Source organism: Terrabacter terrae (genome assembly GCF_039529575.1).
GTDB lineage: Bacteria > Actinomycetota > Actinomycetes > Actinomycetales > Dermatophilaceae > Terrabacter > Terrabacter terrae.
Genome location: NZ_BAAANB010000014.1, coordinates 1 through 52,041 on the forward strand (window position 1 = coordinate 1; position 52,041 = coordinate 52,041).

General features: G+C 68.5%; 49 protein-coding genes, 1 tRNA gene and 1 pseudogene. 12 read left to right on the top strand and 39 right to left on the bottom strand.

Annotated elements, in window-relative coordinates; genetic code table 11:
* Window positions 1-242: 242 nt before the first annotated feature.
* Window positions 243-1,906 (top strand): annotated as a pseudogene (locus ABD194_RS08595) (DUF6119 family protein).
* Window positions 1,907-2,070: 164 nt separating this feature from the next.
* On the opposite strand, the gene ABD194_RS08600 reads toward ABD194_RS08595, so the two are convergent.
* From ABD194_RS08600 to ABD194_RS08615, 4 genes are all read right to left on the bottom strand, one after another.
* A complete protein-coding gene (locus ABD194_RS08600) occupies window positions 2,071-2,268 on the bottom strand; it encodes a hypothetical protein (protein WP_343990132.1) in 198 nt (65 codons plus the stop codon).
* 188 nt (window positions 2,269-2,456) lie between these two features.
* Window positions 2,457-4,286 carry a hypothetical protein gene (locus ABD194_RS08605; protein WP_343990135.1) on the bottom strand — a complete coding sequence of 610 codons (1,830 nt, stop codon included), beginning with the start codon at window positions 4,284-4,286 and terminating at the stop codon, window positions 2,457-2,459.
* Window positions 4,283-4,789, bottom strand: a complete 507-nt coding sequence (locus tag ABD194_RS08610; protein ID WP_343990138.1) for an ABC-three component system middle component 2 — start codon at window positions 4,787-4,789, stop codon at window positions 4,283-4,285. The genes ABD194_RS08605 and ABD194_RS08610 overlap by 4 nt, the downstream gene beginning before the upstream one ends.
* Window positions 4,777-5,874 (bottom strand): ABC-three component system protein, encoded by a 1,098-nt coding sequence (locus ABD194_RS08615; protein ID WP_343990141.1) that lies wholly within the window; start codon window positions 5,872-5,874, stop codon window positions 4,777-4,779. The genes ABD194_RS08610 and ABD194_RS08615 overlap by 13 nt, the downstream gene beginning before the upstream one ends.
* A gap of 664 nt (window positions 5,875-6,538) precedes the next feature.
* On the opposite strand from ABD194_RS08615, the gene ABD194_RS08620 reads away from it, so the two are divergent.
* Window positions 6,539-7,573: an IS110 family RNA-guided transposase gene (locus ABD194_RS08620; protein WP_343990144.1), complete on the top strand. Its 1,035-nt coding sequence runs from the start codon at window positions 6,539-6,541 to the stop codon at window positions 7,571-7,573.
* A 110-nt stretch (window positions 7,574-7,683) separates the two neighbouring features.
* Here ABD194_RS08620 and ABD194_RS08625 read toward each other — a convergent pair whose 3' ends face one another.
* The 19 genes from ABD194_RS08625 to ABD194_RS08715 form a co-directional block, all read right to left on the bottom strand.
* The gene (locus tag ABD194_RS08625; RefSeq protein WP_343990147.1) at window positions 7,684-8,808 is read right to left on the bottom strand and encodes an HNH endonuclease family protein; all 1,125 of its coding nucleotides are present in this window, start codon (window positions 8,806-8,808) and stop codon (window positions 7,684-7,686) included.
* A gap of 5 nt (window positions 8,809-8,813) precedes the next feature.
* Complete coding sequence (locus ABD194_RS08630; RefSeq protein ID WP_343990150.1) at window positions 8,814-9,992, bottom strand: adenine-specific methyltransferase EcoRI family protein; 1,179 nt, start codon at window positions 9,990-9,992, stop codon at window positions 8,814-8,816.
* A 557-nt stretch (window positions 9,993-10,549) separates the two neighbouring features.
* Window positions 10,550-11,224 (bottom strand): hypothetical protein, encoded by a 675-nt coding sequence (locus tag ABD194_RS08635; RefSeq protein ID WP_343990153.1) that lies wholly within the window; start codon window positions 11,222-11,224, stop codon window positions 10,550-10,552.
* Window positions 11,221-12,753 carry a type IV secretory system conjugative DNA transfer family protein gene (locus ABD194_RS08640; RefSeq protein WP_343990156.1) on the bottom strand — a complete coding sequence of 511 codons (1,533 nt, stop codon included), beginning with the start codon at window positions 12,751-12,753 and terminating at the stop codon, window positions 11,221-11,223. The genes ABD194_RS08635 and ABD194_RS08640 overlap by 4 nt, the downstream gene beginning before the upstream one ends.
* Window positions 12,750-13,202 carry a hypothetical protein gene (locus ABD194_RS08645; protein ID WP_343990159.1) on the bottom strand — a complete coding sequence of 151 codons (453 nt, stop codon included), beginning with the start codon at window positions 13,200-13,202 and terminating at the stop codon, window positions 12,750-12,752. The genes ABD194_RS08640 and ABD194_RS08645 overlap by 4 nt, the downstream gene beginning before the upstream one ends.
* 408 nt (window positions 13,203-13,610) lie before the next feature.
* Window positions 13,611-15,254, bottom strand: a complete 1,644-nt coding sequence (locus tag ABD194_RS08650; protein WP_343990162.1) for a peptidoglycan DD-metalloendopeptidase family protein — start codon at window positions 15,252-15,254, stop codon at window positions 13,611-13,613.
* 12 nt (window positions 15,255-15,266) lie between these two features.
* Window positions 15,267-16,748, bottom strand: a complete 1,482-nt coding sequence (locus ABD194_RS08655) for an ATP-binding protein (protein ID WP_343990165.1) — start codon at window positions 16,746-16,748, stop codon at window positions 15,267-15,269.
* A gap of 90 nt (window positions 16,749-16,838) precedes the next feature.
* On the bottom strand, window positions 16,839-18,386 hold the full coding sequence (locus ABD194_RS08660) for an SCO6880 family protein (RefSeq protein WP_343990168.1): 1,548 nt from the start codon (window positions 18,384-18,386) through the stop codon (window positions 16,839-16,841).
* 15 nt (window positions 18,387-18,401) lie between these two features.
* Window positions 18,402-19,850, bottom strand: coding sequence for a TrbL/VirB6 family protein (locus tag ABD194_RS08665; RefSeq protein WP_343990171.1), 1,449 nt, complete (start codon window positions 19,848-19,850; stop codon window positions 18,402-18,404).
* Window positions 19,847-20,851, bottom strand: a complete 1,005-nt coding sequence (locus tag ABD194_RS08670; RefSeq protein ID WP_343990174.1) for a hypothetical protein — start codon at window positions 20,849-20,851, stop codon at window positions 19,847-19,849. The genes ABD194_RS08665 and ABD194_RS08670 overlap by 4 nt, the downstream gene beginning before the upstream one ends.
* 65 nt (window positions 20,852-20,916) lie before the next feature.
* Entirely contained in the window at window positions 20,917-21,228 is a 312-nt protein-coding gene (locus ABD194_RS08675; protein WP_343990176.1) for a hypothetical protein, read from the bottom strand.
* Window positions 21,225-22,064, bottom strand: a complete 840-nt coding sequence (locus ABD194_RS08680) for a hypothetical protein (protein WP_343990178.1) — start codon at window positions 22,062-22,064, stop codon at window positions 21,225-21,227. The genes ABD194_RS08675 and ABD194_RS08680 overlap by 4 nt, the downstream gene beginning before the upstream one ends.
* On the bottom strand, window positions 22,061-22,282 hold the full coding sequence (locus ABD194_RS08685) for a hypothetical protein (RefSeq protein ID WP_343990180.1): 222 nt from the start codon (window positions 22,280-22,282) through the stop codon (window positions 22,061-22,063). Before ABD194_RS08685 ends, ABD194_RS08680 begins: the two co-directional genes overlap by 4 nt.
* Before the next feature lie 51 nt (window positions 22,283-22,333).
* A complete protein-coding gene (locus ABD194_RS08690) occupies window positions 22,334-23,146 on the bottom strand; it encodes a hypothetical protein (protein WP_343990183.1) in 813 nt (270 codons plus the stop codon).
* 318 nt (window positions 23,147-23,464) lie between these two features.
* On the bottom strand, window positions 23,465-23,596 hold the full coding sequence (locus tag ABD194_RS08695) for a hypothetical protein (protein ID WP_343990186.1): 132 nt from the start codon (window positions 23,594-23,596) through the stop codon (window positions 23,465-23,467).
* Window positions 23,597-23,801: 205 nt separating this feature from the next.
* On the bottom strand, window positions 23,802-24,554 hold the full coding sequence (locus tag ABD194_RS08700; RefSeq protein ID WP_343990189.1) for a cation efflux transmembrane domain-containing protein: 753 nt from the start codon (window positions 24,552-24,554) through the stop codon (window positions 23,802-23,804).
* Window positions 24,555-24,595: 41 nt separating this feature from the next.
* On the bottom strand, window positions 24,596-24,970 hold the full coding sequence (locus ABD194_RS08705; RefSeq protein ID WP_343990192.1) for an ArsR/SmtB family transcription factor: 375 nt from the start codon (window positions 24,968-24,970) through the stop codon (window positions 24,596-24,598).
* A gap of 448 nt (window positions 24,971-25,418) precedes the next feature.
* Complete coding sequence (locus tag ABD194_RS08710; RefSeq protein ID WP_343990195.1) at window positions 25,419-26,771, bottom strand: dihydrolipoyl dehydrogenase family protein; 1,353 nt, start codon at window positions 26,769-26,771, stop codon at window positions 25,419-25,421.
* Entirely contained in the window at window positions 26,768-27,082 is a 315-nt protein-coding gene (locus ABD194_RS08715; RefSeq protein WP_343990198.1) for a thioredoxin family protein, read from the bottom strand. The genes ABD194_RS08710 and ABD194_RS08715 overlap by 4 nt, the downstream gene beginning before the upstream one ends.
* A gap of 67 nt (window positions 27,083-27,149) precedes the next feature.
* Between ABD194_RS08715 and ABD194_RS08720 the strand changes: the two genes are divergently transcribed.
* Window positions 27,150-27,569 (top strand): heavy metal-responsive transcriptional regulator, encoded by a 420-nt coding sequence (locus tag ABD194_RS08720; protein WP_343990201.1) that lies wholly within the window; start codon window positions 27,150-27,152, stop codon window positions 27,567-27,569.
* Window positions 27,570-27,785: 216 nt separating this feature from the next.
* A complete protein-coding gene (locus tag ABD194_RS08725) occupies window positions 27,786-28,997 on the top strand; it encodes an MFS transporter (RefSeq protein WP_343990204.1) in 1,212 nt (403 codons plus the stop codon).
* 307 nt (window positions 28,998-29,304) lie between these two features.
* Here the strand turns inward: ABD194_RS08725 and ABD194_RS08730 are convergent, their stop codons facing one another.
* Window positions 29,305-29,667: an ArsR/SmtB family transcription factor gene (locus ABD194_RS08730; RefSeq protein WP_343990207.1), complete on the bottom strand. Its 363-nt coding sequence runs from the start codon at window positions 29,665-29,667 to the stop codon at window positions 29,305-29,307.
* 182 nt (window positions 29,668-29,849) lie between these two features.
* Between ABD194_RS08730 and arsB the strand changes: the two genes are divergently transcribed.
* The 7 genes from arsB to ABD194_RS08765 all read left to right on the top strand — a co-directional run bounded on the left by arsB (window position 29,850) and on the right by ABD194_RS08765 (window position 35,885).
* Window positions 29,850-30,953, top strand: coding sequence for an ACR3 family arsenite efflux transporter (gene arsB, locus ABD194_RS08735; protein ID WP_343990271.1), 1,104 nt, complete (start codon window positions 29,850-29,852; stop codon window positions 30,951-30,953).
* A complete protein-coding gene (gene arsD / locus ABD194_RS08740) occupies window positions 30,946-31,374 on the top strand; it encodes an arsenite efflux transporter metallochaperone ArsD (protein ID WP_343990210.1) in 429 nt (142 codons plus the stop codon). Before arsB ends, arsD begins: the two co-directional genes overlap by 8 nt.
* A complete protein-coding gene (gene arsA / locus ABD194_RS08745; RefSeq protein WP_343990213.1) occupies window positions 31,335-33,176 on the top strand; it encodes an arsenical pump-driving ATPase in 1,842 nt (613 codons plus the stop codon). Before arsD ends, arsA begins: the two co-directional genes overlap by 40 nt.
* The gene (locus ABD194_RS08750) at window positions 33,166-33,792 is read left to right on the top strand and encodes an arsenate reductase ArsC (RefSeq protein ID WP_343990215.1); all 627 of its coding nucleotides are present in this window, start codon (window positions 33,166-33,168) and stop codon (window positions 33,790-33,792) included. Before arsA ends, ABD194_RS08750 begins: the two co-directional genes overlap by 11 nt.
* A 78-nt stretch (window positions 33,793-33,870) precedes the next feature.
* Entirely contained in the window at window positions 33,871-34,296 is a 426-nt protein-coding gene (locus tag ABD194_RS08755; protein WP_343990217.1) for an arsenate reductase ArsC, read from the top strand.
* Between the two features lie 43 nt (window positions 34,297-34,339).
* Entirely contained in the window at window positions 34,340-35,440 is a 1,101-nt protein-coding gene (gene trxB / locus ABD194_RS08760; protein WP_343990220.1) for a thioredoxin-disulfide reductase, read from the top strand.
* Window positions 35,433-35,885, top strand: coding sequence for an arsenate-mycothiol transferase ArsC (locus ABD194_RS08765; RefSeq protein ID WP_343990223.1), 453 nt, complete (start codon window positions 35,433-35,435; stop codon window positions 35,883-35,885). The genes trxB and ABD194_RS08765 overlap by 8 nt, the downstream gene beginning before the upstream one ends.
* 360 nt (window positions 35,886-36,245) lie before the next feature.
* Here the strand turns inward: ABD194_RS08765 and ABD194_RS08770 are convergent, their stop codons facing one another.
* The 12 genes from ABD194_RS08770 to ABD194_RS08825 form a co-directional block, all read right to left on the bottom strand.
* Window positions 36,246-39,881 (bottom strand): LysM peptidoglycan-binding domain-containing protein, encoded by a 3,636-nt coding sequence (locus ABD194_RS08770; protein ID WP_343990226.1) that lies wholly within the window; start codon window positions 39,879-39,881, stop codon window positions 36,246-36,248.
* Window positions 39,878-40,396 (bottom strand): TadE/TadG family type IV pilus assembly protein, encoded by a 519-nt coding sequence (locus tag ABD194_RS08775; protein ID WP_343990229.1) that lies wholly within the window; start codon window positions 40,394-40,396, stop codon window positions 39,878-39,880. Before ABD194_RS08775 ends, ABD194_RS08770 begins: the two co-directional genes overlap by 4 nt.
* Before the next feature lie 5 nt (window positions 40,397-40,401).
* Window positions 40,402-40,863 (bottom strand): TadE family protein, encoded by a 462-nt coding sequence (locus ABD194_RS08780; protein WP_343990232.1) that lies wholly within the window; start codon window positions 40,861-40,863, stop codon window positions 40,402-40,404.
* Window positions 40,860-41,258, bottom strand: a complete 399-nt coding sequence (locus ABD194_RS08785; RefSeq protein WP_343990235.1) for a TadE/TadG family type IV pilus assembly protein — start codon at window positions 41,256-41,258, stop codon at window positions 40,860-40,862. Before ABD194_RS08785 ends, ABD194_RS08780 begins: the two co-directional genes overlap by 4 nt.
* Before the next feature lie 52 nt (window positions 41,259-41,310).
* Window positions 41,311-41,547, bottom strand: a complete 237-nt coding sequence (locus ABD194_RS08790; RefSeq protein WP_343990238.1) for a hypothetical protein — start codon at window positions 41,545-41,547, stop codon at window positions 41,311-41,313.
* Between the two features lie 139 nt (window positions 41,548-41,686).
* Window positions 41,687-42,601, bottom strand: a complete 915-nt coding sequence (locus tag ABD194_RS08795) for a type II secretion system F family protein (RefSeq protein WP_343990241.1) — start codon at window positions 42,599-42,601, stop codon at window positions 41,687-41,689.
* Window positions 42,601-43,485, bottom strand: coding sequence for a type II secretion system F family protein (locus ABD194_RS08800; RefSeq protein ID WP_343990244.1), 885 nt, complete (start codon window positions 43,483-43,485; stop codon window positions 42,601-42,603). The genes ABD194_RS08795 and ABD194_RS08800 overlap by 1 nt, the downstream gene beginning before the upstream one ends.
* The gene (locus ABD194_RS08805; protein WP_343990247.1) at window positions 43,482-44,843 is read right to left on the bottom strand and encodes a TadA family conjugal transfer-associated ATPase; all 1,362 of its coding nucleotides are present in this window, start codon (window positions 44,841-44,843) and stop codon (window positions 43,482-43,484) included. Before ABD194_RS08805 ends, ABD194_RS08800 begins: the two co-directional genes overlap by 4 nt.
* Window positions 44,844-45,112: 269 nt before the next feature.
* Complete coding sequence (locus tag ABD194_RS08810) at window positions 45,113-45,850, bottom strand: hypothetical protein (protein ID WP_343990250.1); 738 nt, start codon at window positions 45,848-45,850, stop codon at window positions 45,113-45,115.
* Between the two features lie 5 nt (window positions 45,851-45,855).
* Window positions 45,856-46,428, bottom strand: a complete 573-nt coding sequence (locus ABD194_RS08815; RefSeq protein WP_343990253.1) for an SAF domain-containing protein — start codon at window positions 46,426-46,428, stop codon at window positions 45,856-45,858.
* 136 nt (window positions 46,429-46,564) lie between these two features.
* Window positions 46,565-47,005 (bottom strand): hypothetical protein, encoded by a 441-nt coding sequence (locus ABD194_RS08820; RefSeq protein WP_343990256.1) that lies wholly within the window; start codon window positions 47,003-47,005, stop codon window positions 46,565-46,567.
* A gap of 449 nt (window positions 47,006-47,454) precedes the next feature.
* A complete protein-coding gene (locus ABD194_RS08825) occupies window positions 47,455-48,051 on the bottom strand; it encodes a hypothetical protein (protein ID WP_343990259.1) in 597 nt (198 codons plus the stop codon).
* A gap of 327 nt (window positions 48,052-48,378) precedes the next feature.
* Between ABD194_RS08825 and ABD194_RS08830 the strand changes: the two genes are divergently transcribed.
* Window positions 48,379-48,657: a helix-turn-helix transcriptional regulator gene (locus ABD194_RS08830; protein ID WP_343990262.1), complete on the top strand. Its 279-nt coding sequence runs from the start codon at window positions 48,379-48,381 to the stop codon at window positions 48,655-48,657.
* A gap of 636 nt (window positions 48,658-49,293) precedes the next feature.
* Here ABD194_RS08830 and ABD194_RS08835 read toward each other — a convergent pair.
* From ABD194_RS08835 to ABD194_RS08845, 3 genes are all read right to left on the bottom strand, one after another.
* A complete protein-coding gene (locus tag ABD194_RS08835) occupies window positions 49,294-50,484 on the bottom strand; it encodes an ATP-binding protein (RefSeq protein WP_343990265.1) in 1,191 nt (396 codons plus the stop codon).
* A 155-nt stretch (window positions 50,485-50,639) separates the two neighbouring features.
* Window positions 50,640-51,791, bottom strand: a complete 1,152-nt coding sequence (locus tag ABD194_RS08840; protein WP_343990268.1) for a tyrosine-type recombinase/integrase — start codon at window positions 51,789-51,791, stop codon at window positions 50,640-50,642.
* A gap of 152 nt (window positions 51,792-51,943) precedes the next feature.
* Window positions 51,944-52,019, bottom strand: a tRNA-Thr gene (locus ABD194_RS08845).
* Between the last annotated feature and the right edge of the window lie 22 nt (window positions 52,020-52,041).

The following is a 52,041-nucleotide window of genomic DNA, read 5'->3' on the forward strand; positions in this document are numbered from 1 at the left end:
AGAATCCCGTGGCGGTTAACGTCGTCGCGTCAGTTCCGAGCCTCCACTAAACCCGGAACGGGACAGCCACGGGGGCTGATAGGGCCGATCCCGCCACGGTGCGGCGTTGCAGGGGCCAGCCCTGATGGAAGGGGTGCTGATCTCCGGCAAGGCTGACGTCTCAGTGAGCGCCAATCAGCACACTTGGGACGTTGGGCAACTACGATCAGGGGCCATATCTGTTGAACGGGGGAACGATCGAATTGCCGACGCTTACTTGCTTTCGGCTCAGGCCGGAGTACGACAGTTCCGATGTCGCCTTTGAATCCTTGTTGACCAAGGACGCATCGGTCTCGCGCTCTGAGACCATCACGACCCGCGTCTTCACGGCTTCAGTGTTCGTCGCCGCCGCGCTCCCGCGGTCTCCGGCGTGGGCGTCATTTCTCTCTTCTGGCTTCACTGACGTCCAGATCGCGGCCGGCGTCAACCCCTCGGCCATACTGTTCGTCAGAACCGCTGGCACCAAAAGGCAAGGGCCGGTCACGTTTGCCTTTGCGTTTGGCCCCGCAGGCAGATTCATGCTTGATCCCGCAACATATGTTCGCGGATACGGGCTCAAGACCGCCCTCAACTTGATCTATCCGAACAACTCTCGTAGCGCTCCCCGCCTACGATCCGTCGATAGCAAACGCCGGGACGCGTCCGTCCTGAGGTCTCGGGTGCAGGCCAGTGAGCAGGTCGACTTCGAGGCATTCGATGTCAGTCAGCTCCGCGATGTTCTGGACAAGGCCGTTGGGCAACCCTACGAATCTAAGTGGGGCCAGCGCGTGCAAGGCGGCGATGCCCTCGTTCTCGCGCTCGACGTTGCCTTTCGCGACCTCGGCAGACTCTGCCGCGACATTGATGCTGTGAGTCGGCGTCCTGATTATCAGGCGAAATTCTCTTGGATCGACAATATCCAACCGCTAGACGACCCGCTCCTAAAGGCGGAGATCGAGGAAGAAATTGTTGGGCGTCTGAAGAGTAAGCACCTTGACGGCGTCGCCCTAGCACCGCCGGAAATCTTAGACTGGGCCAAGGTGTCGGGCTTTCGATATCACTTTGATCGACGCGGCACTAAGCGAGAGGTGCAGCACCCTGACATTAGGGTTGTGGACTACGTCCGAGGTCTGGAGCGTTCCGGTCACCTGGCAACCATCGACCCAGACTTCCTGCGAAAATCTTGGATATATGCCAACGACGGCGACGGCGAGGTCGCGGCGCGCTGGCCGGCTTGGCGCTGCCTCGTTGCGGAAGTCTCGGTGGGTGCAGATACGTACATCCTCGATGAAGGTGAGTTGTTTCGTGTAAGCGAGGATTACTTGACGGCACTGGACCACTTCCTGGAGGGGTTGCCCCAGGCTTCGTACACCCTGCCGGAAACGACGGTGAGTCAGACCGAGGACGCTTACAACAAGAGCGCGGCAAAAGCGTCTGATTTGCTGCTTCTTGACAAGCAGAACGTCATAACGGTCCCTGGCAAGACCACTGCTATCGAAGTTTGCGACCTGCTTTCATCAGATCGGCACCTTATTCACGTTAAGCGCCACTTGTCATCAAGCACACTGAGCCACCTTTTTGCTCAAGGGATCGTTTCCGGGAACTCATGCAGACCAATCCCGCCTTCCTAACAGCTGTGAAGGCGAAGGTCAGTGCAAGTGCCAAAGGGAAGAATCATTTCGCTCATCTCTTTGCCGGAGGAATCTATCCGCGCGACTGGAAGGTGGTGTATGCCGTGGCTGCCGAATGGCGGGGCACGGGGCTCGAGCAACTTCCGTTCTTCAGCAAGGTAAATCTTCGTGAGGCCTTTAACAATCTCACTTCACGCGGATTCACTGTTGAGTTCGCGCGCGTCCATGCAGGGCGCGCTGTGAGTAAGACCAAATAGTAGTCGGAATATCGCTGGCATGGTTCTCCGTGCCTGTCAGTTGGCGTCGAAACCCCTCCAGATTCGCATCCTGGCGGGCGGAAGATGGGCAACCGCGTCGGGATGGCAGCGCCGACGTACTTGGTAGGGGCGTCCGGGTGATGTTTGTCGACAAATGAGGAGTCCTACGCAAGTTTGCGGACGCGAACGGCGCGACTCATGCCTTCAACCTGCATCTTGCCGCTCGTGACCGTCGCTTTCGGCCGGTAGGCGTAGCGATATTCGTAGTGATACTCGTCTTGCCGCCACACAGAACCGTCGGTGAGCTGAACGATCGTGTCTCCGTCCCATCCCGACCACGAGCCATCCACGTGCTGTGTCATCCCGGTCCTTCCACGCCGTGACTGCGAACGGAAGCAATATGGCCGCCTATGCCGACACCGGAGCGCTGCTCGATGCTGCGGCCGGCGACCCCCCGGTGGAACGCTAGTTGACCCACGCCGCCCATGCGGCGGATTGACGCGCACGTTGGAGGATGAGCAGGGCGCCGAGCGCCCGGTCGACGGAAGACCTACCCCGGGAAGAACCCCGAACGGCCCACGCCGGGAGTGCCACTAAAGAACATCACGGAACAGCCGTCGCCCGTCACCTCTGGAGGAGTCTGGTTCTCAAGGACGATGCTCTGGCCGATGTAAGAGGCTTCGAGATAGGCGTAGAACGACTCGGCAACTGAGGTGCTTAACAGTTCGTCTCCTGAAGAGCTTTCGCGCTGCTCTGCATCGCGATAAGTGAGGACCGGAGTATCAAGTACGACGAAGCCCGGATGCGGCAGTTCGCGCTCGAGGCAGTACTCACCCAGCGCAATCACAAAACCAGCATGGAGAATCGAGCGCATCCCCTTGCCTCGATCTACTCGACGCCTCTGCTCCAGCACCACGTCCGGAGCTCCATCGAAAGAGACATAGCATTCGGAGGAACCCGGGACCCCCCACTGTTGGAGGACCTCGGCGACCGCTCGTGAAAAGTCTCGTTGCGTTTTGCTCGATATACCTTCAGCGACGGCGTCCGCGACATCGGGGTGCTCCCCAGCGACAGAAGCACGGAGCGCCGAGAGTTCGTCAACCTGTGCCGACAGGGTCAGTGACCGTTCGACGTCGGATCGAGTCTGAAGAAGTCGCGAGATCTCGTCACTACTAGGCCGAACGGCCTGTTCGAGAGCCGCGATCTCGTCGGTCAGTCGCTGGACCTCCGCGCGCGCTCGCGAGACGCGTACGTTCGCTTGCGCCTCCTCATCGTTGATCCGCGCGATCGTTGCGGTGAGGTCGCGTTGCAGCGCCGTGGTCTTCGCCACCTCGGCATCAACGCTCGCAGACACCTGACCCGACTCGTAGACCGCGTGCTCAGGGTGTTGATGTTCAGGAACCGCGCCGCAAAGGACGCAGGTGCCGACGTGGAAGTAGCCGAGGAACGTTCCGACCTCGCGAACCATCTCCAAACGCTCAAGATCCGAGGTGTACTTCTGATCCAACAGCGCGAACCGGCTACTAACTGTCCGAGCATCCACGACTACGTTCGCGTCGCGTCGCTGATCCTCCTGAGCGACGTCACGCTGGGCCAACAGATCGTCTCGCCGTACCAGCGCGTCGGCGATCGAGCGCGATGTGTCTTCAATGCTTGAGTTTAGTCGCGCCAGCTGGTCCAAAAGTGCAGGGGGCTCCGGCACCTCTCCCAGGCGCTCGTAGAGCTGTGCAAGCGCCCGGTCCAAGACCTCGACCTGTCCGCGATTGATTCTGCGAAACTGCGTCGGATCCTCTCCGCCCGTCAGGTCTGAGTCATCCCTTCCTTCCAACAGCAACTTGAACACCGAGCGATCTGCGGTGCGTGCCATGGGCACATCGGACACGACAGGCGAACGTCGCGCAAGAATCCGCTCTTCATCGACCAGGCAAAGGCGCATTAGGTTCCGGATCCCGAGCGCCTGCAGGTTGTTTCTTTCGTTCTTTCGAAGCTGTGCTCCTGCAAGGCCCAAGTCCTGAAGGAGGTAATGAGAAACCGTGTCCTCACTGCCGGTCACGTGTTGCGCCGCCAGGCTTCGGTCGGGGGGACGCGTAGGTAAGGACCGAAGGTCGTCGTCGAAGACCATGACCCGGCCCCCGCGAAGGTGGCGCGCCAAAGTGATCGTGCTCCCGCTCGCCAACTCAATCCCAAGGAGCATGGTTTGGTAGCCGGCCGCCTCGGGGATATCGCGCAGCGCGCGTGCACCCAACATGAAGTTGAGAGCGTCGATGATGTACGATTTTCCGGCTTCGGACGCTCCGTAGATGACGGTCAGGCGCGGCGCGAAAGGAACCGATGCGGGGGGCTTGTCGGGGCCTACCGCTGTCAGATGCAGCAGTCTCATCGCTCATCCTCCTGGCCGAGCAGAGACTCGTTAACGATCTCAATCGGCTCCAAGTCTTCGCTCCATCGATCGAGGACTTCGCCCACCCGATCGCGAATCGCGGATTCGTCCTGGTCCCCAAACTCCTCGACTACCCACGACGCAGAGGCGATCAGATGGCGTAGGTGGCTCGACTCCAGCACGCCGAGAAACGACTCCGCCTCCTCGCTGGCGGCGTACTCCAGCCCGGCTTCGCTTGCATGTGCCTCGACCATGCCCGCCCGCATCATGACGCGGAGCCCGTGCTCCACGACCGTACGCTTTATGCCCAGTTCGCCACCTCGTGCGGGTATTGGAGGAAGAACGCTGTCGGGACCGCCCAGATCGGCGCTGTGCAGAAGGCAGTGGTCCATCAGCACTAGGCGACTAATGTCCGCCCGGCGAGGGAATAGAGAGGTCAGGAGTACCACGCAGCGAAGGCCGAGCTCGATGGGACTGTTGAGTGGTTGCATTACACAACCCATTCCAGTCGATCATTGTTGGAGAGCTGATGACATATCCCCGTCCGGTCGCGCATGTAGACGACCGGTACGAGTCCGTTAGCTGCCAAGGGCACAACGCGCGCAACCTCCGTGACGGCATACAAGCGGTCCAGGCCGGAACTGAACTCCCGATCATGTGTCTCAATGACCGCGTCGTAGATCTCGTCCTGCAGCGCCTCGAACGTACCCTCCGGCACGGCATCCCTAGCGAACACTCGGAGTGCCTCGGCGCTGTAGAAGGCGACCCGCTGGCGTTCGTAGTGGCGCGACCGGGATGTTGGCCACTCGTGAACGTTGGCTGGCGAGCACGAGAGATTGGTTGACAGTTCGTTATAGACGTTCATCAGCTTTTCGATGTATCGCTGCTCATGGGCACTCGGGGCAACCGACGGAACGGGGGCCAATGGTCGCGGCGGCAACGAGACCCCGAACCGCACGCTGTGCCACTTAGTAGCCGAATGATCGGCGATGAGTTCGTGTACCTCGAAGGCGCCGAAGATCGAAAAGTCCGCGTCGTCGATCGCTCCCAAAACGTCGCCCAGTGGGACGTCCCCGATCTGCCTGACCAACACGCTCTTGTCTTTCGTCAACTCCTTGACAACCGCCGCCTTCAGAAGGCTGGGGGTGTCGATAATGTTGGCAAGACCTTGACCGATCCCCTTCGGCGCGGCAAAGCGGTAGAGTCGGGGCCACGCGTAGTGCCCGGCCATTGTGCTGAGAACTACCTTGATGATCTCGGGAAAGGCAGTCTTCGCGGTAATGGCGCTCCCGTACATCTTGCACTGGAAGCAATCCCACTCCCCATCGAATCCGTGATCTGTCGCGAAGCCGACGACGTCAACGCCGTGATCGTTCGACCCGCCGCTGCGCCGCACCTTGCGATACTGATGGTGAAGTTGCGTGGCCCATTCGAGGACGAATTCCTCCCACTCAGAATCCTCGTAAAGCCAGATGAGCTTCTCGGGCTTTAGAGCCAAGTGCTCGGGGATGCTGGGAGCGGAACCCCCGTCTAGTATCGTCGGCTGCATCAACTCGTGAAGTTCGAGTTCCTCCGCCTGCTCGCTCAAGATGCCTCCTCCTCGACAAACCCTCTCACAGTACCGGTGCCGGAAATGGCTTTCGGGCCAGCGAGGGTGTCGAGCTGACGCCACATAGCTTCACCCTCTTGGGCCGCGAGGCACTACCCCCGCGGCTGACGTCTCGAAGTCAACACTGAATCACCAGGGTTGAGCGCGAGATGCATCTCGAGACACCCTCACCACGCTCCCCACACCACCGCCCGACTTGTATGCGCCCGGACTGGACAGACCCGGTCGCTGGGAGTCTGCCCCACAGTGCCGCTGTGACGCTGACCCATAGTGGGCGGTGGGCGGCGGGTTCGCATGCACGCCCCATGAGCGCGGTGGTGACGCTTGTGCAGGGCCTGACCTGCTCGCGGCGGTGTGACTGTGAGGATCGCGTTCGCAGCCTGATGGTGCTGGGCTGTGGTTGGTGACCACGAGTGTGACCCACGGTGTGACTGGCTTCGTGCCTTGCTGCGACTTGTCCGCTCGTGGTCGCCGGCCCCGGCCCGGTTGGAGGAGCTGGCCTGATCAGGAGCTTGACCGCCTGGCGTTAGCAGCGCCTTGCGTGTCTCATCACAGTCCTGCCGAACCTCCGTCCCGGACCGGAACCCACGTCCCAATCCGGCGAAGGAGAGAACGCATGACCAGTCTGACCGATCTGCGTGAGGTGGTCGACGTCGTCATCGGCGTCGACACCCACGTCCACACCCACTCCGCGGCCGTGGTCGATGCTGCGACCGGTGGTGTCCTCGACGAGATCACCGTCGAGGCGACAACCGAGGGCTATGCCGAGCTGGTGGAGTTCGCCAACAACCACGCGATGCTGCGGGCCTGGGCGATCGAGGGCACCGGCGGCCACGGCGCCGGCCTGAGCCGTCACCTGCTGCAGTCATCGGAGCTCGTCATCGAGCTGGACCGCCCGAAGCGGGCTGCGCGCCGCAACGGGGCGAAGTCAGATCCGCTCGATGCGATCCGAGCCGCGCGTGAAGCACTGGCTCGACCCCAGCTGGGGACTCCCCGCAGTGGCGCCGAACGCCAAGCACTGTCAGTGCTTTTGGCTGCTCGCCGCTCCGCGGTCAATGCCTCCACTGAGGCTCAGCTGCAGGTCTTCGGCCTGGTCATCGCAGCACCCGAACCGATCCGCGTCAGGTTCCGCGGCCAGAAGCTTGCCGCGATGCTCAACACGGCCGCGAACCTGCGCGTGCGCTCCTGCTGGGACGTCGAGACGACCAGCACCGTCGTGGCGTTGCGGGCGTTGGCTCGTCGCGTGCACGCGATGCTCAAAGAGGCACGTGACCATCAGATGGCCATCGTGGCGATCATCCGCAGCTGGCGACCCGACCTGCTCGAGCAGTTCGGTGTCGGTCCGATCGTGGCTGCGACGGTGTTGTGCGCGTGGTCCCACCCCGGTCGCGTGCACTCTGAGGCGGCGTTCGCGATGCTCGCCGGCGTGGCACCGATCCCGGCGAACAGTGGACAGGTCACCACCCGGTATCGGCTCAACCGGTACGGCGATCGCCAGCTCAACCGAGCCCTACACACCGTGGTCCGGATCCGGATCCAGTACCAGCCAGCCACCCGCGACTACGTCGCCCGCCGCAGTGCGGAAGGAAAGACCAGCCGAGAGATCAAACGCTGCCTTGCCCGCTACGTCGCCCGCGACTTCTACCGCCCGCTTGAAAACGGCGCCGCAGCTGCTTGACGAACCATAGGAGCGTCGCTTCCGTTCGCCAGATCCTCATGAGGGCCGCGTGACGCAAGAAGGCCGCGACTCCTTCTTCGAAGCGGGGCCCTTCTTGCATTCCCGTGGTCTCAGATGTTCGACTTCCTACGGTTGCAGTCAGCGCACAGCATCTGGCAGTTCGCTCCTTCGGTCTTCCCGCCCAGCGACCATGGGGTGATGTGGTCCGCGTGCATTTCGCCGATCTCGAAGTGCTCTTGGCACTTAACGCAGATGCCGTTCTGTCGTTCGTACGCCTCCGTCCGCATGGAGTCGTCGAAGGCACGGATGTTGAGGACCCGCTCGTCACCGGAGAGGACGTACTCGTAGATGCCAGCCTTCTTCGTCACATCCACGTCGGCGAGGAGTTCCCTGACCCTCTGCTCCAATTCCCCGGCGTTCCAAGTCCTCGACCCGAAGCGATCGTAGAGATCTGGCCAGTTCACTTGGCTCAGCTGGGGCCGAACCTTGGGGAACGTGGCCTTCGCCCAGTCCACGACATCGCGAAAACGCTTCCACAGTTCAAGGGCGTTCTGGTCGTTGCGGTGGTCGTTCATGTACCGGCAGATCGCATCGTCACCCCGGCCGGCGATCCACACGAGCGCCTTCTCGAGAAGAGCCTGCGCCTTCACGTCACCTGGCTTGACATAGTCCTTGCCGTACTTGTGGGCGGCTTGGTTCTCCCGGGAGAAGTACCGCTTCGCGTCGGTCAGCCATGGGCCGGTGTAAACGGCGTTGCGTAGCTCCTGTGCTTCCAGCTTCAGGCCAGCGATATTGATGACTTGGAACCACTCCAGCTTCTCGTCCTCAGTGCCGCGGCACTTGTAGACCATCAACTGGTAGGCGAGCACCTTGTTTCTGTCGTCGGCGGACAGGCTGTCGAAGTTCTTGGGAAATGGCCATGCCGGGTCGGTAATAGAGAAGTTGCCCTCGACGAACTCGCAGATCGACAGCGTGCGCTGCTGTCCGTCGAGCATCTCGTATGTCGGTTCGCCGCCCGATTCCCCACTGACGGACCAGTAGAAGACGTTGAGGGGGAAGCCCTTGAGGACCGTCCGGAGGACGGCCTGCTGCTGCTCGACGTTGTACCGAAACAGGCGCTGGTACTTGGGACGGATGTCCAGGCGTCCGTTCATGCCGGAGACGCCGTCCTCCTCCGTGTTGAGGTATCCGGCCACGACTTCCCGGACTGGGATCCGGTGTAGGTCGATCTGCATGGGGCTCAAGAGGTTGCTCCGATTCGGCGAATGAAGACACGACGGTAGGTGCCCTTTACTGGGTACCCGACGTCGAAGTATGTCCCGGGCCCGAACGATTCGGCCCTCAGAACACACCGGAGGGCTCCGGTGTTCGACTTGGTGCGCACTCCGTCTACGACCTTGACCTTGTGACCGTAGGTCTTCGTAGGGGTCAGGCCCTCGTCGTCATTTCCGAGGATCTGGAACTGCTCCGGGTTGTACTTGTCTAGGAAGGTGATCGGCACGCCCATGGCCCCCTCCCAGTCCTCTGGGATGTCTGCCACGCGCGATACCTCGATGGCCTCGAAGTTGTCGTACTGGGGGTACCTCTCGGGCGTGTACCGCTCCGTCAGGATCAGGTTCTCGTGGCGCTTGGCATGGTCGAGATTCGTGAACCAGTAGATGCGGCCCATGCTGAAGTACTTGACCCCATCGACCAGCCTCTTCCGCGACTCGGTGGCGATGTCGTAGTCGTCCGGCACGCGGAACCACTTGGTTCCACCGTTTTCGATACCGATCCACAGCCGGTTGTCCTTCAGGTATCTAAAGATCTGCGGGTAGGTGATCGCGTTCTGATCTCCGAGGATGAGGAACTGCTTGCCATGGTCGATCAGGGTGGCGACGTACTCACGGAAGAGGCTGAACGGTGGGTTTGTGACCACGATGTCCGCCTCGTCTAGTAGCCCGAGGCACTCGGCGCTACGGAAGTCTCCGTTCCCCTTGAGCGGAGTCAGGACGTTCGCGTCGTGGGTGAGCAAGTGCTCCACGTCGGACAGGTCGATGGCGCCGTCATTGTTGGCGTCCGGAATCTCGGTGATCTCGACCTTGTACGGTCGTCGCGCCTCCGCGTCCTCTTGGGACAGGCCCTTGAGGTCGAAGAGCGAGATCTGTTCCCCCTGCACTGGCGACCCGGAGTAGCACGAGACGATCAACTTCTTGATGCCGAGGCGGCGGAAGTTCATGACGAAGAACTTGAAGAAGTTGGACTCGAAGGGGTCATCGCAGTTGCACAAGACCACCTTGTCCTCGAAGTGTGGGCGGTAGTGGCGGAGCTCGGCCTCGATATCAGGCAGTTGCGTGTAGAACTCGTCATTGCGGTTCATCCGCGCGCTGGTCAGGCCCGCCGACTTGTTCCCACCAGGTGCCGGTCTTGTCTCGCTCACGCGCGTAACCCTACTGGCGCGGTCAGACCCACAAGCATCGACCGGGCCGGTCCGCCGAGCAGTCCTTTCGGCGTCGCGCCGGACGGCTCATCGTCGCGCCGGACACGCCTCCCCACCGAGTCCCTGCTTTTCAAGTAACTTGCGGACGATGACCTGCCAGTGCCTGCAGCTGATGTCGGCGATGACAACGTGCAGCCGCGATCCCTCGGGGGACCGCGTCGGCGAACGGACCGCTGAGGTCGAGGCGACGACCACTGCCCATGAGCATGCACTCGACAATGTCGCGCGCGTCATCGATGTGAAGCTCGTGGGCGAGCTCGGCGATGCCACCCCGCCGCACGAACACCGTACTGGGCTCTCGGCTTCACATTTTTCCTCCCGCGGCGCGCGAGGGGGTATGTGCGCACGTCCTTGTGGGCGGTAGCCGCCGGTCTCGGGGCACGCCCTTTCTGGGCGGTAGGACGTACGTTCCTGGACACGTCAGCGATAGAAATCCGCAGCCCGGCCGCGCGTCCGTTCCGCGCACCCGCAGAGTTCTCTGCGGTCGGAGATCTGGCTCATTCGTTGTGATCGTCGAGGATCTCGCCGGTTTCGAGGTCGACGACTTCTGTGGTGAGGTGTCCGGTGTCGACAAGGTGCAGTCGCAGGGTCTCGCTGGGGTCTCGGCGCGTGGGCTTGACGAGGGCTTCGTCGTTGGAGAACGCGGTGTCTCGTTGCTGCAGGGCGTTCTCGGCGCTGTGGCGGTTGTAGCGGCCGCGGGCTGGCCAGTCGCTGTGGCCGTCCTCGCAGTGGTCCTTTAGCCGGGTCCGGAGTCGTTCGGCGAAGGCTGGGAGGCAGTAGCGGTGCCATTCCTCGAGGGCGTCGCTGGTGAAGCCGAGGCCGGCGCGGCGGCGCTGGTCGGCGAGGACGGCGATCTCGTGGACGAGGTGGGGGTGCTGGGGCCAGCAGGGCGGGATGATGCCGATGACGTCCCAGACGTACTCGACGTTGAGCCAGGCGACGACGTGGTCGAGCCAGGTCCAGAGTTCGCGCCGCAGGCGCGGTTCTCGGATGCTCGTCGGGTCCCAGGGTCGGGGCAGCATCCGTAGGTCGCCGAGGGCCTTCTTCTGCTCGGCGGTGCCGTTGGCGGCGAGGTGCAGCTCGCGGTAGCAGTGCGCCAGGCCGCGGCCCGGTTCGGGGAAGGGGCGGACCATGGGCGCCGGCGGGAACTGGGGATCTGTGGTGATGCTCATCGCCGCACCGTGACGTTCGGCGTGAGGTTCGGACCGCTGGTCGTGTCGCTGGACAGGCCGTGCCGTCGCGCTTCGACGAGCGCAGCGGTGGATCGGGCCTGCGGGGTGACCAGCAGCCGGCGTCCCTCCCCCAGCGCGGCGCGTGCCGCGGCCTGCTGGGCGAGGAGCTGTCGCCCACTCGGGCCGTCGACGCACCGGCGCAGTGCGGAGATGATGGGTTTGCCGTTCTCGGCGACGACGAGGGCGTGCCGATCCTGGAGTTGGCGGACCTCGGCGCCGGTGAGGATGGGGATGTCCTCCCCGGCGACGTTCCGTCCGCCGCGGGTTCCGGTCTGCCAGCTGGTGCGGGCGACCCGGACGGGTCCGAGGAGGTCGCTGATCTCCTGGTTGAAGGCGACGTCCTTGGAGCCGCCGAAGAGGATGAGGTTGTTCGTGAGCCCGAGCAGGGTGCGAGCTTCCTGGTCGCCGAAGATCGTGGAGAGCTGTGGCCGGGTCTGTGCGGCCCAGATGAAGGAGATCCCGAGGGCGCGCTCGTTGGCCATCCGGGTGCGCAGGGTAGGCAGCGGTGCGGTGGAGGGGAGTTCGTCGAGGCAGGCGAGCATGGGCGGGCAGAGCCTTCCCCAGCGTGACTGGTTCGCGGCTGCGAGGGCGGTGTCGAGGACGTGCTCGGCGACGGCTGTCATCAGCGGTGACGCGCTGGCGTAGGGGTCCTCGCGTCCGAGCAGGTAGATGGTGCCGCCCCGCGCGATGACCTCGGCGACGTCGGTGGCGGGACGTCCGGGTCCGGGGACGCAGCGGCGCCGGATGGGCTCCTGGAAGAACAGGCTCATGGTCTGCTGCACTGTGGTGATCGTGTTGCCGGCGGTTCGGTCATCGCCGCGGAGCGCCCCGAACAGCAGCCCGTGCCAGAACGGCGCGGCGTGGGGGTGCTCCCGCAGGATCTCGGTGGGGTCGGTGGCACTGAGCGGGGTCGCGACCCAGCGCAGCACGTCCTGCAGGGTGCGCCCCGTCAACGCGGCCGCGTGGAAGTAGGCCTGCAGGACCTTTGCGGCCTCGGCCGCGTAGAACCGGGCGGCGTCGTCGCCGTGCCCGCCCGCGACAGCGCCCTTGACGGTGCCGGCGGTGAACGCTTTCGCGCGCCGCTCGGCCAGCATCGGGTCGACGCACCCGTCGATCGGGTCCCAGACCAGCTCGGGCAACCCGGACGCGGCACCGAACGGGTCGAGCACCACACACGGCCGGTCGCCGGCGGAGCGGGCCGTCAGGCTCAGCAGCAGGTCGTCGAGCTTCGTCAACGTCACCAGCGCCGCGCCCGGTGCCTGCAGCAGCGCTGGGATCAACGCATCGAGGGTCTTACCGCTGCCCTGCGGCCCGATGACCCCAGCGGTGCGGTCCCACGGCACCCACAGCTGCCCACCCCTGGGCTGCGACGAGGTGCCGAGCCGCCACCCCACGTCCGTCGGCTCGAACCGCGCCCTCGACCAAAGCCGTGACCGAGAGCGAAACCGTGACTCCGTTCTCGCGATCATGCTCGGTCCTTGCCGTAAAGGTCGGGGCGGATGACCGCCCGGACGCGGTGCAGCCGCTGGCGCCCGAGCAGGCCCTGCGCCTCGGCCTTGCTGGCCATCCCGTGGACGCGGTGGGGTCCCCACCGCATCCACAGCGCCCTCCCCGTCCAACACAGCACCAGGAGGATCATCAGCTCGAGCGCGGCCACCCAGCTGCGCACCGCGGCCGGCGATGCCCCACCCGGTACGCCTGGCGGTAGTCCTGCGCCGGCGTCCCCCGCGATGATCCCCGGCACGCTCGTGAACATGGCCTCTCTCGGCGGGAACGACACACCCGAGCCGGCGGCGAGGTTCGCGGCGGCGCGGCCGGCCTGGACGCCGAGCACGAGGAGCAGCAGCACAGTGACGGCGAGCATCAGCGGGATCTCCCACGTGAACGGGTACGGGTTCGAGCGTCGTGACTGCTGCATGAGAGTGCCTCCTTCACCGACCAAAGCCGCGTGGACCCGGGTGGGCGTTCACCGCCGCCGCCCATCCCGACGATCGAGGGGTGGGACGGGTGTGCAGGGTTCTCGTGGAGGCGTCTGTGGCGCCACAGCCAAGCCGCCGCGTCCTCCCCCCGTTGCTGCCGTCGAGCGTGGGCTGCGCCCACCCGCGAGCCCGAACGACGCTGTGCCAGTGGAACGCCGGGTCGGAAGGGTCGAGTTCCTCTGGCTTGACGTCCTCCTCGGTGACAGCCGCACCAGCACCCCGACCAAAGTCCGCCGGGGCGGCCTCCCGCGCGAGGTCGCGGAGCAGCTCGCACGGTGTGGCCTGCTCGGGGTCGTCGGCCGATTCGGCGGGGACGTCGCTCATCTGGGTCACATGAGTCACTACAGTCACCGGGTAACGGTCGGCTGGTCGGCCATGTTGCCGACCCGCCAGATCTCGAAGATGTGGTGGCTCGGCCCGGCGGCGTAGGAGAGGTGCCCGACCCCGAGGGATCTCGAGCGGGCCTCGATGGTGGTCCGGGTCGCGGGGTTCCACACGAGCATGACGTGCCCGATGCGTGACGGGCCGAGGTAGGAGTCCCAGAAGATGAGGTCGCCGGGCCGCTCCGTCCCGGGCTGGACGCGGAAGCCGTTGCCCCTGGCCAGCCAGGCCCGCTGGGCCCCGGCGGTGCGGGGCATGCTGATCCCGATCCGGGCGAACGCCGCCTGGACGAGGGAGGAGCAGTCCCACGCGTCGGGGCCGTTCCCGCCCATAACGTAGGCGTCTCCGGCCTGGCTCCCGGCCCACTGCAGCAGCTGCCGCACCCGATTGCTGGTCAGGGCAGGCAGGGCCGGATCACCGCCACCGCTGCCGTTGCCAGTCGGGGCGTGGCAGCCGGTCGGGTCGCCGAGAACGACCCCGCCGCCGTAGGCCTGGGCGTAGTGCAGGACGTCGTTGACGTACCAGGTGGCGTGGTTGTACGCGTACAGGGCCTTGACGACCCCGTCCGGGCCGTCAGTGACGCCGGAACGCACGAGGTAGTTCGCGGCGGAGGTGATGCTGTCGGCGTCGTTGCCGATGTCGGCGAGACCGTCGCCGTCGCCGTCGACGCCCACCGCCGCGAACGTGGCCGGCATGAACTGCATGAGCCCTTGCGCTCCGGCGCTCGAGGTGGCGGTGGTTCGCCCGTGCCCGGTCTCCTCCATGCCAATGCCGGCGAGCAGCGTCCACGGGATCGCATACCTGCCGGCCGCGGCCTGGTAGAGCGTCTTCACCTTGTCGGGTATCGGTAGGGGTGGGTTGTGCAGCGAGGCCTGCCGCGGGTTGCCGGGCGGGGGAAGCTCGAACCCGATCCCGCCCTCCATCACCCCCTCCACCGCCACCTGCATCGCCGCCGCCGTGGCCGTGGCGCCGGTGTCTCCCGCGGCCCCGGTCGCCGGGCCGCTGCCTTCGCTAGGCCCCGTGGGGCTGGCTGTCACGGCGTGACCGTTGAGGGGTGCGCCGTGCGCGAGCATCCAGGGGACGGGGTCGGTCGCGACCCCGCGCACGAGGATCTCGAGGTGCAGGTGGTTGCCGGTGCTGGTGCCGGTGCTGCCCTCGACGCCGAGCCGCGCGCCCGCCGTGACGGGCTGTCCGGCCCGGACGTCGATCCGGGCGAGGTGGGCGTACCGGCTGGTGACGCCGTCGGCGTGCTCGACGTCGACGTAGTTGCCGTAGCCGCCCGGGGAGACCCCGGCGTAGCTGACCCGTCCGGGGCCGATCGCGACCACGGGGCCGGGGCCGGGCTGGGAGACGAGGTCCTGCCCGGAGTGGTGTGCCCAGCGCAGGTGGACGGGGTGGAACTCGCGGCCGAACCCGCGCCTGCTGACGGTGTAGGACTGGGTGAACGGTGGCCGCCACTCCCCCGTCGCCGGGACGCCAGTGCCGCACGCGACGGTCCGCAGCTGCTCCCCCGCTGCCGGGCCGGCGACCGCCATCACCAGCAGGGCGGCTGCGATGGGGATGCAGGCCAGTAGGACCAGCGGCAGCAGGATGGCGGCAATCTTCCTCATTGCCAGTGCCTTTCAGCCCGCTGCTTCGAGGGCTTGGTTGGTGAATGTGAGCTGCCGTTCGACGGGGTGCAGGACGGTGGCGACCTTGTAGTGCTGGTCGCCGACGCACCACAGGGCGCGGCCCTTGCCCTGCATCGCCCAGCCGGTGACGAGGTCGCGGGCGATCGGGCCCAGGCCGAGCATCGTCTCGAGCTCGGCCGCGACGGCCCGGTCCTGCCCGTGCAGGATCTTGATGTCGGCCAGGTGCAGCAGGTCCTTGGCGATCGCGACGGCCTGCGAGCCGCTGTCGCCGGCGGAGAGCAGGTCCGAGGGTTTGTGGGCAATCGCGAACTGGACGTCGCCGTCGCGTCGGGACAGGCGCAGGTCCGCGTCGAAGCTCTTGACGGCCTCGGGGCCGAGACGCAGCTGCTTCCACGACTCGTCGCGGACCACGACCCGCACGTCCCCGGGGGCTGCAAGCTCGCGCATCCCGCGGCCCCACGAGTTGAGGCAGGTCAGCGCGATGCCGACGGCCTCGTCGCCGAGGGGTTCGAGCCGGGACAGGCTCAGCGACTGGATCGGCGCGGCCCAGTCCACCTGGATGGTCGTGTGGTCATCGAAGAGGCCGGCCAGCGCTCCGGAGACGAGCTGCCCGAGCGCGTCCCGCAGCATCCGGGTGTCGTCGAGGAAGTGGCGTTCGTCGGCGTACCGGCACTGCGCGACGAGCTCGCTCGTCGGGGCGTCGAGCAGACGCCACAGGTGCGGGATGGTCGTCTCCCGCATCCGGGTGTTGCCGTGGGCGTAACCGGTCAGGTGCGCCAGGGCGGCCTTGACGACGACCTCCTCGGTGGGCCCGAACGGCACCCGCCGTTCGCCGATGCGTTGGGAGCCGACGAGGCCCCGGACGAGGGTCAGCCAGCGGGCGAAGACGATCGCCGCGCGGCCTTGCGCGGCCTCGGCGCTGAGCCGATCCCAGCCGGTGATCAGCGGACCGAACGCGAGCGGGTTGATCCGCGCCGGCAGGCCGTGGCCGATCGCGAACGGCTGCACGCCGAGGAACCGGCAGAGCGGCTCGTACTCGTCCTTCGGGTCGCCCAGGACGAGGACGCGGTAGCCGAAGTCCATCATCCGCAGGCAGAACGCCTTGGTCGTGGCGGACTTGCCGCGGCCGGGTTTGCCGAGGCTGAAGATGTTGGGGTTCGTGACCGGGACGGTGTCGTCGAGGACCCAGCCGAGCGGGTCTGCGTAGAACGATCCGCCGGAGAGCAGGTCGATCCCCATCTGCGCCCCGGTCGGCGGAAGTCCGGGGGTGGAGATGAACGGCCAGAACACCGGGGCCTGCTCGGACGTCATCCGCCACGTCGAGACCGGCGCCGACCCCGACGCCCACCCGCGGCCGGGTCGGCGGGCACCGCGCCGTGGCACGTGCCGGAACAGCCGACCGTCCTTGGGCGCGTGCGGGGCGGGCGGGGCGGAGGGCAGCTCGTGGCCGAAGTCCGACAGGAGACGGGACACATCCCGACCCTCAACACCGCCGTCCCCCGTCCTGTCACCCCCAGGATCCGTGCGGCCTTTGCGTGCAGCGCGCACGTCCATCGGGCCCCTTCAGTCGGCTTTCCGGGTGAGGCTGACCCCGAGCGGGACCGTCGACGCGGCGAACGCGACGTCCTGGGCGAGGTCGAGGCGTAGCGGGGCGAAGCCGGCCCGTCGCACAGATGCGTCCAGGTCGCGCCCGAACGCGGAGACCCGGGCGGTCTTGGGCACTGTGACGGTCACGACGGCATACGGCCGGGTGAGGCTGTTGCCGCGGGCCAGCTTCGCGTCGAGGCGACGCACCTTCTCGCTCTCGTCGCTCGCCTTGGCCCGCTTCTTGACCTTGGCCCGGTGCCGCAGCTCGTCGCCGATGTCAGCGGCCCACTCGCTCGTGGCGCTCTGCCGGTCCGCGACGGACTGGGTCAGGATCGGGTAGCAGACCATGAAGGAGCGCCGCTCCCCCGGCGCCGTCGGGGTCAGCGCGGGCGCGAGGGCTCCCATCGCGGCACCCCGGACAGGCAGCTTCACCGTCGAGGAGACCGAGTTCCACGCGTCGTGGCTGTAGTGCCGCACGGCCGGGTCCGCCCACGACGGCCCGGCCATCGCCCACGGCACGTCCGCATTGATCGCTACATGCGTCGCCGGGTTGCTTTGAGGGGTGGCGCTGGTGTCGGTTTCTGCGTCGCGGCCGGCGAGGGCGTCGATGATCCCGGCCCGGTCACCGGGCGCGAAGCCGGTGCGGCAGGCCAAGGCCAGCTCCGGGCTGGTGAGCCAAGCCACGCTGGTCATCCCCATCCCACCGCGTAGCTGCGCCTCGAGCTCGTCGGCGAGGCTGTATAGGACCCGGGCCCGGCCGTCGAGGCCGCCGCCGGACTCCTTGGCCTCCCGGCCGAGCCGGCCCTCGGGGACGACGAAGGTGACGAACGCCTCGGTCCGGACGCTGGCCCGGGTGAGGTTCGCCTGCAGCTCGTCGTTGACCCCGCGGGACACGAGCGGGCCGGTGTCGCGGCGGTGCCGGGCGATCCACTGGTCCCGTTCGGCGCCGTCCTCCGGGACCGTCCGGACCAGAAACACGACCGCGTCGACCAGCTCGGTCCTGGCGGCGAGGTCGAGCAGCTCCCCCAAACCGGCCCCCAGTCGTTCGCGCTGGTCGAGCTCGGCCAGGCCGATGCCGGGGTGGGTCACCGACGCAGTCAGCGCCCACGTCCGGCAGCGGTGGTCCTGGATGATCGCGGCCCTCGTGAACGTGGCGCCACGCGGCGGTCCGTCGTGGATCCGGACGCCCTGCAAGACCCCGGGCAGGTCCGGCTCCGCCAGCGAGTCCGCTTCTCCTGTGGAGGCTTTCAAGCGGAATCGGGTCCACCCGGCGAGGCCCCCGACGGCGAACGACAGAGAGGCGAGGATCCACCCGGTGGCGGACCGGCCCCGGACCGGTGTCACCGTGACTAGCACGATGACCGCCCACAGCAGTGTGAAGAGGGCCACGGACGCCCACGCCGCCTGCTGTATCGCCCAGGCGATCGGTAGGAACGTCAGCGCGACCGTGGTCAGCTGCCACCCGGACAGGCCGAAGAACCACCCGATCCGGGCCCTGGAGTAGTCGGAGTAGATGACTCCCATGATGCGATTCCTCTCTTATGCCGGGACGACGGGCACAGCGCTGGCGGCAGCCGCTCCGCCCGCGCCCGCCGCGCCGGCTCCACCAGCAGCACCCGCAGCACCCGCAGCACCCGCAGGTATGCCGCCGTCCCCGCCGCCGGGGAGCGCGGCCGCATCCGGTCCGGTGCCCGACGGCGTGGGGGGCATGGACGGTGTGCTGGGGAACGAGGGAGGCGCGCCGCCGTCCGTGCCGCCACTGCCGTTGCTGTCGGCGCCGTTGATCTCCGGGTTGTCGTCGTCACGTCGCTGGTGGCGCTGCTGGTTGTTGCGACGGTCGGTGCTGAAGTCCGGGACGTAGCTGGAGTCCCCGACGCCCATCTGGTTGGTCAGGTCCGCGCCCATCGCCGCTCCCCTGGCGCCGACGGTCGCGACCAAACCCAGCCCCGCCGCTGCGAGACCACTAAAGCGGCTATTGGTGGAGCTCTCGCCGGCGCCCTCGGCCTGGGAGCGTCCGTGCTCGTCCGTGCTCGACGCGGCGGCCGAGGTGGAGTCGCCTGCGCTGTTCTTGCCGGCGAGGACTCCGCTCAGGCCGCCTTGGGCGGCCATCCCGGCGCGCAGGGCGGCGCCGGAGGAGGTGCCCGGGTCGGTGAACGCGAGCAGCTTGAACAAGGCCAGCGGGCTCGCGCAGCCGATGCAGATGAGAATGACGCCGGGCACCGCGGTGCCGATGGCCTTCTGCAGGTCGTCCGTCATCCCGGTGGCGACCCCGGAGGTCATCTGCACACCAACGCCGAGGACGAGGACCATCAGGACCGGGGTGAACGCGGCGGCGTGGAACCAGCGGAAGCTCTTCCAGAACCAGCTGCGCCCGAAGTCGGAGGACAAGCCCGCTGCGGAGATGGGTGTGGTCGCGGCCAGGACCATCAACGCACCGGCGCGGGTCAGCAGGACGAGCAGGTGCCCGATCGCGGCGAAGACCAGCACGATGCCCATCAGCCCTAGAACGGTGGCGACGGTGCCGTCGGAGATGTCGGCGACGTCGAGCTGGGTGCCCAACGGGCTGAACTGTGACCAGCTGTCGACATGGAGCAGCGTGGTCATGAGGGCCTTGGTCAGGCCGCCGCAGGCGGCGAGGACCGCGATGCCGTAGCCGATCCAGGCGAACCACACGAGCAGGAACTGGCCGGTGCCGACGAGCACCTGCCCGACGGAGCGGCCGTCTCTGCGGAACGCGGCAATCCCGAGCTGTGCCACCGTGAGGATCAGCATGAGGCTCATGCCGATCCAGAACGTCACCCGGTAGAGCGACCCGGCGGGGCCGCCCTCGCTCAGGTCCGGGGTGGTGAAGTGGTCGACGATGCCCAGGACGAGCTTGAGCAGCCACAGGCCGGCGTTCCAGAGGCCGAGCATCGCGGCCGTCCAGCCGTCGGCGATGACCTTCCCCGCCGCCGACGCGAGGTAGGAGAACGGGTTGAGCATGCTCATGACCCCGCATTTCCGGCAGCCACCCCGGCAGCGGGTGGAGCCCCAGGGGCCGCGTTAGGTGAAGGACCAGTGTCGGGGTCGATTCCGACGTCGACCCAGGTCCGCCAGCCCGCGCGGATGGCCAGGTCGGTGCCGGGCCACGTGGAAGGCGCCGGTGCTGGGCTTGGTCCGGGCGCGATCATCCACCGGCCCGCCGCTCCCCCGGCATTTCCCGCTCCCCCGGCATTTCCCGCTCCGCCGGTGTCGTCGGCGCGTGTGCGATCGGTCCCGTGGGTCCATTGCATGCGTTCGCAGTGGCCGTAGGCGATCCGCGCGTCGGTCGTGATGACGGCCTGCACGTCGAGCAGGACGCAGGCGAGCACCCAGTCGTCACCGTCGACGCCCTTGACCATCCCGGCGACCGGGGTGACCGTGACCGTCACCGCGAGGTCCTTGCTCTGCCCTTGACGCGCGGCGGCGAGGAAGGCCAGGACGTTGCGGGTGAGGGGCCAGTCAGCCACCCCGACGGCCCCAGCGCGGGTCCACCAGCGGTGGACGTCGTTGACCTGCGGAATGGACATGCCCTGGAACGCGGCCGATTCGATCGCCGCGAGCTGAGCCACCGCCCCCGCCGGGGTCCGCGGGAAACCGGTCGGGACGTCCGCAGGGCCGGTCCGCGTCGCCGCCGGCACGAGCAGCATTGGGGCGGGGCGGGCCGAGGGGACACCGCGACGAGCACTGTCCGGGCCGACCGTGAGCATCGGCGCGGCGGCGACACCGTCGCGGTACGCCTGCCCCCGCGCGGAGCCGGCCGGTACGTCGCGGCCGCCATCGCCCGGCATCTCGGCCCCGCGCGTTTCCCGTGTGGTTTGTGGGGATGAGGATGGTGGCGCGGTGGCGCCGAGGGAGCCGAGTGCGTAGTAGAGCGCGAAACCCAAGCCGACGAGGAAGACGAGCGCAGCCATCACACCGCCCGCGAGAACAGTCAGCAGCCGTCGCCGGTCCCACCCGGTGCCGATCATGGGCCGGTTGGAGTGGTCCACGAGTGGACCAGCGGTCCGAACGGGAGGTCGGATGGCGGGTCGCATCAGACGCACCCGTTGCCGGTCATGGCGCTGACGATCCCCGGGAGGATGAGGTAGCCGATGACGGCCACGAACACCATCGCGAGGCCGACGACGCCGGCCTTGCTCGCGTGCGGCATGCCGAAGATGCGGCCGCCGACGACGGCGCCGATGCCGACGACGATCCCGAGGGTGAAGAGGATCCCGACGCCCCACAGGACGTAGCCCATGAGCTGGTCGGCATAGACCTGGGCGCCCGGTGGGGCCACCGGACACACCTTGTGCGGCAGGGCGGCATACGCGCCCGATGTGTTCTGGGGGGTGGTGGCGTTCATGATGTGAGGTCCTTCTCGTGCGTGTCGGCCTGGGCGAGCCGGAGCAGGGTGGCGGCCGCGCTGAGCAGCGCAGGCGGAAGGGGCTGGGAGTCGAGTCCTCGAGCGGCCAGCCCGGGGTCGGTCGGGATCTCGACGAGCCGGCCGCGCAGGTCCAGCTCCCGCGTCCGCGGGCCCAACGTCGCGGCGATCCCGCGCGGCCACCGCGCGCGCCTGGGCCCGACCACGCCCGCGACCACCTCCATGCTTTGGAGCAGGGCGAGTGCCCCCTCGAGGCGGCGCAGGCCCGGCACGGTCGCCGAGGTGACCGCGATGACCGTGGCCGCGCGGCGAACCTGCTCGGCCAGCCAGGACGACCCGGCCAGCAACTCACTCAGCTCCCACGAGACGTCAAGGACGCTCAGACCCACCGGTCGTGTCGGCGCGGTCGGCAGTGGTACGTCCTGCGGACCGGCCACATTCGCGGTGATGCGCTCGAGCAGGACCCGGTCGCGGCGGCCCTCCGACCAGCTGCTGGTGTGGCCGAGCTCCGCGGTGGCTGCCGCCGCCAAGCCTGAGGCGGTGGCCGTGGCGCACTCGATGACCCGCGCGGCCCCAGCGGCAGTCGCGACTGCGACAGCGACGGTGGTGGCGCCGGCGCCGCCGTGGCAACCGATGACCGGCAGGACCGGCTCGGCCGGCTCCCACCCAACCTCGGACGTCGACGTGCCAGCCGCCCGCGAGGTCACGCGCCGGGGGTGGCCGCCGCGGCGGAACTGGCCGGCCTGAACGGCAAGCCATGCCCGCTTCAGCTCGTCGGTGCTCACCGCCCGGCGCGGGCCGGGGGTGGTGGTGGTCACGACGCTCCTCCATCGAACGCCCTGCGGCGCGCGTCGAGGACCTGCCGTTGGGCTGCCGAGTCGAGCCGTGACAGCGCAACCTTGGCGCGTTGCACCTCGTGCAGCCGCTCGACACACGCAGCGAGCTCGTCGATCGTCGCCACCTCCGTGCTGACGAGGTCCATCAGGCGCTCGGCGTCTCTCGGGTCTGTCTCTGTCAGGGTTTCCCGCACGGTCACTGTCATCACCTCGCCCCCTAAAGCCCGCCCGTGCCGGCAGGCGGTCACCGGTCACGCCGGCACCTTCGCGGCTGTGAGACCCACCGCGTCCCGCAGCGCGCGGATGGCGCGGCTGGTGCGCCGGCGCACCGTAATGGCGGCGACTCCCCGCCGCACGGCGACCTCGGCGGAGACGTCGTTGCCGAGCAGCCCCGCGTGACCACGCCCCGACCGCGAGGTCTGCTGCCGGTCAGCCGCTTGCGCCACGTCGAGCAGCAGGGACCTGTCCTCGTCGGTGATGACGCCGCCGGCGCACGCCCACTCCAGAAGCTCGGCGAGCTCCTGCTGCGCCGAGGTCCAAGGAGTCTCGGAGGCCTCTGCCGGCATGGCCTCCCAGATGTTCTCGGAGGGCGCGACCGGGAAGGTCCGCGCCCACGTCGGGTCCGCCGCCACCCCAACGCCGAGGTCTCGCATCACGGCCTTGCGGGTGTTCATGAGGATGTTGGCCGCTACCCGGTGCCCTCGTTGCCAGGGGAAGGTCCGCGCCTCCATCCACAACGCGGCCGCCAGGAGCTGGTCGATCCGCGGGGTCAGCGTGAACATCCGGGCAGCCAGCAGACCCACGCCGGGAAGCAGTACCCACGCCAGAACCCCGGTCGCGGCGACGTCGTCACCGCCCGCGGGCGAGGACAGCTCCGCCAACGTCAACAGCACCAGGTCGGCGTCATCGCGGTCTGCCTGCCGCAACCACGCCGGCAGCTCCAGCAGGTCCTCCACCACGCCCAGCTCCGGGTGGGCCGACACCCAACCGGGCCACCGAGGCCGAGCCGTTGCCAGGACCTCACTCTCCGGGTCACCTAGACCCAGCTGCGTCGCGACACTCATCATGAGCTCCTTCCGCCGTGTAGACACGGCAGGAAGGTCGCTCTCAGGCGTCCCCGGGAACGTCACCCACTCGAAGCGTCGCAGCGGGGGTACGCGTCCTCGGCAAGGGGGGGTACAACACGCTGACCTGCGTCGATGCGACGTACCCCAGAAAGTTGAGAACAGCTGGCATTGCGGTCTGAGGTCCCTGCGTAACCGCGAAGCAGCCTCGCGAAGGCCCGAGGAACCCGTCACCAGGTCAGGGGGCTCCAGCCCTACGCCGTCGCACCCGCCGGTCGCAGCCCGTGGCTCGCTGCTGAGGCTTCGCTGGGTATGCGGTCAGGCGGACACCTCGAGGTCGCCGTACTCATCCGAGTACTGGAGCCGGGGCCGGCCCATGAGGCGGACCGCATACCCCTCCGAAGATCGGATCCAGCTACGGCAGCTCCACTTGAAGGTCTCCGCCGGCATGCTGGGATATTGCGAAATGCGCTCCGGGAGCCCAGATGCTCTCGTGACTGTCGCGGCCCGCGCGGACCGCGGCAATAGCGGACGTCTTCGCTCACCCGAGTTCAAGCTTCAGGGTGAGCTGAGGTTAGACCGTTTCAGCCTGCGCCGGCAGGCCAGTGCCCACCTGCCCGCGGCGTACCTCGAGAGCCTAGGGCGGGCCTTCGGCTCAAACGCCACGACGCGCGTTCCCCGGCCGCTCCACCGGACGGCTTTGGCCGGGCTCGCCCGCAGATTCTCGGCTCTCGCCGCAGCCGTCCTCGACGCAACGTTCGGCGCTGCCCTCTGGCGCGCCAGGACATGCGCCGGCGCCGGTCGGGGCGCACCCGCACGTTTCGCCCTGCCACGCCTCGATCCCTTCCCTGACGGCGACGGCAGCGATGACCAGGGCGGCCACCGGGTCGGCCCAGGACCAGCCGAGCACGGCGTTCGCGAGCAGCCCGGCCAGCAGCACCCCGGACAGGTACGTGCACAGCAGTGTCTGCTTCGAGTCCGCGACGACGCTGCCCGACCCGAGCTCGCGCCCGGTGCGCCGCTGCGCCCGCGACAGCACCGGCATCACCACCAGCGACGCCGCCGCGATCGCAATCCCCAGACCGGTACGGTTCGCCTCTCCGGCGCCGGTCAGCGCCCGAAGAGAATCGACCGTCACGTACGCCGCCAGGGCGAAGAAGGAGAGCGCAATGAGCCGCAACGCCCGCTGCTCCCGGCTCTCGGGCATCGGGTGGCGGAACTGCCAGAGAATCACCAGGCCGCTGCCGACCTCGACGAGCGAGTCCAGCCCGAACCCGACCAGCGCCGCCGAGGACGCTGCGGCGCCGGCGCCGACCGCAACGGCTGCCTCCACGAGGTTGTACGCGACCGACGCGCCGGCGAGCAGCTGCGCGCGGCGTCCCAGCTGGGCGCGTCGTGCGTCGGTCAACGGGCTCGAGGGACGACCTGGGGTACTGCACGCGTCTGTCGTCACGACTGCCCCGCCTTCCCGTACCGCGGGCACTCGCTGACCGCGTCACCGGTGAGGCCCAGCAGCCGCTCGGCTGCCGCCATCAGCTCTAGGGTCGCCTCCGGATGCGCCAACGCGTACACCGAGGCGCGTCCTTGCGACCTGACCGTGACGAGCCCGCAGTCCAGCAGGCACGACAGATGCCGGCTCACGGTCGATTGCGCCAGGCCCAGGTGACCGGTCAGGTCCACCACGCGATGCTCCCCGAGCGCTAGGTGCTGCAGGATCGTCAACCGCGACCGGTCACTGAAGCCGTGGAACAAATAGGCCGCCGCCTCCACTGCACCGGCCTCGACCGAATGAACGTCATCGACCTGCGCGCCTGTCATCGTCATATGACGGTGCTATCGCCTCAGGTCCGTGTGGCTCTGCCTGGTGTGGCGCGGCAACCGCCCTGCTGCCGCTGTTCTGCTCACCGCACGTCGAGTTCGGCGTACATCCCGGCGGCGTATTGCTTGGACTCATTGCACAGCAGCTCGTTCCGGCCGGCCTTGAGCGTCACCGTCATCCAGCCAGCGGCACCAGAGTTGATGGCGTCACCTAGCCCGCGCCGCAGCCGCCCGGGGACGTCAGTCTCGTCCGCTGAGTGCTCGAAGGCGCGTCCCGACGGGGGCCGACCCGATATCGCCGCCAGACGATCCGACCCCTGACCTTGACGTGGGTGGCGCCGCTCGCAACGTCGATGCGGCAAATCCCGACGTCGAGATGAGTCATTCTGCGCGTCATCTGTTGCCACCGGCTCCGACCGTGGACGTGCATCACTGGGTCGGGTCCGATCCTGGGTCAGAGGATCGAGCCGAGGTCTGATCCGACTGTCGGGTAGACGGCGGTCATGGATTTCAGCTGTCGGGTTGTCAATTGAAGCTTCCTGGCGAGCCCGAGGAAGTTGATGAGTTCGCCGTACTCGGGGCCGAGAAGGTGCGCGCCGACGATCCGGTCGGTGGATCGGTCGATAAGGATCTTGGTGGCCGCGGTGGTTTCACCGATGCGGTAGTTGGAGTACCAGCCGCTGGTGTCGTGGCAGCGAACCTCGAGGTCGACGCCGTGGGCCAGTGCCTCGTGCTCGAGCAACCCGACCCGGGCGAGCTCCGGGATCGTGAAGACCGCCGTGGGCACGCCTGCGTAGTCCGGGACGGTCATGGTGGCCTTGAGCATGTTCGAGGCGGCGACCTTGCCCTCGAACACCGCGACCGGCGTCAGCGGCATGCCGGGGCTGTTGGCTGCGTCCCCGGCGGCGTAGACCGCCGGGTTGCTGGTGCTCTGCAGGTGAGCGGCCACTTGCACCCCATGCTCGTCCCAGTCAATCCCGGCAGCGTCGAGGTCCAGGCCGGCCAGCTCGGGTGTGCGGCCCGCGCCGTGCACGACTAGGTCGAACTCCACTGTTTCGGGGTGTCCGGAGCGTTCCACGGTGACTTGATAGCCGGCCTCGGACGTCTCGATGGAGGTTACGGTGGTGGAGCGCCACAGCTCGATCCCGACGTCGGCGCCTCGGCCGATGAGGAGCTCGACGAGGTCTGGGTCGAACGCCTTGAGCGGCCGCGGCCCACGGTCGAGGATGACTGGCGCGCTTCCAGCACGTGCCGCGATGTGAGCGAACTCGAACGAGATGAAGCCGCCCCCGACGAACAGGATCCGCTCCGGCAACGCCGGCAGGTCCATGAACCCGGTGCTATCGAGCAGGTGCTCATGGCCGGGAAAGTCCAGCGCCCGGGGACGAGCGCCGGTGGCGATCAGGAAGTGTGCAGCGTCGCAGGGCCGGCCGTCGATGGCGATCGTGGTGGGCCCGGTGAACCGGGCGTGGCCATGCAGCGTGTCGACCCCGTGACCGGAGAGGCCGACCTCGATGTTTCCCGGGACCGGATCGGTGAACCCGTGCTTGTGCGTGACCAGGTCGGTCCAGTTGATCGACAGGTCGGTGTCGTCGATGCCCTTGCCGCGCATCAGCCGCGCGCTGTCGATGACCTCGGCACCGCGCCGCAGGATCTTCTTCGGGTCGCACCCACGCAGAGCGCACGTGCCGCCGTACGGCAGCGCGTCGACGATCGCGACCCTCCATCCCGCGGCAGCGCACTTATTCGCCGCCGCAACGCCGGCCATCCCCGCGCCGATCACGACCAGGTCGTAGCCGCGGGTCATGACGCCCCCTCGCCGGTCACGCCGAGCGCTGCCCGGAGCTGCTCCATCGAGGGCGCGCCCTCCAGGCCGGTGGGCGTGCGGTAGACCCGGCACGACAACCCGACCCCGACGCCAGGTTCGGCGAAGACATCGACGCCGTCGACCAGGATGCTCGGCGAGCCGTGGAACCCGAGCCGCTCGGCTTCCTCCACGGTCTCGACGCGTTGACGGGTCACCACGACATCGGGGCGCTGGGCAGCGACCGCGGCAAGCCGCTGGTCGGCCACCTTCCAGTTCGGGCAGTTATCGAAGTACAACAAGGAGACGTCCATGCCCGCGACGCTAAACCTTGTACCGTGGTAGAAGGTCAAGCCTTACGGCGACGAAGGGTGCGCGGAGATGTTGATCGGTGAGTTGGCAGACGCTGTCGGGGTGACCAGTCAGACCATCCGGTTTTATGAGCGCAAGGGCCTCTTGCCCGACCCCGAACGTGGCGCCAGCGGCTACCGCATCTACGACCAGTCCACGCTCGCCCGGCTGCGGTTCATTGGCGTGGCCCAAGCCGCCGGGCTCACCCTATCCGAGGTCCGCAGCATCATCGACCTCCGCGACGACGGCGCAGTGCCCTGCACCCACGTCGTCGCGCTCATTGACACCAAGCTCGCTGACGTCCGGGCACGGATCCAGCACCTTGCCGGCCTAGCAGCCGAGTTAGAGGCCCTGCTCGAACACAGCCACCAGCTCGACCCCGCCGACTGCACGGATGACGACATCTGCCACATACTCTCGACATCGGAGCAGCCCTCGAGGGACACCTAAACCCTGCGGCTCGGGGGTGCGTCACAGCGCATCGCCCGACATCGCCCACGCTGGGTTTCCCAATCCCCGGCACGATTGCTCCGCGCCGTGTGCGGGCGGGGCCAAGACGGGCTGGGGCGCTCTCGAGCAGCCCCATCCAATCGGTCAGCACACTCCGGGGACACCTGGCCCCCTGAATCTCGGCTCGATTCCCTCAACCCTCCAAGGAGTGCAGCATTGACCTCCCAGGACCATCCCGGGCGCCCGAGTCTGCGTGCGGTGTTTGCACGGCCGGGATACCGGCGACTGTGGATTGCTCGGACGGTGTCGCAGTGTGGGGACACGGTCAACTTCGTGGCACTCGCCTTGCTGGTTTATGACCTGACCGGCTCCGGGCTGGGCGTCAGCGGAGTCGTCGTGGCAGAGATCCTGCCAGTGCTGCTTTTCGCGCCGCTCGCCGGCCCGCTCATTGACCGGTGGCCCGTGGTCCGTGTGATGGTTGCCTCGGACCTGGCCAGGCTGCTCCTCGCCGCCATCCTCGTGGTGTGGCACGACTCGACGCCCGGGGTCTACCTGCTCGCGTTCGGCATGTCGATCGGGGGAGTCTTCTTCAACCCGGCTGCAGCCGCCGCGCTGCCTGCTCTGGTGAACGAAGACGATCTGGTCGCCGCGAACAGTGGCATCTGGACCGCTGCGGTCCTCTCGCAGATCGTGCTGGCTCCGGTCGCGGGCCTTCTCGTTGTGAGCGTCGGCTACTGGCCTGCCTTCACCGTGAACGCCATCTCCTACGCCGTCAGCGCGCTCGTGCTGCGTGGGTTGGACGTCCGTTCGCCGGCCCTGGTGGAGCGGCGCCGGCTGCTCGCCGAGGCCCGTGAGGGCGTCCGGGTGCTCCTCGGTCACCGTCTGCTGCGCGCGTTGGCGGCTGGCCAGTTCCTCGCTTCACTGTCCGCGGGGGCCACGAGCGCCTTGCTGGTTGTGCTGGCCGAGGAACATCTCGGCATCTCCGGCAGCGGCTATGGGGTGCTGATCGGGGCGATCGGCGTCGGCGCGGCGCTCGGCCCGATGGCGCTGCTGCGACTGATTAGCGACCCTCGGCGCCCACTTTTCGTGTTCGGCCCGTTCGCCATGCGGGGGGTCGTAGATCTGGTGCTGGCTACGTTCGCCTCCGCGCCGGTGGCCGTCGGCTCGCTGGTGGCCTACGGGGTCGGCACCTCCACCGGGGCGGTCACCTTCAACTCGATGCTCCAAGCTGAGGCACCCGAGCATGCACGGGGGCGCATCTTCGCTGCCATGGACGTGCTGTGGCAGGGCGGGAGACTCATCTCTCTCGGCGTGGGGGGCCTGCTCGCAGACAGGCTCGGCATCACCGCGGTCTACTACCTCGGCGGCGTCCTACTCCTCGCCGCAGCCGCCGCCGGCCTGACCACCATCAGCGACCCGCGCCAGTAACGGTTGCACCAGCGACCGTCGACGGCATGTGCGGTAAACGCCTCAGGCTGTGTCGCACGGCCTGAAGAAGTTGCGGGAAGCAGGCTTGCTTAGTCCGAACGCCGGGGCACGTGGGTCTAACACCGGGTGACCCCGGGCGTGTTGGGCATGATGGCGCAGTTTCTGGCGCCCGCGGACGCCTGACCGTTCGACGGGCACCCACCGTGACATCTCCGCGGGGCAGGCCCCGCTTCACGCCGCAGGCCCGGCTGCGCTCCGGCTCGTCCAAGGTCCGGCTCAGCGGCTGTTCATCCGTGGTGGTCGCCCGTCACTCCAGGAAGGACTGGACCTCGGGGAGGATGTCCGGGTCCAGGCGGAACCAAGCCCAGGTGCCGCGACGTTCGCGCCGAAGAATGCCGGCATCCACGAGAGTCTTGAGGTGGTGGCTGACGGTCGGCTGCGATACCTCCACCGCTTCAGTCATGTCGCAGACACAGGACTCCCGCCGCGGCGAGCCGGTGATGATGCTCAGCAGTTGGAGGCGTACGGGGTCGGCAAGTGCTTTCATCAGCGCGGCGCGGCGCTCCGCCTCCGCCCGATCGAGGACAGTGCGGACCTGAGGCGGCCCGCACTCGGATACGTCTGCGACCTGCGCAGGCGGCGTCATTCGCGTGCTGCTTGTCACGTTCACCTTCGTTCATCCTCATCGATCAGTCTCAATGTTGACACACGTCGATGCGGCTGCCAACGTTTGAAGTATCGACGCAAGTCGATGCGAACGGCCATGACCAACCCATGTATGCGAAGGAAACCGTGACCAAGCCGCATAGCCCCAGCGCACCCGTCGAGCACAGGCCGACCGCGCACGACCCGGTGGCTGCCAAGCTCTCGACGCTCGATCGGTTCCTTCCCGTCTGGATCGGGCTGGCGATGGTGGCCGGTCTGCTCCTGGGGCGCATCGTGCCCGGCCTCGGCCACGCCCTCGCAAGGGTCGAGGTCGACGGGGTCTCCCTGCCGATCGCGCTCGGGCTGCTCGTGATGATGTATCCGGTCCTGGCCAAGGTGCGCTACGACCGGCTGGACTCGGTCTCGGGCGACAAGCGCCTGCTGGTCAGCTCGCTCGTGCTCAACTGGATCGTGGGCCCCGCGCTCATGTTCGTGCTGGCCTGGATCTTCCTGCCCGACCTGCCGGCCTACCGCACGGGTCTGATCATCGTCGGACTCGCCCGGTGCATCGCCATGGTCATCATCTGGAACGACCTCGCCTGCGGTGACCGTGAGGCCGCGGCCGTGCTCGTCGCGCTGAACTCGGTCTTCCAGGTCGTCGCCTTCGCCGGGCTCGGTTGGTTCTACCTCTCCGTGCTGCCCGGCTGGCTCGGTCTCGAGCAGACCGGCATCGACGCCTCGACGTGGGACATCGCCCGGTCGGTGCTGATCTTCCTCGGCATCCCGCTGCTCGCAGGCTTCCTCTCGCGTCGGATCGGCGAGAAGCGTCGTGGCCGCGCCTGGTACGAAGGGCAGTTCATCCCCCGAGTGGCTCCCTGGGCGCTCTACGGCCTGCTCTTCACTATCGTGATCCTCTTCGCCCTGCAGGGCGACGCGATCACCTCCCGGCCCCTCGATGTCGTGCGGATCGCACTGCCGCTGCTCGTCTACTTCGCCCTGATGTGGGGCGGGGGGTTCGGACTCGGCGCCAGCCTCCGTCTGGGCTACGAGCGCACCACGACGCTCGCCTTCACCGCCGCAGGCAACAACTTCGAGCTCGCGATCGCGGTCGCCATCGCCACCTTCGGGGCGGCCTCCGGACAGGCGCTGGCGGGTGTCGTCGGCCCCCTCATCGAGGTCCCGGCCCTCGTCGCCCTCGTCTACGTGAGCCTCGCCCTGCGCAAGCGTTTTCACCCCGCCGACGGCAGCCCGGACGCACCCATCACCTCGCGAGCAACCGCCAACCCCGCCAAGGAGTCCCGCAATGCCTGAGATCCACGTGTATGAGCCCGCACTCTGCTGCAGCACCGGGGTCTGCGGACCCGAGCTCGACGAACGCCTCGTCGTCTTCACTGCGGACCTGACGCACGTCAACGAGGCGGGCGGCCAGGTGCAGCGCCACAACCTCGCCAACGACCCGCAGGCCTTCGTCACAGACGACGCGGTACGCGACTTCCTCCATCTCGCAGGTTCGGAGGGCCTTCCGCTGACGATGGTCGACGGCGTGACCGTGCTGACCGGCATCTATCCGACCCGCGAGCAGCTGACCCGGTACGCAGCCCTCGCTGAGTCTCCGGACACCGCCGCCTCGGACCGGCCTCTGTTGCCCCTGTCCTCGACAGTCTCGGACGCCGGCTGCTGCGCCCCCAAGGCTTGCACGGGTTCGCCCAGCTCCTCGACGGGCTGCTGCTGATGCTCTCCCTGCCCTTTCTCGACGTTCCGCCCCGGTTCCTGTTCTTCACGGGCAAGGGCGGTGTCGGGAAGACCTCGCTGGCCTGCGCCACGGCGGTGCACTTGGTAGGGCAGGGCAAGCGGGTGCTGCTGACGAGCACCGACCCCGCCTCGAACGTCGGGCAGGTCTTCGGGACCACCATCGGCAACACGATCACGCCGGTCCCGGACGTCCCAGGTCTGGACGCGCTCGAGATCGACCCCCAGCAGGCGGCCGACGCGTACCGAGCCGCGATCATCGACCCGGTGCGCGATCTCCTGCCGGCCGCCGAGGTCTCGGCGATGACCGAGCAGCTCTCTGGAGCGTGCACGACCGAGATCGCCTCGTTCAACGAGTTCACCTCCCTGCTCGCCGACGAGACCGCCACGGCCGCCTACGACCACGTCTTGTTCGACACCGCCCCCACCGGGCACACCGTCCGACTGCTGCAGCTGCCCGGGGAGTGGACCACCTACCTGTCCGACGGCAAGGGCGACGTGTCGTGCCTGGGACCCGTTGCGGGCCTGGACCGGCTGCGGCATGACTACGCTGGCGCGCTGGCAGCGCTGACCGACCCGACACGTACGCGCCTCGTCCTCGTGACGCGCCCGCAACGCTCCTCCGTCCGGGAGGCGGCACGCACCTTCAACGAGCTGCGCGAGCTGGGTATGACGAACGCCCACCTCGTCGTGAACGGCGTCATCCCGGAGTACGCGGCCGCCGGCGCCGCTGATGACGTCCTCGTAGACGCGGTGACCCGCCGCGAGAAGGAGGCGCTGGACGCCATCCCCGTCGACCTTGCCGCGCTGACCCGGACGACGATTCCGTTGCTCGCGTTCAACACGGTCGGTGTCCCCTCGCTCCGCGCTCTGCTGGACCCAGAGGTGGCACCGACCGCTCCAGCCGACGACGACATCGCTTCTCTGCCAGACGGTTTGACCAGCCTTCGTGACCTCGTCGACGACCTCGAGGCGGACGGCCACGGCCTGGTCATGTGCATGGGCAAGGGCGGGGTCGGCAAGACCACCGTCGCCGCCGCGGTCGCCCTCGAGCTCGCCTCCCGCGGCCACGAGGTCCTGCTCACGACCACCGACCCGGCCGCCCACCTGAACGAGACGCTCCAGGCCGAGGTGGAGCATCTCACCGTCGAGCGGATCGACCCGGAACAGGCCATCATCGAGTACCGGGAACGGGTCATGGCGGGCAAGGGCAACGCGCTCGACGACGCCGGCCGGGCCGTCCTCGCCGAGGACCTGAAGTCGCCGTGCACCGACGAAGTCGCCGTCTTCCAGCAGTTCTCCCACGTGGTGTTCCGCGCCCGCAAGCAGTTCGTCGTGCTCGACACGGCACCGACCGGCCACACACTCCTGCTGCTCGACGCGACCGGCTCCTACCACCGCGAGATCACCCGCCAGATGAGCGAGGGCGCCCGCTTCGTCACCCCGCTCATGCGGCTGCAGGACCCGGCCCAGACCAAGGTCTTCATCGTCACCCTGCCCGAGACAACCCCGGTGCTCGAGGCGCAGGATCTGCAGGACGACCTCGCCCGCGCCGGCATCACCCCGTGGGCCTGGATCGTCAATGCCAGCCTCACCGCCTCGGCGCCCACTTCGTCCTTCCTACGGGCCCGCGCCCACGCCGAAGCCGACCCGCTCGATCGCGTGAACGAGCTCTGCCGACGCGTGGCCGTGCTGCCGCTGCTGGCCCGCGAACCCGTCGGCACCGCCGCCCTTTCAGAGCTGACCCGACCTGCCATGGAAGGAACCCTGACCGATGCGCACTGACAGCGCCGCTGGCTCGCCCGACCATGACCGGATCATCGAAGACCTGACGTACAAGTACGACGGCGTCTTCTCCAAGGAGTCGGTGGCGCAGGCCGTCGCCGACGCACGCGCCGCCCTCGAGCCCGTCTCGAAGATCCCCACCTATCTGCCGATCCTCACTGCCAGGTACGCCACCCAGCAGCTGACCGCCGCCGCGCAGGCCGAAGGCCGGATCACCAAGCAGGTGCCCGAGCTGCTCTTCGTCTGCGTCCACAACGCCGGCCGGTCCCAGATCGCCGCAGCGCTGGCCCAGCACCTCTCGGGCGGGAGGGTCCACGTCCGCTCGGCTGGCTCCGCCCCGGTCGACGAGGTCAACGCCACCGCGATCGCGGTCCTCAAGGAACGCGGCATCGACCTCTCCGAGGCCTACCCCAAACCGCTCACCAACGACGTGGTGCGCGCCGCCGACGTCGTCATCACGATGGGCTGCGGCGACGCCTGCCCGATCCTGCCGGGCAAGCGGTACGAAGACTGGGACGTCGCGGACCCCGCCGATCAGCCTGTCGAGATCGTCCGCGACATCCGCGACGACATCCAGGGCCGCGTCACCCGACTTCTCCGCGACCTCGGAATCTGACCTAGTGACACCGCCCGTCGGCGCCTACGTCAACGACCGCATCCCCGCCACCCAAACCAGAAGCAAGGAGCCACCCACATGAGCAACCAGGCCGACAAGCCGTCCGTCCTCTTCGTCTGCATCCACAACGCCGGCCGCTCCCAGATGGCTGCCGCCTACCTCGCGCACCTCTCCGGTGGCGCCGTCGAAGTCCGGTCCGCCGGGTCCGCCCCCGCCGACCAGGTCAACCCGTCCGCCGTGGCCGCCATGGCCGAGGAGGGAATCGACATCGCCGCCGAGACCCCCAAGATCCTCACGACAAAGGCCGTCAAGGAGTCCGACGTCGTCATCACCATGGGCTGCGGCGACACGTGCCCCATCTTCCCCGGCAAGCGCTACGAGGACTGGGAGCTCGCCGACCCCGCCGGCAAGGGCGTCGAGGCGGTGCGTCCCATCCGCGACGAGATCAAGCAGCGCATCCTCGGCCTGCTCGAGTCCCTCGACGTCACCCCCGCCAACGCCTGACCCGCCCTCGCGACCCCTCGACCGAGCCAAGGACACCGCTGGAATGACCGACACCCCGAACCTCGTCCGCAACGTCATCATCATCGGCTCCGGGCCGGCCGGCTACACGGCGGCCGTCTATGCCGCCCGCGCGAACCTCGCACCCATGGTGTTCGAGGGCGCCGTGACCGCCGGTGGCGCGCTGATGAACACCACCGAGGTCGAGAACTTCCCCGGCTTCAAGGACGGCATCATGGGCCCGGACCTGATGGACGGCATGCGCGCCCAGGCGCAACGCTTCGGCGCCGAGCTGGTCACCGACGACGTCACCGCCCTGGACCTGACCGGGGAGGTCAAGACCGTCACCGACGGCGAAGGCCGCACCCACCACGCCCGCTCGGTCATCCTGGCGATGGGCTCGGCCTACCGCGAGCTCGGCCTGCCGAGGGAGAAGGAGCTCTCCGGGCACGGCGTGTCCTGGTGCGCCACCTGCGACGGGTTCTTCTTCCGCGACCAGGACATCGCCGTCGTCGGCGGCGGCGACTCCGCTATCGAGGAGGCGACCTTCCTGACGAAGTTCGCCCGCACCGTCACGATCATCCACCGCCGCGACGCCCTGCGCGCCAGCAAGATCATGGCCGACCGCGCCTTCGCCAACGACAAGATCCGCTTCGCCTGGAACTCCGAGGTCGCCGCGATCCACGGCGACGGGAGGCTGTCCAGCATCACGCTGCGTGACACGGTCACGGGCCAGACCCGTGAGCTCGCGGTCACCGGCCTGTTCGTCGCCATCGGCCACGACCCGCGCAACGAGCTGCTCACCGGCACCATCGACACCGACGAGGCCGGCTACGTCCTGGTCGACGGCCGCTCCACCCGCACCAACGTCCCGGGCGTCTTCGCCTGCGGTGACCTCGTCGACCACACCTACCGCCAGGCCATCACCGCCGCCGGCTCCGGCTGCGCCGCCGCCCTCGACGCCGAGCACTACCTCGCCGCCCTAGAGGACACCGCCACGCCGGAAGAGGCGGCTGTGGAGGCCGCCGTGATCGACGAGACCGACGCCGGCGAGATCCCCAACGTGCGGGCCGGCGTCCGCGCCGACACGGCGAGCACTGTTCCGTCCGCTGTCGCGGCACTCTTCGGCGGCCCGGCTCGTGGCTGAGCAGACAGACACCGCTGTAGACACCAGCGCCGGGTCTCCCTCGGTGCTCTTCGTCTGCGTCAAGAACAGCGGCAAGTCTCAGATGGCAGCCGCGCTCATGCGCTCCCTCGCCGGCGACCAGGTCGAGGTCTACTCCGCTGGCACCAAGCCGGGTGACTCGGTCAACGCCCTGTCAGCCCAGGCGGTAGCTGAGATCGCGGCCAGCATGGAGGGGGAGGCGCCCAAGGCGATCGACCCAGACCTGCTCCGCCGCGTCGACCGTGTCGTTGTGCTCGGCTCCGATGCTGTCGTGCACCCCGTGGAAGGCATGCGGGGCACGATTGAGAACTGGGAGACCGACGAGCCGTCAACGCGCGGCGTCGACGGCATCGACCGCATGCACTTGATCCGTGACGACATCCTGGCCCGGTGTGAGCGTCTGCTGAGCGCCATGCGCGGTCACTGAGCCTGCTCCCATTTGACCGGCAAGCGGGCGTTGTCAACACGCAGCAGCCTGTGTACGGAGTTCAGTGGACCAGAACGCATGCCAGGAAGCCCAATCCGCGTCCCACTAAGGCCGACCACCGCGCGCTTCTCGGCAGAGTCGGACGCTCACGATCATCCTCGAGCTCGCTCGGGGGTACCTAGAAACGGTCGTTCTGAGGTGCGGCCGACACGCCGGCAAGAACCGGCCCAGAACCCCAGTCCAAACCTTCGATGGTCTCGCGCCGCAGCCACGCTGATGGCTTGCTCGCCCTCGTGGCGATCATTGGCTACGCCAGGGGGTATCGCTGGCCCGCGGCTGGAGGCCACTGACCTGCCCCGCTCAGCTGGCGTTGCGGGTCCGTTCCAGCCAGTCCTTGCCGGCGATGACCTGCCTGGTGCGGTCGCCGAGCTCCGGGGCTGCACCCTGGCCGTCGGAGCGGTTGACCACCTCATCGCGCAGGATCCGGTCCGCCTCGGCGTGGCGGCCTTCGGCGTCGGCGATGGCAGCGAGGTCGAGCCGCGGGATCTCCTCGTCGGGCGCGGCCAGTGCGGCGGTCTGCGCGGCAAGCCGAGCCCGCCGCAGGTCGCCTGCTCGCAGGCTGTGAGTGGTGACGAGGTGGGCGACGTCGACGATGGCGCACAGCAGGTGCTGGTCGATCCGGTCGCCATCGACGAGCCAGTACCAGCGGTCCTCTTTGAGGCTGCTGAAAGGTTGGCCCTGCACCAGCCGCAGGGCGGCGTCGAGGTCCTCGATCCCGTCGGGTCCGCGTGCCTCTCCGCGGACTCGGAGCCTGCGGAAGAGGTCAGCGTCGACGAGGACGTCGACGACCTGGTAGACGCCGACGCCGCGGGTGAGAGCGGCTGGGGCCTTCCGGGCGTCGGGGAGGTGCTTGTCGCCGGTTCGGGGGTTCACCCCGAGCCAGTCGCGCAGGATCCGGATGTAGTCGCGCGCCTTGGCCTGGGTGATGTTAAAGGTGTCGGCGAGCTCGGCCGGGGTCGCGCCGTGGGGGCGGGTGGCGAGGTAGGTGAGCATCTCGGTGAAGTAGTGCTTCCGCTTGGTCAGCGCCGTGCCCCGGGTGCGGGCGCTCACCGGTCCGAGCAGGGTCAGGCGTGGCAGCCGGCAGTCATCGGACCACCACGCGGCGAGGTCCGCGTCAAGGATGGGGTCCGCGGCGAGCACGGCGTCGCTGACCTGGGCGGTGACATTGGGTGCGAGTGCTTGCAGGTCCTCTGGGGTGGTGGCGCCGTCGCGGAGGTACTCCTCGTCGTCGAGATCCAGCACGGTGGTGACCGGCTCGCCGAGGCTGTGCTCGTCGAGGGTCCGGGGCAGCGTGTGTTCGTCGCGCACAGCGCCAGCGTTGTTGCTCCACGCCCGCCACCCCGGCGCGGCGTCCACATCGTCCGTGGGGGCCGGGATGGGGACGTCGTCGAGCTCCTCGCTCTGGGCGAGCAGGGCCGCGCAGCCCTGTGCTTCGTCCGGGGTCAGGCCGACCGCCACGAGGTCGAGCCCGACGCCCGGCAACCGGACCCGCCCATCCGCCGTCACCGAGAGCTCCATGGGTGGGGGTGGGCTGCTGGCGTCGCTGGCGGCGCGCTGGCCGCAGACGACGACGCTGGTGGCGGTGCGGCCGACGTGTGCGTTCATGAGGTCGAGCAGCTGTGTCAGGGCTGGGGTGGCCGCGGCATGAACAGCGGCGTCAAGGATGAGCAGTCGAGCTGGCCAGGCATCGGCGCCGGCCTGGGCACCCCTGGCGGTGGGCACGTCGTCGCCGAGATCGTGAACTCGGTCGAGCGTCGCGATGGCGTCGGTGAGGACGGCAGCGGCCGGGTCGCCGCCGGTGTGAACGCGGAGCCGGTCGCGGTTCATGGCGGCCACCTCAGCGCCGACCCCGATCATGTCCACCCGGACGCCGTGTGACCACGGGTTGCAGGCGATCTCGGCGAGCAGGTACCGGGCCAGGTCGCGGCTGAAGTCGGCGTCTCCGGTGATGCTGACGTTGAGGTCCTCGAGGTTGAGCAGCCAGCGGGCGCCGGTGTCGCTTGCTCCCATCGTGACCAACAGGGGGTAGGGAGCGGGTTGGTCGTGCACGGCTGGCCCGACCTCGTCGAGCGTGGTGCCGGTCGGCAGCGTCCAGTGCAGCTGGTCGGGTGTGCCCTGCCAGGGCGCGGCGAGACTGGCCGGGCTGATCAGGTGCAGGCGGATGGTCGAGTCGGTCAGCTCGATGGCCGCGAGCTGCGGGACTACGCCGCCGGCTCGGGCGTGGGCAGCCGCGAGGCGGCGGAGCATCTCGTCAAGATGGTCGACGGTCGGGGCGGTGTCGCCGCCAACAGCGACGAGGGTCTTTTCCACCGGCGCCAGTGCCGGCTCGGGTGTGGCGATCGTCCGCCCGGGCCGGCGTGCCCTGAACTGGGTAGCCCGTCGCCGGCGCAGGCCCAGGAGCATCGACCCCGCGAGGAGCGCTCCCGCCCCGGTGAGGCCAGTCAGCATCCAAGAGGCCGGCACCTCACCCTGCTGGACCTTGACCGGCGCTTCCTCGACCGATGACCCGGGAGTTGCTGTCGCCGGGGATCTGCCGTTGGCTGTCCGGTTTCCGGCTGATAGGGGCGGCGGTTGTGTCGTCGGTGTCGCGCCCTCGGCCACGGTCGTCGAGCCGGCCGCGGCAGAGGGTTCTTGGGCTGGGGCGGGCGACCAAGTCCTGCCGCCGTGCTCGGGTGCTGGCCAGTGCGGGACGCGACCATCCGGCGACGCGGCGGGCGCGGGCGGTGGCTCGGTGTCCGGTTCGTCGACTGCAGGGATGGTGAGGATCCACCCGGGGCGGATGAGGTCCGGGTCGCGCAGCCGGTCGCCATCGGGCTGGGGGGTGTCCGTGGAGGCGTCGAAGATCTCTGGGTAGCGGCTGGCAGCCCCCAGCTGTTCCTGGGCGATGCCGGAGAGCGTGTCTCCCGGGTGCACGGCGACGGTGTGCTCTCGGGCTTCGTGCGCTCCTTGGTTGCTCTCAGCGTCACGCGTCTCCGGCACAGGTGCAGTGGGGACGGTCAGGGTCCACCCCGGCTGGATGAGGTCCGGGTCGGTCAGTCGTGCGCCGCCGGGCTGGCGGGTGTCCCTGGAGGCCTGGAAGATCTCCGGGTACCGGCCCGCGGACCCCAGCTGTTCCTGCGCGATCTGCGACAGCGTGTCCCCCCGTTCTACCGTGAGGGTGTGTGCGGTGTCTGTGGTGGCGGTCTCGCGGGGGATGACGAGCACGGTGCCCGCGGTGAGGAAGCCGGGTTTGTCGCCGAGCACGTTGGTGTTGAGGGCGGCGATGTCCGTGAAGCGCGCCCCGGAGCCGAGCCATTGTTCGGCAATCGACCACAGCGACTCGCCCCGCTTGACGGTGTGCGTCAGCAAGTGCGGAGCACTGCCCCGATGGCTCCCACGGTTCGCGGTCAGGGTGTCCGCTGTGGCAGATCCCGTGGCGGCGTGGGCGGGGCGTCCTTCCTTGGGTGTGCCGTTGCTTTCCGCGTGGGCCCCGGCGGGGATCTCAACCGTGGCAGCGACAACCGCCGGAGACCTCGCGATGGTGGCGGCCTTGGCCGGCTGGGCACCGACGGGCGCGGTGATGAAGAGCAGCAGCGCGGCGCTGACCAGATTCCTGGCAGCCCCCTGGGGCATCCCTAGCCCCGGCAGCCGAGGGGGCCGGACCCCCCGCAGCCGCGAGATGAGCTCGAGGACAATGGATCCGGTCAGGAAGAGCCAGGCCGCCCAGCCGAGGAGCGTGAGAACGCCGAGCACGAGGGAACCGTCGTCCGGGCTGGTCAGCGCCGCCCACAACCGGCTCATCGAGCGCACGGAGGGGATCGTGTCCGGGATGAGGTCGGCTCCGACGTTCAGCAAGGCAGCGGGGAGGCCGAGCAGGATCGCGGTGAGCCCGGCCGTCGCGGCCAGGCCGAGCAGACGGGCCCGAAGCCGGGCGTCCCGCTGAGCCCCGAGGGTCATTGCTCGACCCCGTCGACGGACCGGGTGGTGCGGGAGTCTGCGGTCCCGTGGACGGTGAACGAAGTCAGCCCGATGATGCCGAGGAACGTGCACTCGTAGGTCGCCGTGGTGGTGACGTGCACGGTCTGGCCGTTCACGAGGGACGCGGTCCCGGTCATGCCCGATCCGGCGAGGTAGGTCTGGGCGGCGCGTTGGGCGGCGTACGGGTCGACGGTGACTCCGTCGCCGCGGACCGCGCCGGCCGCTTGCAGCTGCTGGCCGCCGGCGCGGGCCGCCTGGCGGGCGACGTCCTGCGCGCGCTGCTGGGCGCCGACCGTGCCTCCGAGGTCGACGGCGAGGCCGACGAGGATGATCATGACGAGGCCGCTGGCTGCCAGCCAGATGCTCACCGAGCCGCGGTCGTGTCGCGCCACGCCGAGGCGTTGGCGGCGTTCACGGGATCCTGGGCGCTCCGGGGTTGGTGGCCGTGTCGTCGTGGTCGTCGTGGTCGTCGTGGTCGTCGTGCTGGCGGTCATGGTCATCACCGCTCTCGGTAGGTGTCGATGGCGGACCGCATCGTGGCGGTGACCGACTTGGAGCCGGGGACGCCGGGCACGGACAGGTCGGCGAGGTCGACCTCGCAGGTCACGGTCGCGGTGACCTGGGCGGGGGTGCCCACCGGGGCGGCGAACCCGGTGGTGTCGACCGACACGGCCGTGGTGGCGCAGGTGAGCCCTTGACTGGCCAGCGTCGAGCTCGCCGATGCGGACGCGGCGCCTTCCGCTTCTGCCTGGGTGCGGGAGATCGACGCCGAGCGGGCCGCGCTGGTGGCGGCCGCCTCGACGGTCTGGTGCGCGATGGCCATCCGGCCGGCGAAGACGATGAGCCCGACGAAGAGCAGGAACGCGGGGACGCCGATCACGGTCTCGATGACGGCCGAGCCCTGCTCGGAACTACTCCGGTCGGGGTGGTGAACGCGGCGGGGGGATGGGAGACGGGTCATCGGGTGATCCGTTCGATAGGCACCGTCGCTGATTGCCGCACCGAGGGCGACCAGCCCGGGATGACGCTGAGCGAGGTCCCTGTGACGGTCACCGTCGCGACCTCCGCGGTCCGACTGCTGTTGACGCGGGCGCTCTTGAGGACGTCGTCACCGCCGGCCGCGGCGACGAAGGAGGCCGCTGCGGCCACGCCGGCTCCCCCGCTGCCGTCCTCGACCGAGGAGGCCCTGGCGCCTTCCTGCGCCGCGGCGATCGCGACGGACCTCGCGTGGTAGAACAGCGCCCCCTGCATCCCGAGGAACATGACCGTGAAGAGCACCGGCAGCAGCAGCACCATCTGGATCGAGGCCGACCCGCGCTCGGATGGCCCCGCCGCGGCGGGCCGGCGCCGTCTCATGGGCTGGCTGCTGGGTCGCGTGCTGTTCATCCTCGGGCCGTGGGTCCGGTGGCTACTTGATGCTGCCGGCCTTGGAGGTCACGTAGCTGGTGATGGCAGCGACGACGATCCCGACGATGCCGATGATCGCGACCGCCCAGATCACCATCTCCATGGTGACCGCGCCCCGGTCAGAGAGTTGGGCTTCGCCGGGTTTGGCGTTGCGTCCGGGCCTGGTCGCCAGGGTGGCCTCCGCCTTGTCCGTGAGGGTGGCGCCGAGGATGTGCAAGGTCGCTGCGAGGTAGTGCATGAGCCTCTCCTGTCTTCGTGGTGCTGCCGGGTGGTCCCGAGTTCTCCCGGGCCTGTTCACGTTTCTTCACTTGTGCGGGTGGTGCGAGATCGTCTGCAGTTGATGGATTACGGTGCAGTGCCGCTCAGGTCCGTTACGGTCAGGTGTCGCCCATGACCCGCAGCAGCGCGGGGGCGACGAGGATGGCGAGGAAGATGACGCCGAGCAGGCTCATCGGGATGGACATGCGTTCGCCGACCTCGTTGGCCTTCGCCTTCTCGGCGCCGAGCATCGCGGCGCGCATCCCGGCGGACCGGGCTCGCAGGTTGGAGTAGATCTGGGCGCCTTCCTCCCCGGAGAGGCGCATGATGTCGGCCAGGTCCTGCAGCTCGGGCAGGCCGAGCTCGTCGGCGAGGTTGCGCAGCGCGTCCCATGGGGTGAGGCCGGACCAGCGGGTCCGGGCGAGCTCCTCACGGAGGCGCCGGAAGACCCAAGAGTCGCCGACGTCGGCGGCGGCTTCCATCGCCTGCCGGGGACCGGCTCCGCTGTTGCGTTCGAGGGCGACGAGGTCGATGTAGGCGCCCAGGGCGCGGGCGAACTCGGCCCGTGCCTTCTTCGCGTCGTCGCGGGCGTTGTAGTCCGGCAGGAAGAAGAAGACCACCGCAGCCCCGAGCGAGGCGATCACGGGGATGACGACGGGGACGGGCAGCCGCATCAAGGTGAAGAAGACCGCGAGCAGGGGCGGGGCCAGCAGCCCCAGCCCGGCGAACATGAGCTTCTCCCCGTAGAAGCGGCTCACCGGGATCCGCAGGATCGCCAGCTCCCTGACGGGGAGGGCGCCCCACGTCGCCGCGGGCAGCGTCTTCATCCCCCACAGCCCGAGCCGTTCCCGCGTGTCCGTCGCGCCCGCTGGGGCTTGGGTCAGGCCGGTGCGGGACCCGGCCCGGTGGGGCGAGAGTCGTTTGAGGGCGTCGCCCAGGTCTGGGTCTGCTGGGGTGAGGCGCCACACGAGCAGGGCGACGCCGAACCCGAGAAGGCTCCCGGCGAGGATGGCGAGCTGCAGTCCGGTGGGCATCAGCGAGCCGCCTCCTTCGCGGCCGCGCAGATGAACCGCGGGAGGCTCTGCCCGAGGGCCATCCGCTTCATCCAGATCAGGGTCGTGACGTAGAGGCTCAGCAGGACGACGAGGATGACCTGCCCGAACGGGGTGGCGTAGGGGGCGATGTAGTCGCCGGTGAGGGCGAGGACGGCGAGGACGCCGATGGTGATGATGGTGACCCAGCGGGCGGTCGAGCGCGGTTTGGCGCGGTCGGCCTCGATCTCGCGTCGGGCCCGCACGTCGGCGGCGACGGACTCGGCCAACGCCTCGAGGACGCTGGCGACGCCGGCGCCGCGGCGGCGGGCGGCGAGGATGAGGTTGGCTGCGACGAGGTCGCCGGTCGCGTCGTCGAGATCGTCGGCGAAGGCTCGCAGCGCTCGTTCGGTGCCCCACCGGGCCCGGAGCCGGGACGCCAGTCGGGTGACCTCGGGACGGATCGGTTCCGGGGTGGAGCGCAGGGTGGAGATCAGGGCCTGCTCGAGCCCGACGCCGGCGGTGAGGATGCCGGACAGGGAACGGGTCCACTCCTCCATCGCCTCGAGCCGCTCGATCTGGTGCGCGGACTCGGGGGAGGACAGCAGGTACGGGAGCCCGGCGAGTGTCGCTGGCACGATGAGGAGCGCGACGACCCACCCGGTCAACGTCGCCACAAGGACCCCGATCGCGACACCGGCGAGGAGCAGCCGCTGGGTGCGGCGGCTGGCACCCGCGGACCTCGACCAGCGTGACCCGGGCGACCCGGGCAGCGCACGCCGGCGTGGTGTGTTCGAGGCGACGGGCCGCCGGCGTAGTCCCAGGACGAGCCCGAGCAGGCCCGCGACGACGAGGGCGCCGGCGACGGCCGGGATCAGCGGTGTCATGACGCGGCCTCGTCCCGGTGCCCGTGGAAGCCGGCCAGGTCGAAGCCCCACTGCTGCAGGTCGCGGTAGTCGTCGGGCAGCACGTTGGGGGTCGCCACCCGGGCGCCAGGTTCGGTCGCGAAGACCTTCTGCACGGCGTAGCCCTTCTCCCGCTCGCCTTGGGTGACGGTGATGACCTCGGAGACCCAGCGGGCGCGTTGCGCGGTGCCGTCGGCCAGCGGGCTGGTCTCCAGGTGGACGTGGACGACGAGGTTGATGCTCGCCGCGATCGCCCGCACGGCGTAGTCGTGGGTGACGTGCGGGCCGGCCTCCATCGCGCAGGTGACGAGCTTGTTGATGGCGCCCTCGGCGTTGACGGCGTGGGTCGTGCTGATCGACCCGGCGCCGGACTCCATCGCTTTGAGCATGGCGAGGATCTCGTGGCCGCGGACCTCGCCGACGATCTGCCGGGAGAGGTTGAACCGGAACGAGTCGAACAGCGCCTCGCTGAGGGTAAACTCGCCGGCCTGGCGTCCGTCGGCGCCGCGCTCCCCCGACCCGGGCCGGGCCTCCCACGCGAAGACGATGGGGTGGGTGTCGGTCAGCTCGTGCAGGTGCAGCTCGTACTCGGTTTCGAAGGTGCCGATGATCTCGTGCCGCGGGATCTCGGCGCACAACGCGCGCACCAGCGTCGTCTTGCCGGCGCCCTGCGCCCCCGACACGACGATGGACTTGCGCGCGCGGACCGCCGCCCGCAGAAACGACGCGGCAGTCTCCGACAGGTTGCCGCGTGCCACGAGATCAGCGAGGGTCACCTGGCGCAGCCGGTGCCGGCGGATCACCATCGACGGGCGCGGCGTCACCCACGCCACCGCCGCCAGCCGGGCACCGCCGTCCAGGCGCAGGTGCAGCTTCGGTTGGGCCTCGGAGAACGGCCTGGCGTTGGCCTCGGACCGGCTCGCGAGGAACACGAGGAAGTCGATGAGCTCCTGGTCGCTGTTCGCGACCGCCGGGCCGGGCACCATGCGCCCGTCCGTCAGCTCGAGGGCCACCCGGTCGCAGCCGGTGACGATGATGTTCTCGACCCGGTCATCGTCCACGAGCGGCTGCAGCCGCCCCAGACCGAACAGCGCGTCGTCGAGCGCCTGAGCCATCTCGTCCTGCTCGGCCGCGCTCCACTGCGCCTGCCCCGCCTCGACACGGGTCACGGACTCGTCGTTGAGCAGGTCAAGGATGATCGCGCGGCCCCGCTCCCGCTGCACCGTCTGCGAGAGGTGCGCCCGCTCCTCCCCAAGCGCGGCGCTGAGCCGGTCCGAGGCCTGTTGCCGCAGCGTCGCCACCAGCTCCCAGTCCAGCCCGCTCCCATATGCCGCCCGCACCGGACGCAGTTCAGACGACGTCCGCTTGAGCTGGACGCTCGAAGGGTCAGACTCCCGATGGCGGTCGGCCGCTGGCCGCATTGAAAAGGTGCCCCGCACCCGGCCCGGCCGCGAAGGTGCCGATCTCCCCGCCGGTGGTGACCCGGGCGTCTGTGCTGCTGTCGGTGTCGCGAACAGCGGAAGCGACGTCGGATCGGTCGGGTCATCGGGGTCAGTGGCGTGAGTCGGCTGCGCCGCCTGCGCGGTTCGCGGAACGCCGATGCTCTCGTTCATGGTCGAGCTCCCATCGGGCTGCGGTCCGGTTGGCCTGCGAGTTCCTCGCGGTTGGAGGCGACCGTTGCGTCGATCGCGTCCCGGGCGGCGGACAGGCTGCGCACGAGCGGTGACGTGTTGAACTTTCGGGGCGCGTTCGCGCCCCTGCCGAACACCTGGGCGGCTGCGGAATCCCCTGCGAGAGAGGCGATCACGGGGACCTGGAGCACCTTGTGGACCTCGCGACGGCTGTACGGGTCGCCCTCCCCCACCATCAGCACCGCGAGGGACGCGGACCCGCCGACCCGTACGAAGCCGCCCCGGAGCGTCTCCGCCCAGGACCTTGCCCCGGCCAGGGACACCAGGTCAGAGCGCACCACGAGAAGGCACAGGTCCGCGGCGTACAGCAGTGGCTCCGGGTAACCGTGAAGGCCCAGCCGGCCGGCGTCGACGATGACGTCTTGTCCGGTCCGCTCCAGCCCCTTGAGGGCGGCCGCGAGCGGCTCCCACAGCGGGACGAGGCTGGGTGCGGGAATCGCCTGCTCCATTTGCCCGTTGCGGTGGGCCAGTGCGAGGTCGATGAGCGAGGCGGTCGGAGCGGTCTGACCGCGCAGGTAGCCCGCGAAGACCGAGGACCCGCCGGTCGGGTCGGCTTCCACGAGCAGGACCGGCCGGGGCCAGGCCAGTGCCAGGCCGACGGCCGAGGCGGTAACGCCCGGTGAGCCGGACGCGGACGTGAGGACGATGAGCGCCATCAGCCTCACCGCTCCCGGCTGTCGAGAACGAGCACGACCCGGCCGGTCGCGGCCCGTGCGGCGAGCTCGCCGGCCTCGTCCTTCGGGACCATCACCGACACGACCGTCTTGTCCTGCTCCGCGCCCGGGTGCAGACCCACGACGGTGGCCGTCACCTCGACCGGCCGGCCCTCTGTGACCTCGCCCTGCGCGCCCGGAGTGGCGACGATGCGGACGGTGTCACCAGCCTGCACCGGTTCACCCGGCATTAGAGAGCGTGGCAGGGCGACACCTACGACCGACTGCCCCGACGGCGGGATCACCGATCTCGTCACCGACTCCGCCGTCACGAGGCTCCCGGCCGCCATGTCCATCGCGGCACGCTGGCCCACCAGGTCGTTCAGGCTGCCCCCGGCGACGGTCCGCAAGCCGGGGTCGACACCGACCTGGACGGTCATGAGGTCGGCTCGGTCGATCGTCTCGCCACGGGCGATGGTCGCCCGGACCGCGACGACGTCGTGGGTGTTGCTCGTCGACGTCCAGGCCCAGGCACCGAGCAGGGCGCCCAGGCAGACGGCTGCGACCGAGGCCACGACCATGATGGGACGGCGACGCAGCTTCGGCGCCGGGGCGGCCGGGACTGGCGCGGGCGTCGCGTGTCCATTCTGTCGGGCAGCGTCGGTGCTGCCCGTACGTGCTGTTGTCCCGGCCATCTGCGTTCCCCTGTCGAGAGTGTTACCGGTTGATGACTTGGGCCTCGCCCATGGTGATGTTCGTCGTCCGGGACAGGTCCAGCGGGATGACGCCGCTCTCCCCGACCCCGACCCAAGTCACGCTCCAGTAGCTCGTCGCAGTGACGGCGTACGAGCCTTGACGGGTGTACGTGTGGCCGCAGTCCGGACTCGACTGGCGCCCAGAGGAATCGGCGTACGGCGTCCCCTTCGTGAGACATACGACCTGCGTCCCGTCGCCCATGTCCCAGACGACCTTCTTGACCTTCGCCGTCGCTCGGACCGTGAAGCCGCCCGCTGACGCGGTACGCGTGATCGGCCCCCACGTGTTCTCTGCCGGGCCCTGCACCCACATCCACGTCGGAAGGCCGATGATCCCGATACTTCCCGACCGCGGCTCGGGGACGATCCCGATGTTGACCGCCTTCAGCTGCATCGCATTCACGGCCTGACGGGCCAGGACACGCGCGTCCGGGGGCGGCGGCGCAGCCGGAGGCGGACCGGCACCCCAGAACAGCAGCACCCGATCACCGTTCACATCGCTACCCGGGACGAGGCACTGATAGATCGCACCATCGTGGTGACCGCCCCAAATCGGATTCGACTTCGCGGGGGGAAAGAGAAGAGACCCTACGAAAAGGCACGTCACATGGTTTACCTCCATAAGGCTCGACCGCCCACCACCCGAACCCTGACTTGCACCTCCTGAGCCACCGCTGCCACTGGGGGCCCCACTATCGGATGATCCCCCGGCCATGCTGCCGCCGTCCGCCCAAATGACGCAGACGCCCTTGTCGCTGAACTCCTGGCACACGGGCGCGGCCGCGTGGGCTGCCGTGGTTGCGGTCAGCGTGGCTGCCACGACCGAGACCACTGCGAGTACTGGTCGGATGACTAGCACGAGTCAGCCTTTGCCTGCACGTACTCGACACGCCACCCTGAATGGCTGGGGTAGTCGCGATTCACGACGCCCACGAGCCGCAGCCCAGTGGGCTTCCTGCTGGCCGGCACAACGGACTTGCCTCTGCTGTCGACTATATCGACGGCACTGACGTCGTAGCAGACCAGGAAGGTCACGACTGGGACGGCGGGAGGAGTGGCCTTGAGATCATTTGTCAGGTCGGTCGCCACATGCGTGACCGACTTGAGCTTAGTCTCGCCCGTCTGCCTGAGCTTCTGAGCCTTGACGGCGCTCAGCACGTTGACGTTCTCAACCAATGCGGTCCCTACAGAGGACCCTTCGAAGAACGAGGGGTTGGTCTTGGCCGGCTCATACAACCCGAGGTCTGAGTCCCTGTAGTACCTCGACACCATCCCCCGGGCATCTGCCTCGGCGATCTGCGCGGGGCTCTTCGTCGCTGGCGTCGGTGAGCTGGAAGTTGAATTCGACACGCTCGCCGCTACGGAAGTAGAGGGCGTCGACGGAGTGGACGCACCGGTGCACGCAGCCAGCGCAGCCAGCGCAGCCAGGGCGATGGCGGCAACGGCCACCCCGCGGCCTCGCCTAGATGCTCGAGTCATGTCGTCTCTCCCCGGTCTCAAGAGATAAAGCCCGCCCACCTGCGCCTGGCGATCAGCGTTCGGTAGGGGTTTTCACGATATGGCGGGTTCGCGCCCATGAGCAGACCTGACGGCTACCTGTGGATAACTACCGGCAACCGTCCCCAGCCTGGGATTCGCCCATTTTGCACCTCATGCCAGACCATGGCACCACACCTAGGGTCATCACGCAGGTCGAGACCTCTCAGACTCAGCGGCCGCCTTGAGGGCCATGGACCGTCCTCCTCCACCAGGCGACGTCAGCGACACGGATCCGAGGTGATCGCCCAGACCTCGTGCCACGGCTTTGGAGACTGGGAGGTCACCATGAACCAGAAGAACCGCCGCGAGTTCGAGTCGCTCGCTGAAGCAGCCGAGCGCACAGGCTTGAGCACGAAGACGATTCGACGGCGCATCGCCAGCGGCGTGCTCGCCGCGTACCGCAGCGGCCCCCGCGTGCTGCGAGTCGACCCGGGCGACGTCGACCAGATGATGGTGCGCCTGCCGACCATGTCTGCAGGACCGGAGTCCGTGCGGGCGCCACACGCTTCCCGTTGATCCTCCACCCAGCGAGGGAATCCGCTTGCCTGGGGACTCCGAAATGCCCCACCGGCTTCGTAGCGGCATGATCAGTCGGGTGCGCCCCTACGACGACATAGGTGACCCGACCCAGGTGGGAGAGCCAGACGGGCACGGCTTGTTCGGCGTCCTCGACGAGGACGCCGATGGGCTCCTGTGCCATATCTGCGGCTGGCGAGGCTCACACTTGGGCCTCCACGCGTACAAGGGTCACGGCATGCGCGCCCGGCAGTACATCTCGAGCACGGCCTTCGTCGCTCCAAAGGGCTCGTAGCCGGGGCGGTGCTCGAGAAACTCGCCAAGCACGGCACAGCCCTCATGCCCTCCCGGACAGGTCTCATCGCTGCGATGATCCCAAGAGAGCCACCGCTGCACGGCTCGCGGGTGGCATGCCACTCTCCCCGCGAGGGCAGTAGTTTCGCCGTCTGGTCTCCAGACGCCACAAGCGAGTCGGCGTGTCGTCATCGTCGTCACCTGCGCAGAGTGCGGCGCGGAGTCTGCCCATTCCAATGGCGCGCCGGCGGAAGTTCTGCACACGATCCTGCGCCAGCCGGCACAACCGGCGCCGAGCCCTGCCGTCTGGCCCTGCCCGTTGACCAGAGTCGAACAGGCCGGTCAGGCAATGTCAGGATCGGGTTGACGGGTGATGAAGTCAGCCATGCCGGGGACCGTGAACGCGATCCGTCCGTGCTCCGGCGCGTACAGCAGCCCCTTGGCGATCAGGCCGGCGCGCGTGGGTCCCAGGCTGGTCGGTTTGCGGTTCAGCCGTCGCGCGACCTCGCCTGATGAGCTGCCGGCCTCCCCGTCCACGGCCATGGCCCGCAGGTAGGCCTGTTCGCTGCGGGTGGCGCGGTCCCAGCGGGCCCGGAAGAAGCCGTTGTCCAGAGCAGCCCGCCCCAGGGCTGCGCCCACTCGGGCGTCATGGACGGTGATCACGTCGTCGCCGAGGGCACTGTTCCACGTGTCCTGGCCATACTGCTGCAGGAAGTACGGGTAGCCGCGGGCCTCGTCGACGAGAAGCGCCACCCCGGCCGGCTCCCACGCGACGCCGGCCCTCTCGGCGGGGACGGTGAGCGCCTCGCCCGCGATCGCACGCGGCAGCGCCGTGATCGGATAGAACACGAAGAGCCGTTCGGCGTACGACTTCGCCTCCGCGACGTCCCGGGGCAGGGACGGTAGCCCGGCGAGGCAGAGCAGGAACGGCCAGCCCTGCTGCGAGGCCCGGTGCGCGATCGCGCAGAGCGCCACCAGCTCGCCCGTCGTCAGGTCCTGGGCCTCGTCGACGAGGACCGCCACCCCGACCCCTTCCTCCCCCAGGCCCTCGCTCAGGTCCTTGACGAGCTTGTCGAGATCGGTCTCCAGGACACCGGAGTCGGCCCCCCCACCCGGGGCGTCCGCGAGGTCGAGACCGAAGGACCACGCGCCCGTCGAGTCGTACGACGCCTTGAACGACAGAGCAGTCTTGAGGGCACGCAGGAACCGGCGTCCCGCGCTGGGTCGGGCCCGGTCCGACAGCGGGCCGTACAGCGCCTCACCCAACGCCACCCGCAACGTCTTGCCCGCACCGGCCTCGATTTGCGCCACCAGCCAGCCGCGCCCCTCCGCGGACTTGGCCATCGCGGTCTGCAGGACGGTCTTGCCCACACCGCGAAGCCCATAGAGGGCCACCGGCTGCACCGACAGACCCGCCATCACCCGGTCCAGCGCCACGTCCCAGTCGGACAGCTCGAGGTCACGGCCCACCAACGCTAGCGGCGGCCGACCCGCCCCCGGGCTATAGGGATTTCGCCTGGCCTCCACGAGCACTCCATCCTCTGACCATCTATGCCTGCATCTAGGCTAGCGCTAGATAGGCGTCAACCTGCCTAGACAAGCAGCGTCTCATGGCGGCGCCGAGCGTCACACGCTGGTGGCTCACCGGCAGCCGATCAGCAGTGCGCGACGACTCTCGCTTTCTGACCTCAGTCAGGCGCGGTCGGCAAGGGGTGCGTTTCATCGAGAGGTCCCGCAGCGAGCAGCGAGAGTGCAGCCGCAATTTGGGCGTCGCGGCCGGCAGCCGCGTGCTGGTATCGCAGAGCCGCCCCTACCGAAGAGTGACCTAGTCGCTGTTGCAGTTCGGCCAGCGTGGCCCCCGTCATCGCTGCCAGCGTGGCTCCGGTGTGCCGGAGGTCATGGACTCGAAGGTCCTCGCGAGCCGCAGCCAGCTTCGCCTTGCGGAAGGCGTCATTGAAGACGGTCGGCTGCAGATGACTGCGCCCGTCCCGCGCCGGGAAGAGCAAGGACTCCTTGCCTCGCCCGACGTGACCGGCAAGGTGCGCGCTGATTGCTGGCACCACGTGCGGCGGGATCGCAACGGTTCGCCGTCCGGCGGCGGACTTCGGCGCGCCAACGACCGGGCGTCCCTTGACCCAGGCAAGGGAGCGGTCGACGCGCACCGTCCCTCTCGTGAGATCCACGTCCTTGCGGCGTAGTTCAAGAACCTCGCCGATGCGCAAGGCGCACCAAGAACACAGAAGGGCGATGGCACGTCTGTGCTCGGGGAGGGTCGCCACGATGGTGTCCAGCTCGGCCACGGTCGCAGGCCTGATCTCGCGAGCGCGAGGCGCATTGGAGGCGGATTTGATTCGGCAGGGGTTGGCAAAGATCTCTTCGTCGGCCACGGCGGTGTTCAGTACTGCCTTCAAGAGCGCGTAGGCCCGGGCGTTCACCGTCGGGGTCGACCGGTTCAGACCGGCCCACCACACGCGCACCTGGCTCGGGGTGATGGACGCGAGGGGGCGATCCCCGAACACCGGAAGCAGATAACGCTCGAGCAGGTGCTCGTAGCCGTCCTTGGTCCGGGGCTTGAGGGGGCGGTCATCGAGCCAACGCCTCGCGTATGAGCTGAAGCTGGACGCGGTTCTCGTCTGCGTGCGCGACACCGGCGATTCCCACCGCCCGGACGCGACCAGGGTTCTCTCAGCGCCCAACCACGCCTCAGCGTCGCCCTTGGTCGCGAAGGTAGTCGGCGAGTTGTGGCGGGCCAGGTCGGGGCCGACGTAGCTGGCCTGCCACCGCTTGGACGGCAGACGCCGAAGATGTCCGAAGCCTCGTTTGTTGGGCTTGTTCGCCACCTGCGACCCTCCCGATCGAGCTCTCGCCGTGCGATTAGCGTGCGATTAGAGAGTACATCTGAGCGGTGTTGTGTCCGCTTGTGACTCTGGGACACAGCAATCCGTAGGACTGCATAAGCGCAGGTCAGAGCGAGTTTTCGCAGGTCACACGATGGAGCTGGCGAGGGGACTCGAACCCCTAACCGCCTGTTTACAAGACAGGTGCGCTACCGATTGCGCCACGCCAGCACGCCCCCGACGTGAGCGCCGC

Excerpts from the sequence above, each read along its gene's own strand:
- ABD194_RS08600 (WP_343990132.1), bottom strand. The coding sequence starts at position 2,268 with ATGACACAGCACGTGGATGGCTCGTGGTCGGGATGGGACGGAGACACG.
- ABD194_RS08605 (WP_343990135.1), bottom strand. The coding sequence starts at position 4,286 with ATGAGACTGCTGCATCTGACAGCGGTAGGCCCCGACAAGCCCCCCGCA.
- ABD194_RS08610 (WP_343990138.1), bottom strand. The coding sequence starts at position 4,789 with ATGGGTTGTGTAATGCAACCACTCAACAGTCCCATCGAGCTCGGCCTT.
- ABD194_RS08625 (WP_343990147.1), bottom strand. The coding sequence starts at position 8,808 with ATGCAGATCGACCTACACCGGATCCCAGTCCGGGAAGTCGTGGCCGGA.
- ABD194_RS08635 (WP_343990153.1), bottom strand. The coding sequence starts at position 11,224 with ATGAGCATCACCACAGATCCCCAGTTCCCGCCGGCGCCCATGGTCCGC.
- ABD194_RS08640 (WP_343990156.1), bottom strand. The coding sequence starts at position 12,753 with ATGATCGCGAGAACGGAGTCACGGTTTCGCTCTCGGTCACGGCTTTGG.
- ABD194_RS08645 (WP_343990159.1), bottom strand. The coding sequence starts at position 13,202 with ATGCAGCAGTCACGACGCTCGAACCCGTACCCGTTCACGTGGGAGATC.
- ABD194_RS08650 (WP_343990162.1), bottom strand. The coding sequence starts at position 15,254 with ATGAGGAAGATTGCCGCCATCCTGCTGCCGCTGGTCCTACTGGCCTGC.
- ABD194_RS08660 (WP_343990168.1), bottom strand. The coding sequence starts at position 18,386 with ATGGGAGTCATCTACTCCGACTACTCCAGGGCCCGGATCGGGTGGTTC.
- ABD194_RS08665 (WP_343990171.1), bottom strand. The coding sequence starts at position 19,850 with ATGAGCATGCTCAACCCGTTCTCCTACCTCGCGTCGGCGGCGGGGAAG.
- ABD194_RS08670 (WP_343990174.1), bottom strand. The coding sequence starts at position 20,851 with ATGATCGGCACCGGGTGGGACCGGCGACGGCTGCTGACTGTTCTCGCG.
- ABD194_RS08675 (WP_343990176.1), bottom strand. The coding sequence starts at position 21,228 with ATGAACGCCACCACCCCCCAGAACACATCGGGCGCGTATGCCGCCCTG.
- ABD194_RS08690 (WP_343990183.1), bottom strand. The coding sequence starts at position 23,146 with ATGAGTGTCGCGACGCAGCTGGGTCTAGGTGACCCGGAGAGTGAGGTC.
- ABD194_RS08695 (WP_343990186.1), bottom strand. The coding sequence starts at position 23,596 with ATGCCGGCGGAGACCTTCAAGTGGAGCTGCCGTAGCTGGATCCGATCT.
- ABD194_RS08705 (WP_343990192.1), bottom strand. The coding sequence starts at position 24,970 with ATGACGATGACAGGCGCGCAGGTCGATGACGTTCATTCGGTCGAGGCC.
- ABD194_RS08710 (WP_343990195.1), bottom strand. The coding sequence starts at position 26,771 with ATGACCCGCGGCTACGACCTGGTCGTGATCGGCGCGGGGATGGCCGGC.
- ABD194_RS08715 (WP_343990198.1), bottom strand. The coding sequence starts at position 27,082 with ATGGACGTCTCCTTGTTGTACTTCGATAACTGCCCGAACTGGAAGGTG.
- ABD194_RS08720 (WP_343990201.1), top strand. The coding sequence starts at position 27,150 with ATGTTGATCGGTGAGTTGGCAGACGCTGTCGGGGTGACCAGTCAGACC.
- arsD (WP_343990210.1), top strand. The coding sequence starts at position 30,946 with ATGCCTGAGATCCACGTGTATGAGCCCGCACTCTGCTGCAGCACCGGG.
- ABD194_RS08750 (WP_343990215.1), top strand. The coding sequence starts at position 33,166 with ATGCGCACTGACAGCGCCGCTGGCTCGCCCGACCATGACCGGATCATC.
- ABD194_RS08755 (WP_343990217.1), top strand. The coding sequence starts at position 33,871 with ATGAGCAACCAGGCCGACAAGCCGTCCGTCCTCTTCGTCTGCATCCAC.
- trxB (WP_343990220.1), top strand. The coding sequence starts at position 34,340 with ATGACCGACACCCCGAACCTCGTCCGCAACGTCATCATCATCGGCTCC.
- ABD194_RS08770 (WP_343990226.1), bottom strand. The coding sequence starts at position 39,881 with ATGACCCTCGGGGCTCAGCGGGACGCCCGGCTTCGGGCCCGTCTGCTC.
- ABD194_RS08775 (WP_343990229.1), bottom strand. The coding sequence starts at position 40,396 with ATGACCGCCAGCACGACGACCACGACGACCACGACGACCACGACGACA.
- ABD194_RS08780 (WP_343990232.1), bottom strand. The coding sequence starts at position 40,863 with ATGACCCGTCTCCCATCCCCCCGCCGCGTTCACCACCCCGACCGGAGT.
- ABD194_RS08785 (WP_343990235.1), bottom strand. The coding sequence starts at position 41,258 with ATGAGACGGCGCCGGCCCGCCGCGGCGGGGCCATCCGAGCGCGGGTCG.
- ABD194_RS08790 (WP_343990238.1), bottom strand. The coding sequence starts at position 41,547 with ATGCACTACCTCGCAGCGACCTTGCACATCCTCGGCGCCACCCTCACG.
- ABD194_RS08795 (WP_343990241.1), bottom strand. The coding sequence starts at position 42,601 with ATGCCCACCGGACTGCAGCTCGCCATCCTCGCCGGGAGCCTTCTCGGG.
- ABD194_RS08800 (WP_343990244.1), bottom strand. The coding sequence starts at position 43,485 with ATGACACCGCTGATCCCGGCCGTCGCCGGCGCCCTCGTCGTCGCGGGC.
- ABD194_RS08810 (WP_343990250.1), bottom strand. The coding sequence starts at position 45,850 with ATGGCGCTCATCGTCCTCACGTCCGCGTCCGGCTCACCGGGCGTTACC.
- ABD194_RS08815 (WP_343990253.1), bottom strand. The coding sequence starts at position 46,428 with ATGGTCGTGGCCTCGGTCGCAGCCGTCTGCCTGGGCGCCCTGCTCGGT.